Origin of the sequence: Pseudomonas sp. NFR02, from assembly GCF_900119375.1 — a bacterium.
GTDB lineage: Bacteria > Pseudomonadota > Gammaproteobacteria > Pseudomonadales > Pseudomonadaceae > Aquipseudomonas > Aquipseudomonas paracarnis.
On sequence record NZ_FPJJ01000001.1, the window covers coordinates 344845 to 402515 of the forward strand.

General features: G+C 60.6%; 53 protein-coding genes (2 of these 53 only partly in view). 28 read left to right on the top strand and 25 right to left on the bottom strand.

The genetic code is table 11. From position 1 onward, the window contains the following. From BT199_RS01570 to puuE, 6 genes are all read right to left on the bottom strand, one after another. On the bottom strand, positions 1-61 hold the beginning of the coding sequence (locus BT199_RS01570; protein WP_003192826.1) for a nucleobase:cation symporter-2 family protein. 1283 nt of this gene lie to the left of the window's left edge; only the first 61 of its 1344 coding nucleotides appear in the window; it begins with the start codon at positions 59-61; its stop codon lies beyond the left edge, outside the window. 195 nt (positions 62-256) lie between these two features. Next, complete coding sequence (locus BT199_RS01575; protein ID WP_003192825.1) at positions 257-1540, bottom strand: urate hydroxylase PuuD; 1284 nt, start codon at positions 1538-1540, stop codon at positions 257-259. Between the two features lie 51 nt (positions 1541-1591). Continuing rightward, complete coding sequence (locus tag BT199_RS01580) at positions 1592-2095, bottom strand: ureidoglycolate lyase (protein ID WP_003192823.1); 504 nt, start codon at positions 2093-2095, stop codon at positions 1592-1594. A gap of 135 nt (positions 2096-2230) precedes the next feature. Next, positions 2231-3226, bottom strand: a complete 996-nt coding sequence (gene alc / locus BT199_RS01585; protein WP_014719294.1) for an allantoicase — start codon at positions 3224-3226, stop codon at positions 2231-2233. A gap of 41 nt (positions 3227-3267) precedes the next feature. Further along, complete coding sequence (gene uraD, locus BT199_RS01590) at positions 3268-3783, bottom strand: 2-oxo-4-hydroxy-4-carboxy-5-ureidoimidazoline decarboxylase (RefSeq protein WP_014719293.1); 516 nt, start codon at positions 3781-3783, stop codon at positions 3268-3270. Beyond that, positions 3780-4706: an allantoinase PuuE gene (gene puuE, locus BT199_RS01595; protein WP_014719292.1), complete on the bottom strand. Its 927-nt coding sequence runs from the start codon at positions 4704-4706 to the stop codon at positions 3780-3782. Before puuE ends, uraD begins: the two co-directional genes overlap by 4 nt. Positions 4707-5147: 441 nt before the next feature. On the opposite strand from puuE, the gene uraH reads away from it, so the two are divergent. Both uraH and BT199_RS01620 read left to right on the top strand, forming a co-directional pair. Continuing rightward, the gene (uraH, locus tag BT199_RS01605; protein ID WP_014719291.1) at positions 5148-5501 is read left to right on the top strand and encodes a hydroxyisourate hydrolase; all 354 of its coding nucleotides are present in this window, start codon (positions 5148-5150) and stop codon (positions 5499-5501) included. Between the two features lie 148 nt (positions 5502-5649). After that, the gene (locus BT199_RS01620; RefSeq protein WP_256575920.1) at positions 5650-10935 is read left to right on the top strand and encodes a dermonecrotic toxin domain-containing protein; all 5286 of its coding nucleotides are present in this window, start codon (positions 5650-5652) and stop codon (positions 10933-10935) included. Here the strand turns inward: BT199_RS01620 and BT199_RS01625 are convergent. Together BT199_RS01625 and BT199_RS01630 are read right to left on the bottom strand one after the other, a co-directional pair. Continuing rightward, on the bottom strand, positions 10919-11557 hold the full coding sequence (locus tag BT199_RS01625) for a LysE family translocator (RefSeq protein ID WP_014719289.1): 639 nt from the start codon (positions 11555-11557) through the stop codon (positions 10919-10921). The genes BT199_RS01620 and BT199_RS01625 overlap by 17 nt on opposite strands. Positions 11558-11623: 66 nt before the next feature. Beyond that, entirely contained in the window at positions 11624-12970 is a 1347-nt protein-coding gene (locus BT199_RS01630; RefSeq protein WP_072433727.1) for an NCS2 family permease, read from the bottom strand. A 292-nt stretch (positions 12971-13262) separates the two neighbouring features. On the opposite strand from BT199_RS01630, the gene BT199_RS01635 reads away from it, so the two are divergent. Next, entirely contained in the window at positions 13263-13865 is a 603-nt protein-coding gene (locus BT199_RS01635) for a glutathione S-transferase family protein (protein ID WP_072433728.1), read from the top strand. Positions 13866-13967: 102 nt separating this feature from the next. Here the strand turns inward: BT199_RS01635 and BT199_RS01640 are convergent, their stop codons facing one another. Next, positions 13968-14864, bottom strand: a complete 897-nt coding sequence (locus BT199_RS01640; protein ID WP_072433729.1) for a LysR family transcriptional regulator — start codon at positions 14862-14864, stop codon at positions 13968-13970. A 111-nt stretch (positions 14865-14975) separates the two neighbouring features. Here BT199_RS01640 and BT199_RS01645 point away from each other — a divergent pair, with 111 nt between their 5' ends. From BT199_RS01645 to BT199_RS01655, 3 genes are read left to right on the top strand one after another with little or no spacing between them, the layout of a single operon-like run. Beyond that, positions 14976-16268 carry a CitMHS family transporter gene (locus tag BT199_RS01645; protein ID WP_072433730.1) on the top strand — a complete coding sequence of 431 codons (1293 nt, stop codon included), beginning with the start codon at positions 14976-14978 and terminating at the stop codon, positions 16266-16268. A 1-nt stretch (position 16269) separates the two neighbouring features. Then, positions 16270-17595: an acyclic terpene utilization AtuA family protein gene (locus BT199_RS01650; RefSeq protein WP_072433731.1), complete on the top strand. Its 1326-nt coding sequence runs from the start codon at positions 16270-16272 to the stop codon at positions 17593-17595. Further along, positions 17592-17912, top strand: a complete 321-nt coding sequence (locus BT199_RS01655; protein WP_020302240.1) for an AtuA-related protein — start codon at positions 17592-17594, stop codon at positions 17910-17912. The genes BT199_RS01650 and BT199_RS01655 overlap by 4 nt, the downstream gene beginning before the upstream one ends. A gap of 70 nt (positions 17913-17982) precedes the next feature. Here BT199_RS01655 and BT199_RS01660 read toward each other — a convergent pair whose 3' ends face one another. The 5 genes from BT199_RS01660 to BT199_RS01680 all read right to left on the bottom strand — a co-directional run bounded on the left by BT199_RS01660 (position 17983) and on the right by BT199_RS01680 (position 20760). Then, positions 17983-18354 carry a glutathione S-transferase N-terminal domain-containing protein gene (locus BT199_RS01660; RefSeq protein ID WP_020302241.1) on the bottom strand — a complete coding sequence of 124 codons (372 nt, stop codon included), beginning with the start codon at positions 18352-18354 and terminating at the stop codon, positions 17983-17985. Positions 18355-18455: 101 nt separating this feature from the next. After that, a complete protein-coding gene (gene folE / locus BT199_RS01665; RefSeq protein WP_014719282.1) occupies positions 18456-19001 on the bottom strand; it encodes a GTP cyclohydrolase I FolE in 546 nt (181 codons plus the stop codon). Between the two features lie 78 nt (positions 19002-19079). After that, complete coding sequence (locus tag BT199_RS01670) at positions 19080-19637, bottom strand: Smr/MutS family protein (protein WP_003192796.1); 558 nt, start codon at positions 19635-19637, stop codon at positions 19080-19082. Between the two features lie 75 nt (positions 19638-19712). Beyond that, positions 19713-20033: a hypothetical protein gene (locus tag BT199_RS01675; protein ID WP_014719281.1), complete on the bottom strand. Its 321-nt coding sequence runs from the start codon at positions 20031-20033 to the stop codon at positions 19713-19715. A gap of 136 nt (positions 20034-20169) precedes the next feature. Next, positions 20170-20760, bottom strand: coding sequence for a cysteine hydrolase family protein (locus BT199_RS01680; RefSeq protein WP_072433732.1), 591 nt, complete (start codon positions 20758-20760; stop codon positions 20170-20172). A gap of 240 nt (positions 20761-21000) precedes the next feature. On the opposite strand from BT199_RS01680, the gene prmB reads away from it, so the two are divergent. Then, positions 21001-21909, top strand: a complete 909-nt coding sequence (prmB, locus tag BT199_RS01685) for a 50S ribosomal protein L3 N(5)-glutamine methyltransferase (protein WP_072433733.1) — start codon at positions 21001-21003, stop codon at positions 21907-21909. Between the two features lie 128 nt (positions 21910-22037). Here prmB and BT199_RS01690 read toward each other — a convergent pair whose 3' ends face one another. Next, positions 22038-22841: a hypothetical protein gene (locus BT199_RS01690; RefSeq protein WP_020302243.1), complete on the bottom strand. Its 804-nt coding sequence runs from the start codon at positions 22839-22841 to the stop codon at positions 22038-22040. 99 nt (positions 22842-22940) lie between these two features. Continuing rightward, positions 22941-23903, bottom strand: a complete 963-nt coding sequence (locus tag BT199_RS01695; RefSeq protein WP_019818577.1) for an alpha/beta hydrolase — start codon at positions 23901-23903, stop codon at positions 22941-22943. A gap of 143 nt (positions 23904-24046) precedes the next feature. Between BT199_RS01695 and aroC the strand changes: the two genes are divergently transcribed. The 4 genes from aroC (at position 24047) to BT199_RS01715 (ending at position 27384) form a co-directional block, all read left to right on the top strand. Beyond that, entirely contained in the window at positions 24047-25138 is a 1092-nt protein-coding gene (aroC, locus tag BT199_RS01700) for a chorismate synthase (RefSeq protein ID WP_014719276.1), read from the top strand. Positions 25139-25214: 76 nt separating this feature from the next. Next, positions 25215-26378, top strand: a complete 1164-nt coding sequence (locus BT199_RS01705; RefSeq protein ID WP_072434104.1) for an MFS transporter — start codon at positions 25215-25217, stop codon at positions 26376-26378. Then, positions 26375-26905, top strand: coding sequence for a 1,2-dihydroxy-3-keto-5-methylthiopentene dioxygenase (locus tag BT199_RS01710; RefSeq protein WP_072433734.1), 531 nt, complete (start codon positions 26375-26377; stop codon positions 26903-26905). The genes BT199_RS01705 and BT199_RS01710 overlap by 4 nt, the downstream gene beginning before the upstream one ends. A 209-nt stretch (positions 26906-27114) precedes the next feature. After that, the gene (locus BT199_RS01715) at positions 27115-27384 is read left to right on the top strand and encodes a response regulator transcription factor (protein WP_014719273.1); all 270 of its coding nucleotides are present in this window, start codon (positions 27115-27117) and stop codon (positions 27382-27384) included. Positions 27385-27443: 59 nt separating this feature from the next. On the opposite strand, the gene BT199_RS01720 is transcribed toward BT199_RS01715, so the two are convergent. Beyond that, a complete protein-coding gene (locus BT199_RS01720; protein ID WP_003172952.1) occupies positions 27444-27722 on the bottom strand; it encodes a DUF3509 domain-containing protein in 279 nt (92 codons plus the stop codon). 468 nt (positions 27723-28190) lie between these two features. On the opposite strand from BT199_RS01720, the gene BT199_RS01725 reads away from it, so the two are divergent. The 5 genes from BT199_RS01725 to BT199_RS01745 all read left to right on the top strand — a co-directional run bounded on the left by BT199_RS01725 (position 28191) and on the right by BT199_RS01745 (position 33906). Further along, on the top strand, positions 28191-30017 hold the full coding sequence (locus BT199_RS01725; RefSeq protein ID WP_014719272.1) for a long-chain-acyl-CoA synthetase: 1827 nt from the start codon (positions 28191-28193) through the stop codon (positions 30015-30017). A 106-nt stretch (positions 30018-30123) separates the two neighbouring features. Next, entirely contained in the window at positions 30124-30639 is a 516-nt protein-coding gene (locus BT199_RS01730; RefSeq protein WP_060767627.1) for an ankyrin repeat domain-containing protein, read from the top strand. A gap of 41 nt (positions 30640-30680) precedes the next feature. Beyond that, positions 30681-31211 (top strand): hypothetical protein, encoded by a 531-nt coding sequence (locus BT199_RS01735; RefSeq protein WP_032903736.1) that lies wholly within the window; start codon positions 30681-30683, stop codon positions 31209-31211. Positions 31212-31278: 67 nt separating this feature from the next. Then, the gene (locus BT199_RS01740) at positions 31279-31470 is read left to right on the top strand and encodes a PLDc N-terminal domain-containing protein (protein ID WP_003192770.1); all 192 of its coding nucleotides are present in this window, start codon (positions 31279-31281) and stop codon (positions 31468-31470) included. Positions 31471-31818: 348 nt separating this feature from the next. Then, on the top strand, positions 31819-33906 hold the full coding sequence (locus BT199_RS01745) for an LTA synthase family protein (protein WP_020302246.1): 2088 nt from the start codon (positions 31819-31821) through the stop codon (positions 33904-33906). A 99-nt stretch (positions 33907-34005) separates the two neighbouring features. Here the strand turns inward: BT199_RS01745 and BT199_RS01750 are convergent, their stop codons facing one another. Continuing rightward, positions 34006-34158, bottom strand: a complete 153-nt coding sequence (locus BT199_RS01750) for a DUF3309 family protein (protein WP_003192767.1) — start codon at positions 34156-34158, stop codon at positions 34006-34008. Positions 34159-34487: 329 nt separating this feature from the next. Between BT199_RS01750 and BT199_RS01755 the strand changes: the two genes are divergently transcribed. Further along, a complete protein-coding gene (locus BT199_RS01755) occupies positions 34488-35303 on the top strand; it encodes an SDR family oxidoreductase (protein ID WP_014719268.1) in 816 nt (271 codons plus the stop codon). A gap of 127 nt (positions 35304-35430) precedes the next feature. Continuing rightward, a complete protein-coding gene (gene csrA / locus BT199_RS01760) occupies positions 35431-35634 on the top strand; it encodes a carbon storage regulator CsrA (protein ID WP_072433735.1) in 204 nt (67 codons plus the stop codon). 10 nt (positions 35635-35644) lie between these two features. Here csrA and BT199_RS01765 read toward each other — a convergent pair whose 3' ends face one another. The 5 genes from BT199_RS01765 to mnmC form a co-directional block, all read right to left on the bottom strand. Then, positions 35645-35872 (bottom strand): YheU family protein, encoded by a 228-nt coding sequence (locus BT199_RS01765; protein WP_003192759.1) that lies wholly within the window; start codon positions 35870-35872, stop codon positions 35645-35647. Positions 35873-35944: 72 nt separating this feature from the next. After that, positions 35945-37129: an osmoprotectant NAGGN system M42 family peptidase gene (locus BT199_RS01770; protein ID WP_020302247.1), complete on the bottom strand. Its 1185-nt coding sequence runs from the start codon at positions 37127-37129 to the stop codon at positions 35945-35947. A 161-nt stretch (positions 37130-37290) separates the two neighbouring features. Beyond that, positions 37291-39036: an N-acetylglutaminylglutamine synthetase gene (gene ngg / locus BT199_RS01775; RefSeq protein WP_072433736.1), complete on the bottom strand. Its 1746-nt coding sequence runs from the start codon at positions 39034-39036 to the stop codon at positions 37291-37293. 3 nt (positions 39037-39039) lie between these two features. Then, complete coding sequence (locus BT199_RS01780) at positions 39040-40812, bottom strand: N-acetylglutaminylglutamine amidotransferase (protein WP_014719264.1); 1773 nt, start codon at positions 40810-40812, stop codon at positions 39040-39042. Positions 40813-40948: 136 nt separating this feature from the next. Then, positions 40949-42949, bottom strand: coding sequence for a bifunctional tRNA (5-methylaminomethyl-2-thiouridine)(34)-methyltransferase MnmC2/FAD-dependent 5-carboxymethylaminomethyl-2-thiouridine(34) oxidoreductase MnmC1 (gene mnmC, locus BT199_RS01785; RefSeq protein ID WP_072433737.1), 2001 nt, complete (start codon positions 42947-42949; stop codon positions 40949-40951). A 154-nt stretch (positions 42950-43103) separates the two neighbouring features. Between mnmC and pap the strand changes: the two genes are divergently transcribed. From pap to BT199_RS01805, 3 genes are all read left to right on the top strand, one after another. Continuing rightward, a complete protein-coding gene (gene pap, locus BT199_RS01790) occupies positions 43104-44618 on the top strand; it encodes a polyphosphate:AMP phosphotransferase (RefSeq protein ID WP_072433738.1) in 1515 nt (504 codons plus the stop codon). A gap of 209 nt (positions 44619-44827) precedes the next feature. Next, positions 44828-46012, top strand: coding sequence for a thiolase family protein (locus tag BT199_RS01795; RefSeq protein WP_072433739.1), 1185 nt, complete (start codon positions 44828-44830; stop codon positions 46010-46012). A gap of 633 nt (positions 46013-46645) precedes the next feature. Continuing rightward, positions 46646-47602 carry a DMT family transporter gene (locus tag BT199_RS01805; RefSeq protein WP_072433741.1) on the top strand — a complete coding sequence of 319 codons (957 nt, stop codon included), beginning with the start codon at positions 46646-46648 and terminating at the stop codon, positions 47600-47602. On the opposite strand, the gene BT199_RS01810 is transcribed toward BT199_RS01805, so the two are convergent. Beyond that, the gene (locus BT199_RS01810; RefSeq protein ID WP_014719259.1) at positions 47599-48981 is read right to left on the bottom strand and encodes a class II fumarate hydratase; all 1383 of its coding nucleotides are present in this window, start codon (positions 48979-48981) and stop codon (positions 47599-47601) included. The genes BT199_RS01805 and BT199_RS01810 overlap by 4 nt on opposite strands. A gap of 196 nt (positions 48982-49177) precedes the next feature. Here BT199_RS01810 and BT199_RS01815 point away from each other — a divergent pair, with 196 nt between their 5' ends. The 7 genes from BT199_RS01815 (at position 49178) to BT199_RS01845 (ending at position 56859) form a co-directional block, all read left to right on the top strand. Next, positions 49178-49696 carry a DUF2059 domain-containing protein gene (locus BT199_RS01815; RefSeq protein WP_014719258.1) on the top strand — a complete coding sequence of 173 codons (519 nt, stop codon included), beginning with the start codon at positions 49178-49180 and terminating at the stop codon, positions 49694-49696. A 6-nt stretch (positions 49697-49702) separates the two neighbouring features. Next, positions 49703-49996: a BolA family protein gene (locus BT199_RS01820; protein ID WP_014719257.1), complete on the top strand. Its 294-nt coding sequence runs from the start codon at positions 49703-49705 to the stop codon at positions 49994-49996. Between the two features lie 101 nt (positions 49997-50097). Continuing rightward, a complete protein-coding gene (locus tag BT199_RS01825) occupies positions 50098-51039 on the top strand; it encodes an oxygen-dependent tRNA uridine(34) hydroxylase TrhO (RefSeq protein ID WP_019817587.1) in 942 nt (313 codons plus the stop codon). Positions 51040-51042: 3 nt separating this feature from the next. Further along, positions 51043-51678: a DsbA family protein gene (locus BT199_RS01830; protein WP_058410342.1), complete on the top strand. Its 636-nt coding sequence runs from the start codon at positions 51043-51045 to the stop codon at positions 51676-51678. Then, positions 51671-53473 carry an ABC transporter ATP-binding protein gene (locus BT199_RS01835; RefSeq protein ID WP_072433742.1) on the top strand — a complete coding sequence of 601 codons (1803 nt, stop codon included), beginning with the start codon at positions 51671-51673 and terminating at the stop codon, positions 53471-53473. The genes BT199_RS01830 and BT199_RS01835 overlap by 8 nt, the downstream gene beginning before the upstream one ends. A gap of 71 nt (positions 53474-53544) precedes the next feature. After that, complete coding sequence (locus tag BT199_RS01840; RefSeq protein ID WP_014719253.1) at positions 53545-56007, top strand: EAL domain-containing protein; 2463 nt, start codon at positions 53545-53547, stop codon at positions 56005-56007. 78 nt (positions 56008-56085) lie between these two features. Further along, entirely contained in the window at positions 56086-56859 is a 774-nt protein-coding gene (locus BT199_RS01845; protein ID WP_178122936.1) for an iron-containing redox enzyme family protein, read from the top strand. A gap of 44 nt (positions 56860-56903) precedes the next feature. Here the strand turns inward: BT199_RS01845 and BT199_RS01850 are convergent, their stop codons facing one another. Continuing rightward, positions 56904-57671, bottom strand: partial view of a GGDEF domain-containing protein gene (locus BT199_RS01850; protein ID WP_014719251.1) — the 3' portion only. The gene runs 159 nt beyond the window's last position; only the last 768 of its 927 coding nucleotides appear in the window; its start codon lies beyond the right edge, outside the window; it ends in the stop codon at positions 56904-56906.

Below are 57671 nucleotides of genomic sequence, written 5' to 3' on the forward strand. Positions count from 1 at the left end.
GCAAGAGGGGCAGCCGCACCATGGCGGGCGCGGCAGGAGTCTGCGTTTCTAACTGGGACATGCAACACCTCGAATCTTTTTATTTTTGTGTTGTTTGGCATTCAATTGCCGGATGAAACTTAATCTTCAAACCATCACTGATCTCCCTTGTGGGAGTTGGCTTGCCTGCGATGGCGGTGTGTCAGTCACCGAAAATGTTGGTGATCTGCCGCTATCGCAGGCAAGCCAGCTCCCACATTGGTCCTGTGTGAAACAGTCAGTTGGTGCGGGCCCCCTGATTGATCCAGGTGCCAATCAAATCCCTTTCCTGCTGGGTCATCTGGGTAATGTTGCCCAGCGGCATGATCTGGCTGGCCACGGCCTGCGCTTGAATCCGCGCCGCCTGCTGCTGGATCTGTGCCGGTGTGTCGAACATCACCCCAGCCGGAGCGGTGCTGAACAGCGGGCTGGTGGGCTTGGCCGAGTGGCACACGGTGCAGCGTTGCTCGATCACGTGGTGCACCTGGCCGAAGTCCGTGGTGGCCTGGGCCGGTGCCGGTTCAGCGGCGGGTGCGGCAGGCGCGGCGGGTTTCAAGCCACCGCCCAATGCAGTTTCCGGCAGGGGTTGGTACTCGATGGCAGCCGGTGCCTTGGCAATCGGTTCAGCCGGTTTGGGCCCGGTCACGTAGGCCAGGCTGATCATCGCCAAGGCGCCCACGGGCAAGGTCCACGCATACTTCTGGCTGTCATGCCGGGTGTTGAAGTAATGGCGCACCAACACCGCCGCCACCGCGATCCCGGCCAGGATCAGCCAGTTGTATTGGCTGCCATAGGTGCTCGGGAAGTGGTTGCTGATCATGATGAACAGCACCGGCAAGGTGAAGTAGTTGTTGTGGCGTGAGCGCAACAGGCCCTTGGCCGGCAGCGCCGGGTCGGGTGTGCGGTTCTCGGCGATGGCCGCCACCAGCGCGCGTTGGGCCGGCATGATGATGCGGAACACGTTCCCCACCATGATCGTGCCGATCACCGCACCCACGTGCAGGTAGGCACCCCGGCCGCTGAATACCTTGCTGAAGCCGTAAGCCGCCGCAATCAACAGCACGAACAGGATCAAGCCGAGCAGGGCAGGGCGTTTGCCCAGGGCCGAGTCGCACAGAAAGGAGTAGATGAACCAGCCGGCGAACAGTGAGCCGATGCCCAGCAACACGCCTTCGGTGCCGCTGAGGCTGCTGCCGGGGGCGAGCAGGTACAGCGTGGGGTTGAGGTAGAACACCACGCACAGCAGCGCGACGCCCGACATCCAGGTGAAATAGGCTTCCCATTTGAACCAGTGCAGGTTGTCCGGCATGGTCGGCGGGGCCAGTTTGTATTTTTCCAGGTGGTAGATACCGCCACCGTGGATCGCCCACAAGTCACCGGCCAGGCCGTTCTTGGGGTTGACGCGATTAAGGTTGTTTTCCAGCCAGACGAAGTAGAAAGAAGCGCCGATCCAGGCGACGCCAGTGATCATGTGAACCCAGCGCACGCTCAGGTTCAGCCATTCCAACAGATGTGCTTCCACAGTCTTTACCTCTCGCCTGTCACCCTTGTTGTCGGGTGATCAGACCTTCTCTTATTGGTGGGGGGCGAGGATCAAACGCTCATCCTCTTTGAAAAAATGCTCATCGCAGTTATTGCCTGTGCCACTGCGATCAACCACCAGGAAGTCATCCCGCTTTTCGATCGTCAGCACCGGGTGGTGCCAGACGCCGCGATGGTAATTAATGCCCTGCCTGCCGTTGGTGACGAAGGCGCGGACCAAGCCCGATACAGGTTCATCGCCAAGTGGCGCGACCACGATCAGAAAGGGGTTGCCGAGCAGCGGAATGAAAGCCTGGCTGCCCAGCGGGTGTCTCTCCAGCATGCACACAGTCAGCGGCATGTCCTGCGCGTCGGCGCGGAAGATGCTGATGATGGCGTGGTCTTCCGGCTTCGCGGTTTCGACCGTGGCCAGTTTGTGAAAGCGCATGGTCGACCCGTTGTTGATCATGAAGTGATCGCTGCCATCGGTTTCGATAACGTCTCCGAAAGGGGCGAAGGCTTCTTTGGTCAGGGGTTCGATCATCAGTGTGCGCATGGCTGTCTTCTTATCTTGTCTATAGATCGTTCCCACGCTCTGCGTGGCAACGCTGCCCTGGACGCTCTGCGTCCGCTGTGTGACGCGGAGCGTCACGGGATGCGTCCCCACGCAGAGCGTGGGGACGATCGGGTGTTATTTCGAGACTTTGCCCAGGACACGCAGGCGACTCACACCACCATCCGGGAACACGTTCAAGCGGATGTGGGTAATCGGCCCCAGCGCCTTGATCTGCTCGGCGAAGGTGTGTTCGGCGTGCATTTCCAGCTTCTGCGCCGGCAGCAGTTCGCGCCAGAACAGCGACTGGGTTTCGATCTGGCTGTCGGTGCCGCCTTTCACGAAAGCGCCCTGGATCGAGCAGGTATCCGGGTAGTTGCCCTTGAAGTGCAGGGTGTCGACCACGATTTTCTCGATCTCGCCCGGGTGGCCCAAGGCGACGATCACCCAGTCATTGCCCGGTGTACGACGACGCGCGGTTTCCCAGCCATCGCCCATGTTGATGCCGCGGCCCGGGTTGAGGATGTTGCTCATGCGGCCGAAGTGTTCGTCGGAACAGGCCAGGGCACGACCGCCATTGAGCGCGGCAGCCAGGTCGACCTGTTCGTTGTCGCCCACCGAAGACCAGTCGCGGAACGGCACGCCGTACACACGCAGACGGGCCACGCCGCCATCCGGGTAGATGTTGAAGCGCAGGTGGCTGAACGCCTGGTCGTTGTTGATCTCGTGGTAGTGGTGGCTGTTGCCTTGCAGCTCGACGGCTGACAGCACTTCCACCCACTGGGTGTTGGCATCCGGCTCGCCCGAGGCCAGGAAGCAGGCTTCCAGGGAAGCCGACGGCGGGAAGTTGCCGGTGAAGAATGAAGTGTCGATGTCCACGCCTTTGATCGAACCCGGCACGCCCAGGCGGATCACCGCACTGTCGTAGCCTTCGAAGCGCTTGCGGCGTGACTCCCAGCCGTCCATCCACTTGCCGTTGTCATCGAAAACGCCCTCCTTCCACACGGCCGGGGTCGGCTGGAACAGGCGGTTGGCGTCAGCGAACCAGTCATCGGTCACCGAGATGATCTTGGTGCCCAGGCGGGCGTCGGCCAGGTTGACGAACTTTTCGAAAGGTACGGCGTAAGCTTTCATTCTTCTTGTCTGCCTTAGATAGAGTGGCTGGGGATGGACTGCTAGAGGGTCAGTAAACGGAACAACGCGATCTTGTTGATCTCGTCCAGCGCGCACTTGAACTCGGTGTCTGCCGAATTGTGGATGCGCGTTTCGAACGCGGCGAGGATCTGATGCCGGTTGCTGCCTTTTACCGCCATGATGAAGGGAAACTTGAACTTGGCTTTGTAGGCCTCATTCAGCTCGGTGAAGCGAGAAAACTCTTCGGCCGTGCATTGGTGAATACCCGCGCCCGCTTGTTCATCGGTGCTGGCTTGGGTCAGTTGGCCCTGGACGGCAGCTTTTCCGGCCAGGTCCGGGTGAGCATTGATCAGCGCCAGTTGCGAGGCGTGATCAGCACTCAACAGGATATCGCTCATGCGCTGGTGCAGGGTTTCGATCTGGTCGATCGACGCGTCCTGGCCCAGGTCGAAGGCCTTTTCGGCCACCCATGGCGAGTGTTCGTAGATATCGGCAAAGGCCTGGACGAAGGCGTCGCGGCTCAAGGTCGAAGGTTTCAGGGTCTGGAACGCAGTCATTTCGCCGCTCCCGGGAAAGGGTGGGTTTGGTGCCAGTGACGGGCGATGTCCACGCGGCGGGTGAACCACACCTGGTCATGGCCTTTGACGTATTCAATGAAGCGCTTGAGCGAGGCCAGGCGTGCCGGGCGGCCGATCAGGCGGCAATGCAGGCCGATGGACAGCATCTTTGGCGCTTCGGCACCTTCGGCATACAGCACGTCGAAGGCGTCCTTGAGGTATTCGAAAAAGTCGTCGCCCTTGTTGAAGCCCTGCACCTGGGTGAAGCGCATGTCGTTGGTGTCCAGGGTATAGGGGATCACCAGGTGCGGCTTGCCGTTGGGGGTGTTGGGTTCCCAGTAGGGCAGGTCGTCGTCGTAGGTGTCGCAGTCGTACAGAAAGCCACCTTCCTCCATCACCAGGCGACGGGTGTTGGGGCCGGTGCGGCCGGTGTACCAGCCCAGTGGGCGTTCACCGGTGAGTTCGGTGAGGATGCGGATGGCTTCGAGCATGTGCTCGCGCTCCTGAGCCTCGTCCATGTACTGGTAGTCGATCCAGCGGTAGCCGTGGCTGCAAATCTCGTGGCCGGCGGCGACCATGGCGCGGATCACGTCCGGATGCCGCTGGGCGGCCATGGCCACGGCGAAGATGGTCAGCGGGATGTCGAACTCTTTGAACAACTTGAGGATGCGCCACACACCGGCACGGCTGCCGTACTCATACAGCGACTCCATGCTCATGTTGCGCTCGCCTTGCAGCGGTTGGGCCGAGACCATTTCCGAAAGGAAGGCTTCGGACTCTTTGTCGCCATGCAGGATATTGCGCTCGCCGCCTTCTTCGTAGTTGAGTACGAACGACAGCGCAATGCGTGCCTTGCCCGGCCAGTGGGGGTGAGGAGGGTTACTGCCGTAACCGATCAGGTCGCGTGGGTAGTCAGCGCTCACTGCAGTCTTCCTTCTTGTTCGTGGTAGCAGGTGTGTGTGGCGTCCGGGCAGTGGAATGACTGAGTGGCGTCACAGCGATGAGTGATTGTATACAACTTATCGCGAACTTTGTAAGCCTGCATTTCTGCATTTTTTCTGAACGGGCTCTCTACGGGTCTCTGCAAGAAACTTGCCTGAATGGTCAGATTAAAATGAAAAAGCCCACTGTAGGAGCGAGCTTGCTCGCGAAAAACCCGAGCGCGCCACTTTTCATCCTGAAAGCCCGCGTCATCGTTGACGTTTTTCGCGAGCAAGCTCGCTCCTACAGGGGATTGGAAGGCTGTGGAATTTATTGTGTACAATTTTCATAAAAAGTGTCTTAATCGGTCATCGCCGGCTTTTTCAACGCTCTGAAAAGGTGCGGGTTTCTCAATCACTGACTTCCGGAGGCGCATAGAAGCCATGGGACGTTTGACCACACACGTTTTGGACGCTGCACACGGCTGCCCTGGCAGCGCAATCAAGGTTGAGCTCTACCGTGTCGAAGGCACGCAGCTTGAGCTCGTCGCTACCGCCACTACCAACGGAGACGGTCGTTGCGACGCGCCGCTGCTGCAAGGCGACGACTACCGCAGCGGCGTGTACCAACTGCAGTTCAGCGCCGGTGATTACTACCGTGCCCGCGGTGTGCAATTGCCTGAACCTGCCTTCCTCGACGTGGTGGTGTTGCGCTTTGGTATCAGTGCCGAGCAAGACCACTACCACGTGCCTCTGCTGATTTCGCCTTACAGCTACTCCACTTATCGCGGTAGCTGAGTCGTCACCTCGCTTCACACCCCCAAATGCTCTTCGTTGGTTTCGCCCGCGCACACTGCGGGCTTTTTTTCGCTCAACTATCTAGCCCCTCTTGCTCATTGATGGGCCCTAGGCTGGTTTTTCCTCAGTGCATAGAGAAGAAAACACCATGACCTTGCCCCCTGATCAGCTCGGCGTTACAGCGCCCTCCAGTGACCCTGACGACACCCTTGAGGAGGACGCGCCGCCCTTTTTCGTCGATGCCGATTTACAGGCCCTACGCACTCCGTTGCGAGAACGGATCAACGCCTATCCCCATCCCAGCCGCCTGATCAATCAGATCGGGCTGGCCGACGCGAGATGCCGCGAGTCGACACGGGCGCTCACACGCCTGATAGGGCGCTCACCCAGGATCTTGAAGGTGATCCGCGCCCAGTTGCAGAAGGCGTTCGAGATTGACCCGGACAGTCTGCTCTTCACCGACCCCATGCCTCCGCGTTTACCGCAGAAAGTCGACACCTTGACTGATCGTGCGTTGTTGCTGCTGGTCCGCCCTTCGGTGCCTTTCAATATCAATCAATACACCCTCCTCAGCGTCAAGGGCGCGCCTGACCGTCGGTTGCCCTATACACCGCTGGAAGCGCTGCGGCGGGTTATCGCGTTGGGGCTGTTTGAGCGGTTGGGTCGCGCAGCCAATCAATATTGGGACGCGCTGGAGTACGGCTCCTGGCTCACACGCCGGGAGCGTTGGATCGAGCTGCACCAGGCGCTTTTTGCTGACCGGGCCTTTATTGCCAGGCAACTGAACGAGCTATCACGGGCTGGATTGGCCATGGTTCAGGCCGTGATCGATGCACCAACCGCTGAAGCACGCCTGCGTGCGGGCGGACAGTGGGCCGATGTGCGAGTAGGCCCGTTGATGTGGCCGGGTAACCCTGCGGTGGCTATTGCGGGCGCGTTGCATTTCTATCGTGAGGGCGATCCCGATGATGTGCCTCATGTTGTCTATTTACCGGGTGTGGCTCGCAATTTTTACGAGTACCCGTCTTTCGTCGCCCTGGCGTGCGGCGTGCAGGCGCTGGGCAGGTCTCGTCTACACGAGCTCTGGCAATGTTTGCCATTAAGTCGTCGCTCTGTGTTGCATCCACCTGCAACGTTCTCCTCGGTATCCACTGTCTCTCGAGGCGTGGAGCTTATGGAGGATGCGCTGGCGTCGAGCGCGCAGGCGTTGTTGGAAGGGCAATGGGCCAATGAATTGGCGTGTACGGTAAAAAGCAACCACGCCCATGTGTTTGCCGCCGGAACGTCACAGCCTCTGGAGTCAGCAGTTGTTCTCGCACGAGTGGAGCGTAACCGGCAGCAGTTGATCGGCGGGGCCCGACTTGGCCCGCTTCGAGAGCAGTTGCTCAAATGGGACCAGCAACGACGACACGCCGAAATAATCTTTGGCAGCACTGCGCCAGGCTTGGCCGAATACACCGTAGAACACCGGATCAAACGCTACGAAAAAGGGCTGGTTGCGTTGCTCGATCCCGATGATTTGAGTAACGATACGCCCGCATACCAGGCATTTGTATCGCTGGTATCCCAGCTCAACGCCCATGCCCAAACGATGGACAGGTGGGTGCAGGATGCCCAGCAACGGCTGTTCGAGGTGGCATTTTGGGCTGAGCGCCCTGGTGGAAAGGGTACGCTCAGGCGCGGCACGTTGTTTCTTGACGCCCAGACTGAGGCGCTACGCTGTGAGGTGCAATTGCAGCATCGACTCAAGTTGATAAGCACCGCGCATCGGGACCTGATCATCGAAGTGCTCGATCAGCCTTTGCCGTCAAAACGTCCAGACAGTCAAACCCGAGTGCTGTCAATTGCGATTGGCAATGACCCGGATGCCTTCTATCCGCTCCATAACATGTGGGTGGTGACTACGGCGGCGGCGGTACGGGTGCCGCGACGCCAGCATGCGGTAGTCCTGTGCGGTTTCGGAGCGGAAGGTGGGGTGCAGGGGTTTTCCGGACTGGACGCCCTGACCCGAAGTATCAAAGCGAGCCTTGAGAGTTGGGACCGCAGCGCGCTGTGGGACTATGTCGAGCACGACAAGCGTAACGACTTGCGCTCACACGCGGCGCGTGGAACGCTGGCTGTGCGCTACGTACCGATTAATGGCAAGCCCGCACTGGCTGCGATCAAGACATTGCTTGGGTGCTATCAGCGCCTGCACAACAGCACAGAAGACATCCCACGCATATTCAACGGCGTGAAAGATGCGCAGATAAGCCGCGCGCTGCTGCTGGCAGAACTGCAAGAGCAGCTCAAGGCACCTGTCAGTGACGCCCAGAGCCGCGCCCAGGCCAATGTCGAGTTGTTGCGCAAAACCGCACTGCAAGCGAAGAAACTGCCAGCTTGGCTGGAGCACGCATCCCGTTACCAGCGTAAGAAGTTCAGGCGATCGCAGCGCTTTTACCTGAGCAGTACTTTTGCATTCAAGACAAGGCTTGAAGACCAGTTGCCCGGTCTGGAAACCTTCGCTCGCCGTGCCCTGATCGATCGCTTGCGGTTGGACGGCATACCTGCGCAGTTTGATATCGACCAGCCCTTCATTGATATGCCCGATGATGTTCAAGGCAGTTATTGTGGATGGACAAGCGGTTGTGCCATTGGCGACCGCGCCATAAAACTTACCCCGACCCTGAAGCGCACCACCTACAGCCTGCTACAACTGGCGCAGCATAACCTGGACCCACTGGCGCCCTGGACGCAGTGGCGACTCAATCGCGCCCGCTATTTGCAACCTGAATGGAAAAATCAACTGAATGCCGCTTACTTGATCCGTACGATTTCCTCGCTGGATGTCGGCGGTCAGTACGACGCGTTGATCAACCAGGTTTTTTACCCGCCTGGCGATACCCTCCACACGCTCAGCAAAGGGCGCATTCCCGAGTTACTGAACCGGACGTTGCTTGCCGGCACTGAGCAACATCTGTTGTTGGCCACGCAACAAGGCTTGACGGCAACCGCGCAAAGTATCTTCACCACGGCGATGGCGGCACGAACGCCGCAAGACTTGTTGAAAAACCAACATGAGCTGCAACTGCATGTGCTTCATTTAGTGGGCCACACGATGCAGCATGACCGCTATATCGCGGGCCTGGTGATCGTGCGAGACCTGCGGTCGGGGCATTGCGTGATCTATTGGCCGAATGCTTCGCCCGCGTTGGTTCTCACCGAGTACTGCAGTTTGCAACAAGCCCAGGATGCATTGAACCGCCTTGGCGCACGGCCTGAAAACACCCAGATGCTGGCGAGGCAGATCGCACCCGGCTGGGCATTTCAGGCAATTACCCATCACCCGGTCAGGGTCGATAGGCTCGGTGCTGCCGTCAGTTACCTGGACGCTATACCTGCGTTTGCCATGGTCAAAGGGATATGGCAAGCGGTTGAGTTTGTTCGCTCCTTCGGTATCAAGCACTTGGAGCCGACGGTGCTGCCGGATGAGGTTGAGCAGGTAATCCTTGAGCAGATTGCCAGTGAACCTGAGGCTTGGCTGGCAATTGTCCCCACGTCCCACAGTGATGCCCAGGCATTGCTTTACGACGCCCCGGTGCTGGAGTTGAAACGTCAGACCCAGGCAGCCAGCCATTCCGGCAAAGCGCTGGATGAGTATCGCACTCGTCGCCTGGGCGAGCAGGGCGAGACACGCAGGCGCCGGTTGATCGCTTTTTTCTCTCCGTTATTCGGGATGTTCAATGATGCCTACGAGTTGCTGCTTGTGGCGCGGCGCTTTCATCGCTATGGGGACCCTCATGATGCCGTTGACGTGGGTTTTATGAGTGCGTTTATGGCGGCTGACCTGCTGACAAACTTTATACCGGGGCCCAAGGGGCGCGGCAGTGCTGTGGCCAAGGTGACGCGTCCTGCGCCGAGGGCTTTACTGGCACGCATACACCGCATGCGCATGGCCGTGCGCGGTAGCCTTGCGCGCGTGAAGGTGCCCGTTGTAACTCAGCTCAAGGTGTTCGACCGGTTCAAAATCAAGGCGATTGCTGACGACGCCGTGGCGCTGAAAGGCCCGGGCAAAAAGGGGATCCATGTCAAAAAGGGTGAGCTGTTTCTGGCAGACGATACGCACCATTACCCGATTTACCAGCGCGAAAACGAACAGGTATTTCGACTCAAAAATACCCGGCAGCCGGGCCAAGACGAGTTGATCTTGCACATCGATCAGCCCGGTGAACGCTTGTTGGGCTCGGGCGACCCTCAACCGGGGCCCAGCTCGGGGGTGCTCAACCCCTGGCGCGTAGAAGTAGAGGCGCTACGGGATTGGTTCCCACCGACTGTGCGTTCTGCTACACAAAGCACCATTGTCCAGTCCTCAACGGCCGCCACCCACTGGTTCGATTGGCGTATTCGAGCCCAGGCCATTGAGCTGTCGGACTCAACGATACCTGGCGTTTTACGTGTGCAATCGACTCCTCAAGGAGCCTTCTACAATGCCATCTATATCGGCGCGAGGTATGACACACCGAGCGCTGGATCGGGAATCGGATATTACAGGCTACTGGAAACGGGGGATCAGGCGCCATTGACCGACATTGCGTTTATTACCAGGGATACGCAGCAGGTTTCATTGGCTCGCACTGATATTGAGCGCTGGACAAGTACGGCAATCAACGATCAGCCCATTCCGGTATCACGCACTTCGGCGGGCGAGTGGCAGTTGCATGCGCCGCTGTTCGACAGGCCACTGGAGCGCTATGTGGGCAGTGCTTTTCCCGCCTTGACAAATACAAGCCAAGCGCTGGCAGTCGCCAGGCTGATTGAGTTGTCGGGGCCGCCACAACTGGCAACGGCCAGTCATTTACTGAATATTCGCGCAACGCTCGACAAGTGGTTGCTTGCGGTAAATGGGCGTGTTGGCCAGACGGATGATTTGCTGCAGATGTTGCGGCCCAATGAGCGGCGCAAAGAGATGGTGTACGTCGGTTACGATGGCAAGGCGCCAGGCTTCACGCGTGTTGACTTCACGCCGCCTCACCCGTTGGATCCGCGCCTTCAATTTGGCGTCACACCGGTCAGGACGCAGCGGCTCGAGGCAGAGCGCTCTGCCGTCAGAGCCGTGCTGGAGCAGCAGGGCTTCGCCGTCCAGGATTTGTCTTTGCGGCGGCAGGGGACACCCACTGGAGAATTCAGCCACGAATCAGTTGTGACGCATCGTCATTCGAACAAAATTTACTATGTCGCCTATCAATGGCTTGAGACGGGGCGAATGACATTGAGAACCAAGCTGACGGACAAGTGGATTCGGTTCGCAATTAAATTACACCCCGACTCTCTTCTATTGAAAGCGGTCGACAGCGCGCTGCAAGAACAGCGCTTGGTGCGGATCGTGGCGGGTATCCAATGGGCGACGAAGGGCAATCTGAACCCCAGCGTCTACTTCGTCAAATTGGTCCCCTAGCGTTGACGAGTGCCGCTGCTGCGGCGCCACCAAACAGTGCGGCACTGATCCGATTGAACCAGCTCTGGCCCGAGCCGCTGCGCAAATAGCGCGCAGCGCCATGGGCGCCCAAGCCGTAAGCCAACTTGCACAGCAGATCAAGCAGCGTCCAGGTGACGATCATGACCAGCAACTGCGGCAGGAACGGTTGCTGGCTGCTGAGAAATTGCGGCAGGAAGGCAGCGAAAAACAGGATGTCCTTGGGGTTGCTGGCGCCCAGTACAAAAGCCCGGCCAAACAATGCACGAAAGCGTGGTACTGGCGCAGCGTGCGGAACTTCAGCGCCTGCATTGGGCAGGCGCGATTGCTGCCAGCTCTGCCACGCCAGGTAGAACAGGTAGAGTGCGCCGACAATTTTGAGCGCGCTGAACAGTTGTTCGGACGCCAGTAACAGTGCGCCCAGGCCCAGGGCCGAGGCGCTCAACAGGCAGATCGAGGCAAACACACCACCGAGAAACGCCGGGTACGAGCGGCGCAGGCCATAGTTAAGGCTGTTGCTGATCATCAGCAATGAGAGCGGGCCGGGGATCAGGATCACCACCAGCGCAGCGCCGCTGAACAGCAGCCAGGTTTCCAAGGTCATTTACATTCCTCCCTTTCATGCAAAAGCCTCACCCGAAGGTGAGGCGGTTTTTCAGCCCTTCCCGAACTACAGAAAGATGAACTTGGCGATAAAGATCGCGCACAGCACCCAAAGGCTGATGGAAATCTCGCGGTACTTGCCGGTGCCGGCTTTCAACGCCACGTAAGTGATAAAACCCAGGGCGATTCCGTCGGCGACCGAAAACGTCAGCGGCATCATGATCGCGGTGACGATCGCCGGAATGCTGTCGGTGGCTTCATCCCAGTTGATATGGGCCATGCTCGCCATCATCAGCATCGCAACGTAAATCAACGCGCCCGCGGTGGCGTAGGCGGGAATCATGCCGGCCAGCGGCGCAAAAAACATCGCCGCCACGAACAATATGCCCACGGTCACCGCGGTCAAACCCGTACGGCCGCCAGCAGCCACACCGGCGGCACTTTCTACATAGCTGGTCACCGGCGGTACACCGACCATGGCGCCGAACACGCTGGACGCACTGTCAGCCTTCAAGGCGCGAGACAGGTTGTCGATCTTGCCGTCTGCCTTGACTAGCCCGGCGCGTTGGGCAACGCCCATCAGTGTACCGGCAGTGTCGAACATGTGTACAAAAAGAAAGGCAAATACCACGCTTATCATGCTCACATTGAACACACCCATCACGTCCATGGCCATCCAGGTCGGTGCCAGGCTCGGTGGGGTGGAGAGAATGCCGTTGTAATGCACCAGGCCCAGGCCCCAGCCCGCCAGGGTCACGGCGATGATGCTGATCAGGATCGCGCCGAATACGCGGTGGTAACTGAGGATGGCGATCAGCAGGAAGCACACCGCCGCCAGCAGTGGGGCGGGTTCATGCAGGGAGCCGAGCTTGATCAGGGTGGCCGGGCTGTCGACGATAATGCCGGCGGTTTTCAGGCCGATCACCCCCAGGAACAGACCCACGCCCGCGCCCATGGCATGACGCAGGCTGACCGGAATACTGTTGAGCAACCATTCGCGGATACGCGACAGCGTCAGGATCATGAACAGCACACCCGAGACAAATACCGCACCGAGGGCGGTTTCCCAGTTGTAACCCATGGTGCCGACCACGGTGTAGGTGAAAAACGCGTTCAAGCCCATGCCCGGCGCCAGGCCCACTGGCCAGTTGGCGTACAGGCCCATCAGCAGGCAACCCAGCGCCGCGGCGATGCAGGTGGCGACGAAAGCCGCGCCGTGGTCGATACCGGCATCGGCCATGATGTTGGGGTTGACGAAGATGATGTAGGCCATGGTGATAAAGGTGGTGAGGCCGGCGATCAGCTCGGTCTTCACTGTGGTGCCATGCAAGCGCAGTTTGAACAGGCGTTCCAGCCAACCGCCTCGGGGCGCGGCCAGGTCCAACGTAGGGGCTTCGGTTTTGCGGCTATCCACAGCGAGTACTCCTCAATCGTTTTATTGTTATTTCCAGCGCCGGTCACATGAGTGGGCAACAGCGCTTTGAGGTACTGGCGGGTTTTGTTGACCAAAAGGTCAGGAACTCGCACGAAGCGAATTATGCTTTTGTATACAAATAAAGCAAATAATGTTTTCGATTGTCTCGGCGAAAAGGGATGAAAGGCCCAGGCCAAGGGATTTATTCTGCACGACGCCTTGAAACAAGCCTTCGATACCCGCACCTTGTGGGCGCAAGCATTCGGTCAGCGCGGCGAAAAAGGGGAGCCCCATGTACAAGGTTTATGGCGATTACAAGTCGGGCAATTGCTACAAGGTCAAATTGATGCTCAATCTGTTGGGCATCCCGTATGAATGGATCGATATCGATATCCTCAAGGGCGATACCCAGACCCCTGAGTTCCTGGCCAAGAACCCCAATGGCAAGGTCCCGGTATTGGAGCTCGAAGATGGCACCTGCCTGTGGGAGTCCAACGCGATTCTCAACTTCCTCGCCGATGGCAGCGAATTCCTGCCGACCGAACCGCGCCTGCGCACGCAAGTCCTGCAGTGGCAATTCTTCGAGCAATACAGCCACGAGCCCTACATTGCGGTGGCGCGGTTCATTCAGTTCTACCTGAACATGCCCGAGGATCGGCTGGAAGAATACAAGACCACCCACCAAGGCGGTTACAAGGCCTTGAGAGTGATGGAGCGTCAGCTTCAAGCCACGCCTTATTTAGTGGGCGAGCAGTTTTCCATTGCCGATATTGCGTTGTATGCCTACACCCATGTGGCCCATGAAGGCGGCTTTGACCTGGCGCCGTATCCGGCGGTGCAGGCGTGGTTGCAGCGCGTGGCCAGTCATCCCAAGTACGTGGCGATGCTCGACTGACTCCCTCGGTCCAATGTGGGAGCTGGCTTGCCTGCGATAGCGTCACCCTGGCGCCCCGGCTAAACCGAGGTGTCTGCATCGCAGGCAAGCTTGCTCCCACATTCAGCGCGGCGGCGTGTCAGGCAGTGCTTTGTTGAGCAGTTCAAAGCAGCGCTGCGCCGCCGGGCTCAAGCCCATCCCGCTACGGCTGATCAACCCGATCTCTCGATTCACTCCGGGATGATCGATGCTGATCCGCTTCAAACCTTCCAGGCTATCGGCCGCTGACTCCGGCAACACACTGATGCCCAGGCCCTGGCGCACCAAGGCCAATACGGTCGACATGTAGTTGGCCTCCATGCCGGCGTTCAGCGTCAGCCGTGTCTCATCGAACAGCGTGTCCACTTGCTCGCGCACACTGCTATCGCGCCCGGTCAGGATGATCGGCTGGTCCGCCAATTGTTCCAGCGTCAGTTGGCGATGGCGGGCGAGCGCATGGCCTGACGGCACAAATGCGCACAAACGATCATTAAGCACGGGCACGAAGTCCAGCCCGTGGCTCAGGCGGGCGCGCACGCCGATGCCGAAATCGACTTCGCCGTTGCGAACCTTTGCATGAATGCGCTGGGCCACTAGGTCATGCAGGCGCACTTCGATGCCGGCGAAGCGTTGGCGAAACAGGCGCAAGGCCGGGGGCAGAGCGCCTGCGCAGACTGAGGGCAGGGCAGCAATGGTCACCACGCCGCGGCGCAAGGCGGCGAGGTCGCGGGAGCCGGTGACGATGTTGTCCAGGTCCAGCAGCAGTTTTTCCATGGGCCCGCGCGCATCCTGGCCCGCAGCGGTAATGCTCACGTGGCGCGGGCTGCGGTCGAGCAGGGCGACGCCGAGCCAGTCTTCCAGTTGTTGCACCTGCACGGTGAGGGCCGACGGCGAAAGGTGTAACTCGCTGGCCGCTTTGGTGAAACTGCCAGTGCGGGCCACCGCGAGGAAGGCCTGGATGTGCTGGATCGAGTTCTTCATTTTGTTTTTCCGAACGTTATAGGCCGAATATTCCAATTTACAAAGACTAACCCGCTTCCAATACTCCAGGGAAAACAATAACCGGCCAACAAGGCCGCTCTGGAGTAACCCATGCTCGCAACCCTGGGTGTCATCACCATCCTGTGCCTGCTCGCTGCCGTCATGAGCAAACGTCTCTCGCCGCTGGTGGCCTTGATCGCCTTGCCGATCATTGCCGCGCTGATCGGTGGATTCGGCCTGCAAACCAGCGCCTTCATCATTACCGGTATCAAGAACGTCGCCCCTGTGGTGGGCATGTTTGTGTTCGCGATCCTGTTTTTCGGGATCATGACTGACGCGGGCATGCTCGATCCCATCATTGATCGCATCCTGCGCACGGTCGGGACGCGTCCTACACGAATTGTGGTGGGTACTACGACCCTGGCGTTGCTGGTACACCTGGACGGCTCTGGCGCGGTGACCTTTCTAGTGACGGTGCCGGCGATGCTGCCGTTGTATACGCGGCTGGGCATTGATAAACGCATCCTCGCCTGCGTGTGTGCGATGGCCGCAGGCGTCAACTTCCTGCCCTGGACCGGCCCGGTGCTGCGTTCGTCGGCGGCGCTGCATGTGCCGGTGGCCGACCTGTTCCAGCCGCTGATCCCGGTGCAGATCGTCGGGCTGATCTTTGTCTTCGCCTGCGCCTGGTGGCTGGGCCATCGCGAAGAAAAACGCCTGGGCCTGGGCGCCGGTTCCAGCGTGGAGGCGGTGCCGCAACGAGTGCTCAGCGATGACGACATCACGCTGCGTCGTCCACGGTTGTTCTGGGTCAACCTGATGCTGACCGTGCTGGTGATGGTGGTGATGATCGCCGGCTGGGTGGACCCGGTGGTAATGTTCATGCTCGGCACCGTGGTTGCGTTGTGCATCAACTATCCCAACGTGGACGCCCAGCGTGCGCGCATCGACGCCCATGCGAAAACCGCCCTGACCATGGCCAGTATCCTGCTCGCCGCCGGGGTATTTACCGGCATCATGCAAGGCACCGGCATGCTCAAGGCCATCGCCGAAGTGGCGGTGGCGCAGATCCCGGCGGGCCACGGCAAGTTGATCCCGGCCGTCGTGGGCTTCTTGTCCATGCCCCTGAGCATGTTGTTTGACCCCGACTCTTACTACTTCGGCGTGATGCCGGTGATCGCCGAAGTCGGCAAAGCGCTTGGCGTCGACCCCCTGCAAGTGGCCCAGGCCTCGTTGCTGGGCGTGCACACCACCGGTTTTCCGGTCAGCCCGCTGACCCCTGCGACCTTCCTGCTGGTGGGCCTGTGCAAGATCGAACTGGCCGATCACCAGCGCTTCACCATTCCTTTCCTGTTTGCCGCCTCGGTGTTGATGACCCTGACGGCGTTGCTCCTGGGAGTGATTTGAGATGAACACCTTGCGCATCGGCTCCGGCGCCGGCTACTCCGGCGACCGTATAGAACCTGCGGTGGAACTGGCCGAACACGGCGACCTGGATTACCTGGTCTTCGAATGCCTGGCCGAACGCACCATCGCCCTGGCGCAACAGGCGCGCATCAGCGACCCGCAGGGCGGTTATGACCCGCTGCTCGCTGAGCGCATGCGCCGTGTCTTGCCCTTTGTAGGGCAGGGGGCGGGGCGTCGTCGCCTGCGCGTGATCACTAACATGGGGGCGGCAAACCCGTTGGCGGCGGCCGGGGAAGTGCGGCGCATTGCCGGCGAGCTGGGCCTGGGCCTCAAGGTTGTGGCGGTGGTCGGGGATGACGTGCTGCATACCTTGTCTGCCGAGCAGTTGCTGGATAATGGCCAGACCGTAGGTGCATTGGGCGAGCGGCTGATTTCCGCGAATGCCTACTTGGGTGTGGAGGGCATTCTTAACGCGTTGCACGCCGACGTCGATGTGGTGATCACCGGGCGCGTGGCCGACCCTTCGCTATTCCTGGCGCCGCAGATGTTCGAGTTCGGCTGGGCCTTCGATGATTGGCCGCGACTGGGCCGGGGCACGTTGGTGGGGCATTTGCTCGAGTGCGCGGGGCAGGTCAGTGGCGGTTATTTCGCCGATCCCGGCTTCAAGGATGTGGAGGATCTGGCACGCCTCGGCTTTCCCCTGGCCGAGGTCGACGCCGACGGCAATGCAGTGATCACCAAGGTGGCAGGCTCCGGTGGGCGGGTCAGCCGCGCGACCTGCGCCGAACAACTGATTTATGAAGTTCACGACCCGGCAGCCTACTTGACCCCGGATGTGACGGCCGACTTTTCCCAGGTCGGGTTTGTCGAGGAGGGCGTGGACCGGGTGCGTGCCCAGGGAGCCAGTGGGCGTGCCCGGCCTGAGCAGCTGAAGGTCAGCGTCGGTTATCTGGACGGTTGGATTGGTGAAGGGCAGATGTCTTACGGCGGTCCCGGTGCTGTCGCACGGGCTGAGTTGGCGCGGGAAGTGGTGCTCAAACGTCTGGCGTTGATCGGCGTCAACATGCAGGACCTGCGCGCCGAGTTGATCGGCATGGACTCATTGCACGGCCTGCGCAGCAGCGTCGAGCCTTGGGAAGTGCGCCTGCGGGTCGCTGCCCGGTGTGACGAGCGCAGCGACGCCGTGCGGATCGGCAATGAAGTGGAGACCCTCTACACCAACGGCCCGGCCGGCGGCGGTGGGGCGAGCAAGAGCGTGCGTCAGGTGGTGGCGGTGGCGTCGTTGCTGTTGCCCCGTGAAGCGGTCAAACCGAGGATTGAAGAATGAAACTGCACAGGCTGGCCCATTCCCGCACCGGGGATAAGGGCGATACGTCGAACATCTCGATCATTGCCTATCGCGCCGAGGATTATCCGTTGCTGTGTGAACAGCTGACGGCTGAGCGCGTGGCCGAGTTCTTTGCCGATTTACGCGATCCCGATGCGGCACCGGTTCAGCGTCATGAGTTGCCGAACGTGCAGGCGCTGAACTTCGTCCTGCCGGGAATCCTGCGCGGCGGCGTAACCCGGTCGCTGGCCCTGGACGCCCACGGCAAGTGCCTGGGTTCGGCATTGCTGGATCTCGACCTGACAATACCGACTTAATAGCACCGCAGCGCAAATGTGGGAGCTGGCTTGCCTGCGATGCGGGCACCGCGGTTGACCGCCGTGGGCTTCAGATCGCAGCGAAGCGCTTGTCCAGGTAGTCAATGATGACCTTGGAGTCATACATCCAGGTGGTCTGGCCGTTCTCTTCGATGCGCAGGCACGGCACTTTGATCTTGCCGCCTTGCTCCAGCAGGGTCTGGCGGTCCTGCTCGTTGTTCTTCGCGTCCTTGAGCGCCACCGGCACATTCAGGCGGTGCAGGGTGCGACGGGTCTTCACGCAGAACGGGCAGGCGTGGAACTGATACAGGGTCAGGTCCTTGGCTGCAGCATTGACCTTGGCCTGTTGCTCCGCCGGGCGTTGTTTTTTACGTGGGCGGGTAAGAAAGTCGCCCGCGATGATGACGTGGCCGAGGCCCACTCGAAGTGCTTTGACGAACATGGCTGAAACCTCTTGCCCATGACTGAGGGGGCGCAGCTTACCTGATTTCTGCAGGCGAAAAAAAACCGGCGATGAACGCCGGTTTTTTCCTGCCTGGCCGGTTACTTGATCAGGCTGAGAAATTCGCTGCGGGTGGCCGCGTTCTCGCGGAACTCACCCAGCATCACCGAGGTGATCATCGACGAATTCTGTTTCTCGACACCGCGCATCATCATGCACATGTGCTTGGCCTCGATCACCACGGCCACGCCCAGGGCGCCTGTGACTTCCAACACGGCGTCGGCGATCTGGCGGCTGAGGTTTTCCTGGATCTGCAGGCGGCGCGCATACATGTCGACAATACGCGCGACCTTCGACAGGCCCAGCACTTTGCCGCTCGGGATATAGGCCACGTGGGCCTTGCCGATAAACGGCAGCAGGTGATGCTCGCACAACGAGTACAGCTCGATGTCCTTGACCAGCACCATTTCGCTGTTGTCAGAGCTGAACAAGGCACCGTTGGTGACTTCTTCGAGTGTCTGTTCATAACCGCGGCAGAGGTACTGCATTGCCTTGGCGGCACGCTTTGGCGTGTCGAGCAGGCCCTCGCGGGACACGTCCTCGCCGAGTTGGCCGAGGATCGCGGTGTAATTCTGTTCCAGGGACATGAAACTACCTGTGGGATTTTCGCAAAGCGCAAGGTTACGGTGGCGGACACATCGCTGCAAGCCTGACGATGGCACTTGTTACTCGTCGCGCCCTTCCATCATGGTGCGCTTGAGCATCACATACACCGCGCCGGCACCGCCGTGACGAGCCTGGCAGGAGGTAAAGCCGAGCACCTGGGCATGCTGGCGCAGCCAGGTATTGACGTGGCTTTTGATCATCGGCCGCTTGCCGTCCAACCGCACCGCCTTGCCGTGGGTGACGCGCACGCAGCGGATTTCGAATTTGGTCGCTTCGGCCAGGAAGGCCCAGAGGGTTTCCCGGGCTTTTTCCACGGTCATGCCGTGCAGGTCGAGGCTGCCTTCGAACGGGATCTGGCCAGCCTTGAGCTTGCGCATCTGGCTTTCCTGCACGCCGTCGCGGGCCCACATCAGTTCATCTTCGGGGCCGACGTCGATCACGAACTGGTCAGACAGGCCATCCACGGTGGTGGCATCGGTGCGCACGGTCGCGGCCTGGCGCAGCTTGGCGATCTGCGCCCGGTCAGTCTTGGGTTTGCCGGTGTCGGCGCGGTCGTGCTTGATCGGCTTGACGCCGCGCAGCTCGTTTTTGAACAGGGAAAAATCGTCGTCTTGCATGTCAGCCTCCGCGAAGGGCGGGCAGTTTACCTAAATCGCGGCGGCCAGGGCGCAGGAAACGCTATCCAAGCGCCATCAGTCGTGCTTTTTCATCAGGTGAGAGGCGATATTCAACGACAGCGGCTGGCGCATTTTCCGACGGCTGCGACGCCATAGCCACACGCCCAACCACAGCACCAGCAAGCCGATCCCCAGCAGAAGTGCCGAGCCGCCCGGGCTGGCATTCAGTTCGCCCAGGGCGGGCGAATGCCCAAACAGGCCGGCGCCACCAGCGCCCGCCAACAACAAGCCTACTATCGCCAGCAACGCGGCCATGCACGCTACCAGGCGCAGACGCCAATTGCTCGGGCCCTTGGGGCGCAAGCGACGAGCATCAAAACCATCGGATATCTTCATTCCGACCTTTCCTCCAGGGTATCGGCCCTTCGACCGGAAGATACACAGGTTGTTCCGGGGGTAGAGGTAAATGCGCCAAATGAAAGGGCTTTGCGGATGAGCGGAGCAATAAACACGCCGCTCACCGCCAGCAGGATCAGATCAAGTCTTTGGCCAGCGCCAGGGTGGCGAAGTTGTCTGCCATGATGGCCATTTCGGTTTGCTGCACATGCTCGGCGCTCAGGATACCGCCCTTGTAGGGCAGGTCGCGGGTGGCGCAGGCGTCTTCCACCAGGGTGCAGCGAAAGCCCAGGTTCTTGGCCGCGCGCACGGTGGTGCTGACGCTGGAGTGGCTCATGAAACCGCAGACGATCAGGTCCAGGGAGCCGAGGTCTTGCAGGTGCTTTTCCAGGCCGGTGCCATGGAAGGCGCTGGGCAGCAGTTTGCCGATGATGGTTTCGTCACCCTCAGGCTCAAGGCCCGGAATGAATTCGCCGCGCTCGCCCTGGGGGTCAAACAGGCCGCCCACGGTGCCCAGGTGGCGCACATGCACAATCGGGCGCCCGGCGCCGCGCGCTGCGGTCACAAGCTGCTTGATGTTCTCTACCGCCGCGTCCATGCCGGAGAGGGCGAGCGGGCCGCTGAGGTATTCTTTCTGGGCGTCGATGATCACCAGGGTCGCATGATTGAGGTTGGCTGCTGCGTAACCGCGACCGCTGAGTTGAAACATCGTCTTTGGAACGGACATTCTGGGGCTCCTGTGAGTGGGGCTTTTGCGACATTGTCCACTGGCTGAGCGCTTCTGTGAATCGCTACTATCGTAAGGTACGCCGTTGCTGGCGTGCAGCCATGTCAAGAGGCAGGCCTGTTTAACACAATGCGGGCAGATTGGATGAAATCCGACGTACGGCGCCAGGTTTTTCGTACATCGTCGGTACAGGTGAAGGCTGTTAGAATCGCCAGTCGTTTTTTCCAGGAGCTTGCCCCCGTGATCACTTCCCGCCTGCGCACCTTGCGCGACCATATCCGTTGGGCTGTCAGCCGTTTCCATGGGGAAGACCTGTTTTTTGGCCATGGCACCGACAATGCCTGGGACGAAGCCCGGCAGTTGGTGCTGGGCGCCTTGCACCTGCCGTGGGAAATCGCCGACAGCTATTTGGATTGCAACCTGGAAGAAGAGGAAATCTCCCACGTGCAGCGCTTGCTGCATCGCCGTATCCATGAGCGAGTGCCGACGGCCTACCTGTTGAACGAAGCCTGGTTTTGCGGCATGTCGTTTATCGTCGATGAGCGCGTATTGATCCCGCGTTCACCCATAGGCGAGCTGATTGAAGACCGCTTCGAACCCTGGCTGGCCCAGCCGCCGGCACGCATCCTCGACCTGTGCACCGGCTCCGGTTGCATCGGCATCGCCTGTGCCTATGAATTCCCCGAGGCCGAAGTGGTGCTGGGAGACTTGTCCTTCGAAGCCCTGGAAGTGGCGAACCAGAATATCGAGCGCCATGGCGTCGACGAACGGGTCTACACCGTGCAGGGCGATGGGTTTGACGGGCTACCCGGCCAGCGTTTCGACCTCATCGTGTCGAACCCGCCCTACGTGGATGCCGAAGATTTCGCCGACATGCCCGATGAATACCAGCACGAACCGGAACTGGGCCTGGCCTGCGGTGAAGACGGCCTGAACCTGGTACGCCGGATGCTGGCTGAAGCGGCGGACCACCTCACCGAGAAGGGCCTGCTGATTGTCGAAGTGGGCAACAGCCAGGTGCATGTCGAGGCGCTGTACCCGGAAGTGGACTTCGCCTGGCTGGACTTCAAGCGCGGTGGGCATGGGGTGTTTATGTTGACGGCTGAGCAGTGCCGCCAACACCAGGCCGTTTTCGCTGCCCGGATATAACTGCAGAAACTCGGTCAATGTGGGAGCTGGCTTGCCTGCGATAGCGGTGGGTCAGCTTGCACTTGTGCTACTGATACATCGCTATCGCAGGCAAGCCAGCTCCCACATTTTGATTGCATTTCAATCTATCAGCGGTGCGTGGCAATCCAGATCAACAACCCCGCCTGGAACACCGTAAACGCCACCAGACAAGTGATGGTAAAGCGCAGCCCGCTGTCTTCACGCTTGAACTTGGTGACTTTCTCCTCTTCCTTGCGCAGCTTCACTTCCTGCTCCGCCAGGTTCTGCTCGGCCTGTTGCAGCATTTGCGCGGCTTCCAGGATCTCCACGAACTGCACTTTCTCGGTGTTCCAGCTGTCCAGCACGTCGCTGACCTTGCCGGGCTGCACATTGCCCTTGAGGTGCTGCACATCGGCGTAGGCCACATCGAAACCCTGGATACGCAGGAAGTGATCGCGGCGCAGGCGCGTGGCTTCGTTGAGGGCGTCCTTGTTGGCCAGGTCCACGCCGTCGACGCGGTAGTGGGACCACTTCTTCTTCGCCCAGGCGGCGCCTTGGGCCACCAGGAAGCGCCCGATACCGCGGTTGGCCGGCTCGATTTCCAGGCTGTTGCCGGGCCCGAAGTGCACGCGGTGTTTATCGTGATCGACCCAGATATCCAGGTGGTTCTGCTCGCGCCGTACTCGCTGGCCCGGTAACTGGATGACCATGCGCAACAGGCTGTGGTGTTTATCATGGCGCTCGGCATAGCCGAACTGCACAAAGCGCAACGGCCGTGCGCCGGTCGCGCGGTCGGTGGCCAGCGGGGCCAGGCGCAGCATCTTGAAATGTTCGGCGTGAACGTCGGCCCACGGCAGGGCCGCTGCGGCGCCAGCTTCGGTTGCGGCCGGGGTCTCGGCGGTCGATTCGGGTGTTGTTTCGGTGGTTGTCATGCGGCGCGATCCTGTCCAAGCCCTGCGAGCCGACAGTCTTTTTACTGTCGACTCTGGACTTATCGGCCGTTTTTCCCAGGACTGGAGGCCAATTGCCGCTTAACGGGGTTGAAGACCTTCGATAAAGCTGACGATACGTTGGCCCAGCTCCGCAGCCAGCGGCAGTTTCGGGTCGTTGTAGGAGGCCAGTTGCTGCTTCACGTTATTGGGCACGATGCGCATCACGTGGTTCATGCCTTCGATCACCGTCAACTGCGCGTCGGGCTTGGCCTGCTTCAGTTGCCGGGCATCACCTACGCCAACCTGGATATCGTTGGTGCCTTGGATAATCAGCGCCGGCATGTCCAAGCGCGCAAAGGCGGCCGACGGATCGGCGCGGAACAGGCTGATCAGATACGGCTGCACGCTGGGTCGGAAAATACCCTCCAATGGGCGCGGCACGTCGGCGTCCACCTGGCCGGCCTTGAGGTGATCGAGTATTTCATTACTGCGCAGCAACAGGGCAGGGGGCAAGTGATCGGCCAGTTGCTGACGGATCACCTGGTCCACCGGGCGGGCGCTGCCAGACAAGGAAATGACCCCGGCCGGTTCAAGTTGCGGCGCGGCGAGGGCGGCGACCAGCGCGCCCTCGCTGTGGCCCAGCACAATCAGCGGGCCCATGCGCTTGTCGGCCTTGAGTAACTTGCCCCAGGCCACGGCGTCGGCCACATACGCCTCTAGGGTCAGGTTGCGCTCATCCGGCGTGGCCGCCAGGCTTGCAGCCACGCCGCGCTTGTCGTAGCGCACGCTGGCGATGTTATGCCGGGCCAGTACCCAGGCCAGGCGCTTGAGGCTGTCGTTGCGCGCGCCGTCGGCGCTGTTGCCGTTGCGGTCGGTGGGGCCGGAGCCGGCGATGATCAGCACCACCGGCACCGGTTTATCCGATTGCGGCAAGAGCAGCGAGCCAAAGAGTTGGCCGCTGCCGGTGTCCAGGCTGATCGGGCGTTGCAAGACGACAGGGGAGGCGGCCTGGGCCACGGCGGTGAACAGGGTGAGGGTGAACAGCAGAACTCGCAGCATCATAGCGCCATCATTGGAGAGGTGCCGGTTGGACCAACGTCTACCGGTAAGGTTTCGAGGATGAACTAGTCGGTTAGCCTGCGTATACTGGCCGCCTTAAGTTATTACGGTTGACTTGATTCAACTGATTTCACGGAGCGCCCTGCATGTCTGGCAATACCTTCGGCAAGCTGTTCACTGTCACCACCGCGGGCGAAAGCCATGGCCCGGCGTTGGTCGCCATTGTCGACGGCTGCCCGCCAGGCCTGGAGCTGAGCCTGGACGACCTGCAGCGCGACCTCGACCGCCGCAAGCCCGGCACCAGCCGCCACACCACCCAGCGCCAGGAGCCGGACGAAGTCGAAATCCTTTCCGGGGTGTTCGAGGGCCGCACTACTGGCTGCGCCATTGGCCTGTTGATCCGCAACACCGACCAGAAGTCCAAGGACTACTCGGCGATCAAGGACCTGTTCCGCCCGGCCCATGCCGACTACACCTACCACCACAAATACGGCGAACGCGACTACCGTGGCGGTGGCCGCAGCTCGGCGCGTGAAACCGCCATGCGCGTGGCCGCCGGCGCCATCGCCAAGAAATACCTGGCCACCCAGGGCATCGTCATCCGTGGCTACATGAGCCAGTTGGGGCCGATTGAAATCCCGTTCAAGACCTGGGACAGCGTCGAAGACAACGCCTTCTTCTGCCCCGACCCGGACAAGGTGCCGGAACTGGAAGCCTACATGGACCAGTTGCGCCGCGACCAGGACTCGGTCGGCGCGAAGATCACCGTGGTGGCCGAAGGCGTGAAGCCGGGCCTGGGCGAGCCGATCTTTGATCGCCTCGACGCCGAACTGGCCCATGCGCTGATGAGCATCAACGCGGTGAAAGGTGTGGAAATCGGCGCCGGCTTCGCCTGCGTATCCCAGCGCGGTACCGAGCATCGCGATGAGATGACCCCTGAAGGTTTCCTCAGCAACAACGCGGGCGGCATCCTCGGCGGTATTTCTTCCGGCCAGCCGATCGTGGCGCACCTGGCGCTCAAGGCCACGTCGAGCATTACCACGCCTGGCCGTTCGATCGATGTGCACGGCAACCCGGTGGACGTGATCACCAAAGGCCGCCACGACCCGTGCGTCGGCATCCGCGCCACACCGATTGCCGAAGCCATGATGGCCATCGTGCTGATGGACCACCTGCTGCGCAACCGCGGGCAGAATGCCGATGTGCGCGTGAGTACCCCGGTACTGGGCCAACTGTGATCGCCTGGGGCAATGAGCGCGCTTATTGTGGTGAGCGAGCTTGCTCGCGCTGGGCTGCAAAGCAGCCCTGAATAAAATGAACCCAGCCCTCCCATACTGGCGCCTCTCCAGCTTCTACCTGTTCTATTTCGCCCTGCTGGGGGCGACAGCGCCGTTCCTGGCGCTGTACTTCGATCACCTCGGTTTCTCCAGCGCGCGCATCGGCGAACTGGTGGCGATTCCCATGCTGATGCGCTGCGTGGCCCCCAACCTGTGGGGCTGGATCGGCGACTACACCGGCCGGCGCCTGGCCATTGTGCGATTCGGCGCGGTGTGCACCCTGGCCAGCTTCTGCCTGATTTTTGTCAGCAAGACCTACGCCTGGCTGGCGATGGTCATGGCCCTGCACGCGTTCTTCTGGCACGCGGTGCTGCCGCAGTTTGAAGTCATCACCCTGGCCCACCTGCACAAGCAAACCTCGCGCTACAGCCAGATCCGTCTGTGGGGCTCCATTGGTTTTATCCTCACCGTGGTGATCATGGGTCGCCTGTTCGATTGGCTGAGCCTGGATATCTACCCGGTGGTGGTCGTGGTGATCATGGCCGGCATCATCGGCGCCAGCCTTTGGGTACCGAACGCGCAGCCGGCCAGCCACGGCCACCGCCTGGCCGGCGATGGCTTTCTCAAGCAATTGCGCAGCCCCGGCGTGCTGGCGTTTTATGCCTGCGTGGCGCTGATGCAAATGAGCCATGGCCCGTATTACACCTTCCTCACCCTGCACCTGGAGCATTTGGGCTACAGCCGCGGCGTAATCGGCCTGCTGTGGGCGCTGGGGGTGGTGGCGGAAGTGCTGATGTTCCTGGCCATGAGCTGTATTCTTGCGCGCTTTTCGGTGCGCCGGGTGCTGCTCGCCAGTTTCCTGCTGGCCGCGCTGCGCTGGTGGCTGCTGGGTTCATTTGCCGAAGTTTTCTGGCTGCTGCTGGTGGCGCAGTTGATGCACGCCGCCACGTTCGGCAGCTTTCACGCGGCGGCAATTGCCTTTGTGCAACGCAGCTTCGGTGACCGCCAGCAAGGCCAGGGTCAGGCCCTTTATGCCGCGCTGGCCGGCACCGGCGGCGCGCTCGGCGCCCTCTATTCCGGTTACAGCTGGAACCTGCTGGGGCCCACCTTCACGTTCAGTATCGCCAGCCTCGCGGCCCTGGCCGCCGCCATTATCATTGGCCTTCGATTGCAAGAGCCGAACCAAGGAACCGTGCAATGAGCTATGTAGCCGTCTACTCCATCGCCTCCCCGGACACCCCGAACAAAGTGTTGACCCATGCCGACGACATCCAGTCGACCCTGGCCGAGCACGGCGTGCGTTTTGAGCGCTGGCAGCCCAGCCCGATAGAAAAGGGCGCCACTGATGCTGAAATGATTGCCGCCTACCAGGCTCAGATCGAAGCCCTCGGCTACGCCGCTGTGGAAGTGGTCAGCGTGACCCAAGACCATCCGCAGAAGGACGTGTTACGTGCGCAGTTCCTGGACGAACGTACCTACAGTGAAGACGAGGTGCGTTTCTTCATCGCAGGCCAGGGGCTGTTTACGCTGCACATAGGCGACTATGTGTACAGCTTGCGCTGTGAGAAGAATGACTTGCTGATCATCCCGGCCGGTGTACCGCACTGGTTCGACATGGGCCAGAACCCGCACTGTGTGACACTGCGTTTGTTCAACACGGCCCAAGGCGTTGTGCCCTCGTTGACCTGTGATGCGATTGCCACTCGCTTTCCAGGACTGGATGACTAAGCGTAGATAACTGAATGTTCAACCCTGGCAAGTTGGAAGTCGCTGTGGGAAGAAACTTAATTATTTGTAGGGTAAAGCTGTTTGTTCTCTGCCGTGCGCTTTGATTCCACTCGTTATGTAACTCTCTGTTCAGCGTAAATGTTTATGCCATCTGTCAATAGGAGGAATCCGAAAGATGGCAGCGCATCAGCAGACATAAGGAGAGAACAATGAGTGGCCCCGAGGAGACGTATCGCCCGTCGGTTATTGTGCCCACGGCTATCAGAAAACGCCGGAGCTTGTCCGGCAAGCCCCTGACTCCCACGGAGCTGGAAATCCTGCGATGGGCCTCCGAGGGCAAGACTGTCTGGGAAATCAGCCAGATTCGCGCCACCTCTGAAGCCACGGTGAAATTTCATCTGCGCAACATCTACGGCAAGTTGGATGTCACTAACCGTGTGCAGGCAAAGAATGAGGCGGTTCGGCAGGGCTTATGTTAATGGCATGAAAAAGGGCCGCGACGCTGAGCAGCGTCGCGGCCCTTTTTCAGAGGTGTAGATTAGGCCGAGTGATAGGTCGGCAGCGCAAAGCGGTTCTGGCTTTGCAACATCGAAATCTGCGGCAGTTCGCTGGCTTGTTCGGCCAAGTCACGGCGAATAGCGCTAATCACCCAAGTCAGTTGGTCGGCAGTGTGCAGCTGCTGATAAGAGATCGAGCGCTTGACCTGCTTACCTTCGCTGTTGCGCAGGGTCAACAGGATACCGCCGTCCGGACGTGGCTGGGTGGTGACGTCGTAGTTGGAGAATACTGAAGCGAATTTATCTTGGATCAGGCTCATGTCTATCAGCTCCATTGGCTCAAGTTGGCAAGCATGGAGTGATAGGTGCAGTGATTGTGCCAGTATTGGGTATTCTAAAAAATCGTTATAAATCAGCAGGTTATAAATTTATAGGATTTTCATTTTCGTGCAATTTGCATGAAGGGCCATCGTGCATCCTGCATTTTGCGCTATCTGCCCGGTGATTTTTCCGGCTGGAAGGGGGAGGGCTGTAATGATACTGACCGTCTTTTGCTCGGAAAAATCCCGGTCGGCTGGGAGTTCGTCATCGCAGCGATGCGCCGACCCGACAAGCCAGCTCCTACATTTTGAGGGTGGGGTGTCAGGGAGATAAGCATCGGCCGGCCGCCACGAGATACAAAACTTTTCAAATCCCGCGTGTACAGCCAAAGAACCGCTGACGTATTTTCCGCTACACCAGTCGATGTACCTGGACCAGACCAAGAATAAGAAAAGGGACGTCCCGCCATGACTCATCAGCAAGTCGACATGATCACCTGGCGCATGATGCTGCGTAAGGTGCCTGCCATTGTTCGGGCGCTCCCACGGGTGGTGCGCGGCATGCGTGCGGCCAACGTCACCGACCCCAACCAACCCTGCGGCCTGGGCTGGCATTTCGAACAAGCCACCTTGCGTAACCCTGACGGTGCTGCCCTGCTGTATGGGGACAGCGTGATCAGCTACCGCGACGCCAATCAGTGCGCCAATCGCATTGCCCATCACTTGCAGGCCCAGGGCATCCGCAAGGGCGATGTGGTAGCGCTGTTTATCGAGAATCGCCCCGAGTTGCTGCTCAACGTGCTGGCCGTGGCCAAGCTGGGCGGCATCTGCGCCATGCTCAACACGGCGCAAACTCAAGGGGCGCTGGTACACAGCCTGACCCTGGTCAAGCCGGTTGCCATTGTAGTCGGTGCCGAATTGCTGAGCCCTTACGCAGCAGTGCGCGATCAAGTCCAGATCCCGGCCGAGCGCACTTGGTTCGTGGCCGATCAGCCGGGCAGTAGGGTGCCCGACGGCTACATCGACCTGATGGCCGCCAGTGCCGAAAGCCCGGTGGACAACCCGGCGAGTTCCGCGCAGGTGTTCTTCCACGATCCCTGCTTCTATATCTACACCTCCGGCACCACCGGCTTGCCCAAGGCCGGCATCATGAAGCACGGGCGCTGGACCAAAACCGCCGTGAGCTTCGGCAGTATCGCCCTGGACATGGGGCCACAGGACGTCCTCTATTGCACCTTGCCGCTGTACCACGCCACCGGCCTGTGCGTGTGCTGGGGGGCGGCGATTATCGGTGCGTCCGGCTTTGCCATTCGGCGCAAATTCAGCGCCAGCCAGTTCTGGGACGATGCACGCAAGTTCAAGGCGACCACCCTGGGCTATGTCGGTGAGTTGTGCCGCTATCTGCTCGACCAGCCCGCGAGTGCGCAGGACCGTGATAACCAGGTGACCAAGATGGTCGGCAACGGCCTGCGCCCCGGTGTGTGGGCGCAGTTCAAGCAGCGCTATGGTGTGGAGCATATCTGCGAACTGTATGCCGCCAGCGACGGCAATATCGGCTTTACCAACGTGCTGAACTTTGACAACACCATCGGCTTTTGCCTGCAGCATTGGGCGCTGGTGGACTACGCCCATGACACTGGTGAACCGCTGCGCGGCAGCAACGGGTTCATGGTCAAGGTGCCCACCGGCGGGCAGGGCCTGTTATTGGCGCGCATTGATGATAAGTCGCCCTTCGACGGTTACACCGACCCGGAAAAGAACCGCAAGGTGGTACTGACCGACGTATTCGAAAAAGGCGACCGCTATTTCAACACCGGCGACCTGGTGCGCAGCATCGGTTTCGGGCATGCGCAATTTGTCGATCGCCTGGGGGATACCTATCGCTGGAAGGGCGAAAACGTCTCGACCACCGAGGTGGAAAACGTCCTGCTGAAACACCCGCAGATCGCTGAAGTGGTGGCCTATGGCGTCGAGATCGACAACACCAACGGCCGCGCCGGCATGGTCGCCATCACCCCCAGCGAATCCCTGGCCAGCCTGGACATGCGCGAACTGCTGCAATTCGCCCACGGCCAGTTGCCCCCTTATGCGGTGCCGTTGTTTTTGCGGATCAAGGTGAAGATGGAAACCACCGGCACGTTCAAGTACCAGAAAGTGAAGCTCAAGGAGCAAGGGTTCGACCCGGACAAGGCTGGCAATGACCCGGTCTACGCCTGGTTGCCGGGTTCGGACAGCTATGTGCCGGTGACCGGGCAATTGCTGGCGCAGATCCAGGGCGGCCAATTCCGTTATTGATTCTGGCTATGGCGGCTTTTGACAAAAAAGCCATGACACCGGGGAACTCCATCGCGACACTGGGCGCCTTAAACAGTTATGTCCGTCGCCTCAGCAAGGAGCCCCCATGTCAGATCAGCCTAAACAAATGACCGAAGACGAAGCCGCCGAGTTTGCCGAGCAAGTCTTTGACGTCGCCCGACGCGGCGACGCCGCCATGCTTGCCGCATTGTTGGCGAAAGGCCTGCCGGCCAACTTTCGTAATCACAATGGCGACACCCTGTTGATGCTTGCGGCGTACCACGGCCATGCCGAGGCGGTCAAAGTGCTGCTGGAGTTCAAGGCCGACCCATTGATTGCCAACGACAAGAACCAGTTGCCGATTGCCGGGGCGGCGTTCAAAGGCAACCTGCCGGTGGTGCAGGCGTTGATCGAAGGCGGCACGCCGGTTGAGGCGGCCTCCTCGGACGGGCGTACGGCCTTGATGATGGCGGCGATGTTCAACCGCGTTGACATGGTTGATTACCTGCTCGGTAAAGGCGCAAACCCCAAGGCCACCGATGCACAAGGCGCGACGGCACTGGCCGCGGCGCAGACCATGGGCGCGGTGGATACGGCGGCGCAGTTGCAGAAACTGGTGTAGGCTACGCGCCCTTCAAAACTTGCCCGTTACAGGATCGCCCCATGAAAACCGCCCTCGTCGAACTCATCAGCAAAATCAGCGCCGGCGTCATGGGGGAGGATGAAGTAGCGCGTATTGCCGACGAAGCGGCCCAGGCCTACGCGGACCCGGCGGCGTTCCTGGCGGCCAATCCGGATATCAACTACGACGACAGTTTCCCGATTCCGCTGGGAGAGTGGGTGGTGGTCGGTAGCCTGCCAGACACGGTGTTGTTCCAGGCCGATACCTATGGCGACCTGTTTGCCCAGATCGTCGCGTCGTTCGGTCCGGGCGTGGCGTTCAACCTCAAGCCCAAGCAACTGGCCAAGACCGAAGACCTGACCGCGCTCAACCGCATCCAGATCCAGATGAGCGCCCTGAGCCCGGAAGACGGCGGTTATGTGCTGATGAACTTCAGCCAGTTGCTGGACGACGAGATCCAGGCAGTGCTGGTGTTCGGCAACGACCTGGCGCGGGTACTGGAACTGTGTGCCGAAGTCGGCATCAAGGCCGAACCATCATTGGAAGCCTTGAAGATTGCCGTACACGTCTGAAATAAAACGGAACCCGCGCCAAGGCTGACTATCCTACAAGTGCATGCCCTCACTTAGGAGCGACACCATGGGTTCCACGTTTAATAGTCTGATTGGCCTGATCATCCTCGCGCTGGATATCTGGGCAATCATCAACGTGTTCAAAAGCGGCGCCAGCACCGGCGCCAAAGTGCTGTGGATCCTGTTGATCCTGCTGTTGCCAGTGCTGGGCCTGATCATCTGGGCTATCGCCGGGCCGCGTGGTAACGTGCGGATCTGACGACCCACTCGATTTGGAGCGGGCACAGTCAATGTGGGAGCTGGCTTGCCTGCTCCCACAGTGGGGTTTACGGCGTTAATTAAATTTGTGTGTCGAAACTATTCGCCGCACGAAATTTTCACATCCCATCCAAGACAATTCGCCGGCTTTATCCGGCTGCCAGGGCTCTATCTCCAGTGCCCTTAAAGGCAGGGTCGTGCCTTACGTTCAGTAATTAATAGCCTTGCCGGCCTCGATCGGGCACCATTTGTGCCACCGCGTTAACCGCCTACCCCAGCCAGCCTGGGCGAGGGACGGACGCCACTGCATTATTTCGCAACTTAAACTTCCAATGGGTCCTAAAACGACATGGCAAACCCGGACGCCCTGAATCAGCAGCGAGCTTCAAATCGCCTGCTGCAACCGACCGTCAAATCCCATCTGGCGTACACGCTGCTCTGCGCATTGGTCATGATGGTGATGTTTTCCCTGCTGCGCCTGGCGTTGCTGGTCTACAACCGCGAGATGATCCTCGATACGCCGGCCTCGACGTTCCTTGAAGCGTTTGCCAACGGCCTGCGCCTGGACATTCGCCTGGTGATGTACCTGCTGATTCCGCTGCTGTTGGCGCTGTTCAGCGTGCGGGCCATGGCGGCGCGCGGGTTCTTCCGTTTGTGGCTGACCGTCGCGTCCAGCATCGCCTTGTTCCTGGGCTTGATGGAGATGGACTTCTACCGCGAATTCCACCAGCGCCTCAACGGCCTGGTCTTCCAGTATGTGAAGGAAGACCCGAAAACCGTGATGAGCATGCTCTGGTACGGTTTCCCGGTGGTGCGTTACCTGCTGGCCTGGGCCGTGGGCACGCTGATCCTGAGCATGGCCTTCAAGGGCGCTGACCGCGCAACGCGCCCACGGGGCCCGTTCAGCGGCGGCACTGTCAGCACGCGCCAGGTGGCGCCGTGGTACAGCCGCATCGCAGTGTTCATGGTTTGCCTGCTGGTTGCCGTGGTTGCCATCCGTGGCACCCTGCGCCAAGGGCCACCGCTGCGTTGGGGTGACGTCTACACCACTGACTCGAACTTCGCCAACCAGTTGGGCCTCAATGGCACCTTGTCGCTGATCGCGGCGGCCAAGGCGCGCTTCGGTGAAGACCGCGCCAACATCTGGAAGGCGACGCTGGAACAACCACTGGCCACCCAGACCGTGCGCGACATGCTGGTGCTGCCGCAAGAGAAGCTGGTAGACACCGACACCGCTGCCGTGCGCCGTGACTTCACGCCACCGGCCGAGAAAACCCTGCCGATCAAGAACGTCGTGGTGATCCTGATGGAAAGCTTCGCCGGTCACTCGGTGGGCGCATTGGGACGTCCGGGCAATATCACCCCGTACTTCGACAAGCTGACCCAAGAGGGCCTGCTGTTCGACCGCTTCTTCTCCAACGGCACCCACACCCACCAGGGTATGTTCGCCACCATGGCCTGCTTCCCGAACCTGCCGGGTTTCGAATACCTGATGCAGACCCCGGAAGGCAGCCACAAGCTGTCGGGCCTGCCGCAGTTGCTCAGTGCGCGTGATTTCGACGATGTGTATGTCTACAACGGCGATTTCGCCTGGGACAACCAGTCGGGCTTCTTCAGCAACCAGGGCATGACCAACTTCATCGGCCGCAATGACTTCGTCGACCCGGTGTTCTCCGACCCGACCTGGGGCGTGTCCGACCAGGACATGTTCAACCGTGGCCTGGAAGAACTGAAGGCGCGCGAAGGCGGCAAGCCGTTCTACGCACTGCTGCAAACCCTGTCCAACCACACGCCGTACGCATTGCCGACCCCATTGCCGGTTGAGAAGGTCACCGACCGTGGCAGCCTCAACGAGCATTTGACGGCCATGCGTTACTCCGACTGGGCCTTGGGCCAGTTCTTTGAAAAGGCCCGCAAAGAGCCGTACTTCAAGGAAACCCTGTTTGTGATCGTCGGTGACCACGGCTTTGGCAATGAGCAGCAGATCACCGAGATGGACCTGGGTCGCTTCAACGTGCCGATGCTGATGATTGCACCGGGCATGCGCGAGAAGTTCGGTGAGCGTGACCACACTGTGGGCACCCAGATCGACATCGTGCCGACCATCATGGGCCGCCTGGGCGGCGATACCTTGCACCAGTGCTGGGGCCGCGACCTGCTGAACCTGCCCGAAGGTGACAAGGGTTTCGGCGTGATCAAGCCATCGGGCAGCGACCAGACCGTGGCCTTGCTCACCGGCGACCGCGTACTGGTATTGCCCAAGGAAATGCCACCCAAGTTGTGGGAATACACACTGGGCGCCGAGCCGACTGGCAAGGTGATTCCGGAGTCGCCGGACGAAGCTGCACTCAAGCAGAAACTCGAGTCGTTCCTGCAGACCGCGACCAAGAGCTTGTTGGATAATACCGCAGGTGTCGTGGACGGTAAGCCGGACTAACTGACCGACAATAAAAAAGAGGCCTTCTAGAAGGCCTCTTTTTTTGCTTCTCAATTGTAGGAGCGCTTGCTCGCTCCGACAAACAGCGTAGCGCGGTGTTTATATCTTGCCGAGCAACAACAGCACCAGCAGAACAACCAGTACCACACCCAGGATACCCGACGGTCCATAACCCCAGTTACGCGAGTGCGGGAACACCGGCAGACCACCGACCAGCAGCAGGATCAGGATAATAATCAGAATGAGGCTCATGGTTTTATTCCTTATAGGTTCTTTGCAAAAACCGGCTGTTTAACCGTTGGTTCGTCCATGTACAGTGGGACGCCTTACCCATTCCGACTCTGCCACTTCGTAAAAAATTCATTGTTTTTATAAAACATTTTGATGGGTCGCTTATTTCTTTTAACGCGTGCGCAACTTGAACTAATCAGTTAAAAAAAATTGAACTTAATCTATAGGCACGCCTGCGACCGAGCCCACGGTTTGCCCGGGGCATTCATCACCCTGATGGTGCGTGGGTAGAGCAAAAACCTTCGCTACACTGCCGGTCACTTCTTTCGTGAACCACAAGGCTACCTCCTATGCAAAACCGCATGATGATCACTGGCGCCGGGTCTGGCCTGGGTCGCGAAATCGCTCTGCGCTGGGCCCGTGAAGGCTGGCAGTTGGCGTTGTCTGATGTCAGCGAGCCCGGTTTGCAGGAAACCCTCAAGCAGGTTCGCGAAGCCGGGGGGGATGGCTTTACCCAGCGCTGCGACGTGCGTGACTACAGCCAGCTAACGGCCTTTGCCCAGGCCTGTGAGGTGAAGCTCGGGGGCATCGATGTGATCGTCAATAACGCCGGCGTGGCCTCGGGCGGGTTCTTCGCTGAACTGTCCCTGGAGGATTGGGACTGGCAGATCGCAATCAACCTGATGGGCGTCGTCAAAGGCTGCAAGGCGTTCCTGCCGCTGTTGGAAAAGAGTAAGGGGCGCATCATCAACATCGCGTCAATGGCAGCGCTGATGCAGGGCCCGGCCATGAGCAACTACAACGTGGCCAAGGCGGGTGTGGTGGCGTTATCCGAGAGCCTGTTGGTGGAACTCAAGCAACAGGAAGTGGGCGTGCATGTGGTGTGCCCGTCGTTTTTCCAGACCAACCTGCTCGACTCATTCCGTGGGCCAACCCCAGCCATGAAGGCTCAAGTGGGCAAGTTGCTTGAGAGTTCGCCCATCTCGGCGGCGGATATTGCCGACTACATTTACCAGCGCGTGGCCGAAGGCGAATTCATGATCCTGCCCCACGAGCAAGGCCGCATGGCTTGGGCGTTGAAGCAAAAAAATCCGCAACTGCTGTATGACGAAATGACCCTGATGGCCGACAAGATGCGCGCCAAGGCGCAGGCTGTTAAGGCCTGATTTGGCTGGGGTCTGTCAGGCAAATTACCTACCTGTGTAGGAGATGCCTGATTTGCCCGCAAGCCATTGTCGGTCCAGCGCGAAGGGGGCATGGTCGAGGTCCTGTTACTGGAAAAGGACTACCGCCATGCTGGTCTTAAGCCGTGCTATAGGCGAAGCCATCGCCATTGGCGATGACATCACCGTGCATATCCTTGACGTGAACGGCACTCATGTGAAGTTTGGCATCGAGGCGCCGATGGGCGTCAACGTGTACCGCTCCGAGGTGTACCGCAAGATTCTCAAAGGCGAGGGCCAGGCTACTCATCCCGTGCCGGTGCCCAACCCTTAGGCGCAGCTTTTCAGTCGAACAGATGCTTGGGTACATCGTGCTTGAGCATCAACTGGCATTGCTCGCTCTCGGGGTCGAAGACGATCAGCGCCTGGCCTTTGGTCAGCGCCTGGCGCACGCGCAGCACGCGGGTTTCCAGGGGCGTGTCGTCGCCATTGTCGGTGCCGTCGCGGGTGACGAAGTCTTCGATGAGGCGGGTCAGGGTGTCGACTTCAAGTGCATCGTAGGGAATCAGCATACAAGCCTCAGGTGTCAGGTCCCGGCGATGCTACTGTGCCGGGACCTTTGTTGCCAGTATCAACTCACCGCGTCAGGACTTCTGGCCGACCAGGCTGTCTACCGACGGCACGCGGGTGTCGCTCTCCATTTGCGTTTCATGCTCGATCTGATGACTGAACCGATCCAGTGAGCCCTGGGCCGGTTGCGCATCGCTGGCAAACACCGGCGGGCTGAGGATATAGGCGCCCAATAAGCGGCTCAGGGCGGCGAGGCTGTCGATATGGGTACGCTCGTAACCATGGGTGGCGTCACAACCGAAGGCCAGTAATGCAGTGCGAATGTCATGGCCGGCGGTGACCGCCGAGTGCGCATCGCTGAAGTAATAGCGGAACAGATCGCGGCGTACCGGCAGGTCGTTGTCCGACGCCAGGCGCAGCAAGTGGCGGGACAGGTGATAGTCATAGGGCCCGCCGGAGTCCTGCATGGCCACGCTCACCGCATGTTCGCTGGAGTGCTGGCCGGGGGCGACCGGGGCGATATCGATGCCGACAAACTCACTCACATCCCAAGGCAGGGCGGCCGCTGCGCCACTGCCGGTTTCCTCGGTAATGGTGAACAGCGGGTGGCAGTCGATCAGCAAGGGTTCGCCACTGTCGATGATGGCCTTGAGCGCGGCGAGCAGGGCGGCGACGCCGGCCTTGTCGTCCAGGTGGCGAGCGCTGATATGCCCGCTCTCGGTGAACTCGGGCAGTGGGTCGAACGCCACGTAGTCACCCACACTGATTCCCAGGGAGTCGCAGTCGGCACGCGTGGCGCAGTAGGCGTCCAGGCGCAGCTCGACATGGTCCCAGCTCACCGGCATTTCATCCACGGCGGTGTTGAATGCGTGCCCGGAGGCCATCAGCGGTAATACGCTGCCGCGAATCACGCCGTTGTCGGTGAACAGGCTGACCCGGCTACCTTCGGCAAAGCGGCTCGACCAGCAGCCCACCGGCGCCAGGGTCAGGCGCCCGTTGTCCTTGATCGCACGCACGGCGGCGCCGATGGTGTCCAGGTGGGCGGAGACGGCGCGGTCAGGGCTGTTTTTCTGGCCCTTGAGGGTGGCGCGAATGGTGCCGCGCCGGGTCATTTCAAACGGGATGCCGAGTTCTTCCAGGCGCTCGGCGACGTAGCGCACGATGGTGTCGGTAAAGCCGGTGGGGCTGGGAATGGCGAGCATTTCCAGCAGCACTTTTTGCAGGTACGCGAGATCGGGTTCGGGAATGGTTCGGGTCATGGAAACTCCTGATGAGTTGAGGGCATCGATGGTTTCGATGAGGGGTAGAGCTTCGTTGCCTGTGCCGGCCTCTTCGCGAGCAAGCCCGCTCCCACATTGGAATGCGGTCAACTGTGGGAGCGGGCTTGCTCGCGAAGGCGCCGGTACAGGCGACACATCACTCAGGTAGCCGGCTGACTGTGTGGGAACAACAAATCCACAAACTTCTCAGCCGTGGGTTGCGGTTCATGGTTGGCCAGGCCGGCCCGTTCGTTGGCTTCGATAAACACATACTCTGGCTGGTCGGCCGCAGGTACCATCAGGTCCAGGCCGACCATAGGGATATCCAGGGCACGGGCCGCACGTACGGCTGCATCCACCAGTGTCGGGTGCAGGATCGCCGTGACATCTTCCAGGCAACCCCCGGTGTGCAGGTTGGCGGTGCGTCGCACGGCCAGTTGCACGCCACGGGGCAGGATGCTGTTGTAGTCGTAACCTGCGGCTTTGAGGGTGCGCTCGGTTTCTGCATCCAGCGGGATTTTGCTCTCGCCATCGGTGGCCGCCTGGCGACGACGGCTTTGCGCCTGGATCAACGCGCGAATTGAATGTTGGCCGTCGCCGATCACTTCGGCAGGGCGACGAATCGCAGCCGCGACCACTTCAAAACCGATCACCAGAATCCGCAGGTCCAGGCCTTCGTGGAAGCTTTCCAGCAACACGCGGCTGTCGAACTGGCGCGCCGCTTCGATCGCCTGCTGCACGTCTTCGATGCTGCGCAGATCCACTGCGACGCCATGGCCTTGCTCGCCATCCAGCGGCTTGACCACGATGCGCTGGTGTTCGTCGAGAAACTCCAGGTTGTCGTCAGCACTGCCCGCCAACTGTTGCACCGGCACCTGCAGGCCCGCCGCCTTGAGCACCTTGTGGGTCAGGCTCTTGTCCTGGCACAGGGTCATGCTGATGGCGCTGGTCAGGTCGCTCAGGGACTCACGACAACGCACGCGACGCCCGCCGTGGCTGAGGGTGAACAGGCCCGCATCGGCGTCGTCAACGTGCACATCAATACCGCGTCGGTGGGCTTCTTCGACAATGATGCGCGCGTAAGGGTTGAACTCCGCCTGAGGCCCCGGGCCCAGAAACAGCGGTTGATTGATGCCGTTCTTGCGCTTGATTGCAAAGGTGGTCAACGCCCGAAAGCCGAGCTTGGCGTAAAGGCTCTTGGCCTGGCGGTTATCGTGCAGCACCGACAAGTCCAGGTAGCTCAAGCCTCGGCTCATGAAGTGCTCCACCAAGTGGCGCACCAACACTTCACCGACGCCAGGGCGGGTGCATTGAGGGTCGACGGCCAAACACCAGAGGCTGCAACCGTTCTCCGGGTCGTGGAAGGCCTTGTGATGGTTGAGGCCCATCACGCTGCCAATCACCGCGCCGCTGTCTTCATCTTCGGCCAGCCAGTACACCGGGCCGCCTTGATGACGTGGGGTGAGGCGTTCCGGGTCGATGGGCAGCATCCCGCGGCCCTGGTACAAGTGGTTGACCGCTTGCCAGTCGGCCTCACTCTGTACCCGGCGAATACGAAAGCCGCGAAATACACGGGTGGCCGGGCGGTAGTCGGTGAACCACAGGCGCAGGGTGTCGGACGGGTCGAGGAACAGTTGCTGCGGGTCAATGCCCAGGATTTGCTGGGGCGCTGCCACGTACAGGGCGATATCGCGCTCCCCGGGCTGCTCGTTGAGCAGTTCCTGGGCCAGGCTTGCCGGGTCGGGAAAGGTGTGGCCGATCAACAAACGGCCCCAGCCGCAATGCACGGCAATCGGGTCGGCGGCCAGTGCGCTGCCATCTTCGGCCAGGCGCGCTTGCAGGCGCTCGTAGGTCGGCGCCTGGCCCTTGAGTAAGCGTTGGCTGTAAGCCGCGGCATTCGGTTTCATGGATCAGATTCCTTGTTCGCTCAGCCACAGGTTCAGCGCTGCCAGCTGCCACAGCTTGGAGCCGCGCAGCGGGGTCAATTGGCCTTGTGGGTCGGTGAGCAAGCGGTCGAGCATGGCCGGGTTGAACAGCCCGCGGTCCTGGCTCGGGTCCAGCAGCAACTCGCGCACCCAGTTCAAGGTGTCGCCCTGCAGATGCTTGAGGCCGGGCACGGGGAAGTAGCCTTTCTTGCGGTCGATGACTTCGCTGGGGATCACCCGGCGCGCCGCTTCCTTGAGCACCTGTTTGCCGCCGTCGGGCAGCTTGAACTGGGCCGGCACACGGGCCGACAGTTCTACCAGGCGGTAGTCGAGGAACGGTGTGCGCGCTTCCAGGCCCCAGGCCATGGTCATGTTGTCGACGCGTTTGACCGGGTCGTCCACCAGCATCACCGTGCTGTCCAGACGCAGGGCCTTGTCCACCGCCGCGTCGGCGCCCGGCATTGCAAAGTGCTCGCGCACGAAATCGCCGGCAGCGTCGTTGGCGGTCAGCCATTGGGGCGCGACGGTCGCCGCGTAGTCGTCGTAGCTGCGGTCGAAAAACGCCTCGCGGTAGGCCGCGTACGGGTCGCTGGCACCGTCCACTTGCGGGTACCAGTGGTAACCGGCGAACAGTTCATCGGCGCCCTGGCCGCTCTGCACCACTTTGCAATGCTTGGCCACTTCCCGCGACAGCAGGTAGAAGGCGATGCAGTCATGGCTGACCATCGGCTCGCTCATGGCGCGGAAGGCTGCTGGCAGTTGCTCGATGATCTCGCTTTCGGCGATGCGCAGTTGGTGGTGATGGGTGCCGTAGTGTTTGGCGATCAGGTCTGAGTACTGGAACTCATCGCCACGTTCGCCGCCGGCGTCTTCAAAGCCGATGGAGAAGGTCGACAAATCCTCCACGCCCACTTCACGCAGCAGGCCGACGAGCATGCTCGAATCGACGCCGCCTGACAGCAGCACACCCACATCCACCGCCGCACGTTGGCGGATGGCCACGGCTTCGCGGGTGCTGTCGAGCACGCGGTCGGTCCAGTCTTCCAGGGTCAGGTGTTTTTCGTCCTCATGGGGGCCGTAGGGCAGGGTCCACCAGGTTTTCTGTTCAGTCTTGCCGCTGGCGTCGATGCGCATCCAACTGGCGGGCGGCAGCTTTTCGATGCCGGCCAACAGCGTGCGCGGCGCGGGGACCACGGCGTGGAAATTCAGGTAGTGGTTGAGGGCGACCGGATCGAGGATCGGGTTGATATCCCCACCCTTGAGCAACGCTGGCAACGCCGAGGCGAAACGCAGGCGCTGGCCGGTGCGCGACAGGTACAAGGGCTTCACACCGAGACGGTCACGAGCGATGAACAGACGCTGGGCATCACGCTCCCAGATGGCGAAAGCGAACATGCCGTTGAGCTTGGGCAGCAGCGCTTCGCCCCAGGCGTGATAACCCTTGAGCAACACTTCGGTGTCGCCACCGGAATAGAAGGCGTAACCCAGGGCTTCCAGCTCTTGGCGCAGCTCCGGGAAATTATAGATAGCGCCATTGAACGCCAGGGACAGCCCCAGATGGGCGTCGACCATCGGTTGGGCAGAGCCGTCCGACAGGTCCATGATCTTCAGGCGGCGGTGGCCCAGTGCAATCGGCCCTTGGGCATGAAAGCCCCAGGCGTCGGGGCCTCGGGGGGCGAGGTGATGGGTGATGCGTTCTACGGCTGCCAGGTCGGCAGGTTGATGATCAAAGCGTAACTCGCCAGCTAGTCCACACATAAGTTCCTTACCGGTTTTTCCGTTGGGGAGGGGTCAACACTCAATACGCCCAAAAGGGCGCGTACCCAGAAACTGACCCAGTGCTATGCGTGGAGTTTTAGACCGATAAGTTATAAGCCAGATCGCCGCCTTGCCTTTAATCCGGCTTTTTTTGTGCAGCGCCCTGGCCTCGCACCAGCGCGCGCAGGGCAAATCGATTGGGGTGGCAAGCCTCGGCCACGCTGGTGGGCACGGGCAGGGGCTCATCACTCAGCCACGCAGCCAATAGTTCGCCGCACAACGGCGCGGTGATCAATCCACGCGAGCCATGGCCGCTGTTGAGAAACAGCCCCGGCAGCCACGGACATGGCGTTTGCGGCACTTGCCGCGCGTCTTTGCCCAGTACCGCATAAGCCTGCTCAAACGCCGCATGGTCAGCCAGTGGCCCAACGATGGGCAGGTAGTCGGGGCTGGTACAACGAAACGCGGCACGGCCCTCCAGCTGTTCGGGTGTCAAGCGATCAGCACCCAGGCGTTGCAGCAGGTCGGTAGAAATCTCACCCAGCATCTGCAGGTTGCCATGGTGTTCGGCGGGCGTGGGCGTGAGGTCTTGATTGTTGAAGTCGAAACTCGCGCCCAGGGTGTGTTCGCCAAGCCGGGCCGGCGCGACGTAGCCTTCGGCACAGACCACCGTGGCCAGCGCTTTACTCGCGCAGGTTTGCGCCAGCCGAGTGATCTGCCCACGGATGCGCTTGAGCGGTATGTCTGCACTGAAGGGGAAACGCTTGATCTCCGCAGCCCCGGCGAGCACCACGACACTGGCGCTGGCCAATACGCGGTCACCGGCGCGGGCTTGCCATTGGTCGTCGAGCCGGCGCAGTTCCAGGGCCTCGTGGTGGGTGAGCACTTCAATCAGTGGATGTTTCGCCTGCCACTGGCACAGCGCGGGCGGATGCACCCAACCGCCCTGTGGAAAAAACAACCCGCCGTGGGCCAGTTCGATTCCCGCCTTTTGCTGCGCTTGCTCGCGGTCCAGCAGATGCAGCAGGTCCGGAGCAAAGGCGTTTGCCAATTGAGCCTGACGCTGGGTTTCTTTAGCGTCAAACGCCAGTTGCAACACGCCACAGCCGTCCCAATCGACACCTCGGTGCAAGTGTTCCAGCAGGCGTCGGGTGTGGCCAAAACCGCTGACTATCAGTTGGGACAAGGCCGTGCCATGGGCCGAAAGCTTGAGGTACAACACACCCTGTGGGTTGCCCGAAGCTTCCTGTGCCAGGCCGGCATGGCGCTCCAGAAGGCTGACACGCCAACCCCGGGCGGCCAGGCTGGCGGCGGTCGCGCAACCGGCCAGGCCACCGCCGATGACCAGGGCATGACGTTCTCCCTCGATGGCGGGTGGCCGGGCGAACCAGGGTTTACGTGGGGCCGGCGCGGGTAAGCCGGCGGGCCAACCGACAAACTCCCCACGCAGGATCTCCCACTTATGGCCGATGCCTGGCGTGCGTTTCATCTTGAACCCGGCGGCATTGATCAACCGCCTTACCCAGCCGGTGCTGGTGAAGGTGCTGATGGTCGAGCCCGGTGCCGCCAGGCGCGCCAGTTGGGCGAACAGCTCAGCGGTCCACATGTCGGGGTTTTTCGCCGGGGCGAACCCGTCGAGAAACCACGCATCGACCTGGGCGTCCAGTTGCGGCAACTGTTCCAGCGCATCACCGATCAACAGGGTCAGGGTCACACGGCCATTGTCCAGTACCAGGCGCTGGAAACCCTGGTGGATGGCAATGTATTGCGTCAGCAGTTGCTCGGCCAAGGGTTGCAGTTCGGGCCAGAGGGCGAGGGCGCGTTGCAGGTCGGCATGGCTGAGGGGGTACTTTTCCACGCTGACAAAGTGCAGCCGCGCACCGGCGACTGCGTGCTGTTCGAACAACTGCCAGGCGCAGAGGAAGTTCAAACCGGTGCCGAAGCCGGTCTCGCCAATCACCAGGCGCCCACCTGTGGGCAAGGCGGCGAAGCGTTCCTGCAAGCGGTTCTGCTCCAGGAACACGTAGCGGGTTTCTTCCAGGCCCGACTGGTCGGAAAAATACACGTCGTCGAATACCCGCGAATGCGGGCGGCCTTGATCATCCCAGTCGAGCTGGGCGTGGGTGATGGGGTTCATGGCGGCTCATAAAATGAAAGCGGGCAAAGGCAAGGCGGCCATTCTAGCCGATCAACAGGCGTTGAATTGATCCATGGCAAGGCTGGGTTGTATTTCCTTGCGCGTGTCTTGGCCCAATCCGCTAGTCTTGAGCCATCTTGAAACGGAGCTGCCCATGTTCGAATCCGCCGAAATCGGTCACGCCATCGACAAAGACACCTACGACGCCGAAGTGCCGGCCCTGCGTGAAGCCTTGCTGGAAGTTCAGTACGAGCTGCAACAGCAGAAGCGCTTCCCGGTGATCATCCTCATCAACGGCATCGAGGGCGCGGGCAAGGGTGAAACCGTCAAGCTGCTCAATGAATGGATGGACCCGCGCCTGATCGAAGTGCGCACCTTCGACCAGCAGACCGACGAAGAACTGGCGCGCCCACCGGCCTGGCGCTACTGGCGGCAACTGCCGGCCAAGGGCCGCATGGGCATTTTCTTCGGCAACTGGTACAGCCAGATGCTCCAAGGCCGCGTGCATGGGCAGATTAAGGATGCGCGGCTGGACCAGGCCATCGCCGGCGCCGAACGTCTGGAAAAGATGCTCTGCGATGAAGGTGCGCTGATCTTCAAGTTCTGGTTCCACCTGTCAAAAAAACAGATGAAGGCGCGCCTCAAGGCTCTGGCCGACGACCCGCTGCACAGCTGGCGCATCAGCCCATTGGACTGGCAGCAGTCCAGGACCTACGACAAGTTCGTACATTTCGGTGAGCGGGTGCTGCGCCGCACTAGCCGCGATTACGCGCCGTGGCATGTGATCGAAGGCGTCGACCCCCATTACCGTGGGCTGACCGTGGGCAAGATCCTGCTCGATGGGCTGCAAAGTGCCTTGAAGCAGGCCAAGGTCAAGGCCAGCGGCATGAACCCGGCGCCGTTGCTTGCCTCGGTGGACCAAAAGAGCCTGCTCGACAGCCTCGACATGACCCTGCGCCTGGACAAGGATGATTACGAGGAACAACTGATTACCGAACAGGCGCGCTTCTCTGGGCTGATGCGCGACAAACGCATGCGCAAGCACGCGTTGGTGAGTGTATTCGAGGGCAACGACGCGGCAGGCAAGGGCGGGGCGATCCGCCGTGTGGCGGCAGCACTGGACCCACGCCAGTACCACATCGTGCCGATTGCCGCGCCCAGCGAAGACGAACGGGCCCAGCCTTATCTGTGGCGGTTCTGGCAGAAGATCCCGGCGCGCGGCATGTTCACCGTGTTTGACCGTTCTTGGTACGGTCGCGTGCTGGTGGAGCGCATCGAAGGCTTCTGTACCCCAGCAGACTGGATGCGCGCCTATGGCGAGATCAATGACTTCGAAGAGCAACTGCGCGATGCGGGCGTGATCGTGGTCAAGTTCTGGCTGGCCATCGACAAGGAGACGCAGCTGGAACGCTTCCAGGCCCGTGAAGAAATCCCCTTCAAGCGCTTCAAGATTACTGAAGACGACTGGCGCAATCGCGACAAGTGGGACGACTACCGCGCGGCGGTGGGCGACATGGTTGACCGCACCAGCACCGAGGTGGCGCCTTGGACCCTGGTAGAAGCTAACGACAAACGCTGGGCGCGGGTCAAGGTGCTGCGCACCATCAACCGTGCGCTGGAAGAGGCGTTTGATAAAACCGACAAGCACGACAAAAAGAAAAAGAAATAGCCTGTAGGAGCGAGCTTGCTCGCGAAAAACGTCAACGATAACGCGTGCTTCCTGAGTGAACGCGGCGCCTATTAGTTTTTCGCGAGCAAGCTCGCTCCTACAGAGAACCATAGAGGCCCCATGCTTTTGCATCCACGCAGTGAATGATCATCGCGGTCGGCCTGGCCCGGCTCTATCCTCGATCCACAACCACAAGATTGAGGTAGCCCATGCGTGAAGTAGTGATCGTCGACAGCGTGCGAACCGGCCTGGCCAAGTCCTTTCGCGGCAAGTTCAACCAGACCCGCCCCGATGACATGGCGGCCCATTGTGTCAATGCGCTGCTGGCCCGCAACGGTATCGACCCTGCGACGGTAGAAGACTGCATCGTCGGTGCCGGCTCCAACGAAGGCGCCCAGGGCTATAACATCGGGCGTAACGTGGCGGTGCTCTCGCAACTGGGCACCGGTACGGCGGGCATGACCCTCAACCGTTTCTGTTCGTCGGGCTTGCAGGCGATTGCCATTGCCGCCAACCAGATCGCTTCGGGCTGCAGCGACATCATTGTTGCCGGTGGCGTGGAGTCCATCAGCCTGACCATGAAGAGCGTCAACACCGATAACCTGATCAACCCGTTGCTTAAAGAACAGGTGCCGGGCATTTACTTCCCCATGGGCCAGACCGCCGAAATTGTTGCGCGCCGCTATCACGTCAGCCGCGAAGACCAGGATCTTTACGCGCTGCAAAGCCAGCAGCGCACCGCCCAGGCCCAGGCTGATGGCTTGTTCAACGATGAAATCGTGCCGATGGCGGTCAAGTACAAGGTCGAGGACAAGAACACTGGCACGGTGCAGATCCTGGATGGCGTGGTCGACCGTGACGACTGCAACCGCCCGGACACCACCCTGGCCAGCCTCAGCGGCCTGAAGCCGGTATTTGCCGAGGATGGCTCGGTAACGGCAGGTAACTCCTCGCAGCTTTCCGACGGTGCGTCGATGACCCTGGTGATGAGCATGGAAAAAGCCTTGGCATTGGGGCTCAAGCCCAAGGCGTTCTTCCGTGGCTTTACCGTGGCCGGTTGCGAGCCGGATGAAATGGGCATTGGCCCGGTGTTCTCGGTGCCCAAGTTGCTCAAGGCCAAGGGTTTGCAGGTGGCGGATATCGACGTGTGGGAACTCAATGAAGCCTTTGCTTCCCAGTGCCTTTACGCACGCAATCGCTTGGAGATCGATAATGCCAAATACAATGTCAACGGCGGCTCGATTTCCATCGGGCACCCGTTCGGCATGACCGGCTCGCGGCAGGTGGGGCACCTGGTGCGCGAGCTGCAACGGCGCAACCTGCGTTACGGGATTGTCACCATGTGCGTGGGGGGCGGGATGGGCGCCACCGGACTCTTCGAAGCCGTACGCTGATTGCGGTTGGAACAGCGCCAGTGTGGGAGGGCTAATGTGGGAGCTGGCTTGCCTGCGATGACGGCCTACTAGCCGATACTTCTCTCCCTGACACCCCACAACCCAACTGTGGGAGCGGGCCTGCTCGCGAAGGCGGCCTGGCAGGCGACACTGTAATAGCGAGTACATATCCATTTCTGCGGTAACGGCCACCTAGGGTTCCGCCTGACGGCGGGTCACTTTGGAAAAGCCCCAAAGTAACCAAAGGGCTCTTGCCCCACCACTCGGCACCTCGCCTAGGCTCGGTGTGCCCGAACGCAGGCTTGAATCCGTGGGCCGCCGCCACACGCCATCCATGGCGCGGGGCGGCTAACCCGGCGTCCTGCCGGGTTACCCACGAATTCAAACCTGCGTTCGGCCAGCGTGGTTTAACGGGGCGCTTAAGATCAAAATCAAAAGCAGATCAAGAGCCAGATCAAGAGCGGCTCGCTTCGCATCGTGGTTACCGTTGGCTGCAACAACCTATGAAATTTATATAGATGCCTATGGCCATCGCTTGCAAGCCAGCTCCCCCATTCAAGACTGTGACGTATCCGAACTCAGTGACTTGCCCCTAGAATGCCTGCTCCACTTCCTCTGGCATCTGGGGCACTCATGCACATCTCTTCCGGCCGCTGGGTCTACGGTTTTTTCCTGACCCTGCTGACCGCGTTTCTGTGGGGCATTCTCCCGATCAAGCTCAAGCAAGTGTTGCAGGTGATGGACCCGATCACTGTGACTTGGTTTCGCCTCATGGTAGCGGGCACGTGCCTGTTCGTTTACCTGGCCGCCACCAAACGCCTGCCCAGCCGCAAAGTGCTTGGCCCCAAGGGTGGGTGGCTGGTGGGCATGGCGGTGTGTGGCCTGGTGGGCAACTACGTGTTGTACCTGGTTGGGCTGAAAATGCTCAGCCCGGGCACGGCGCAGTTGGTGGTGCAGATGGGGCCGATCTTTCTGATGGTAGCCAGTGTGTTTGTGTTCAAGGAGCGCTTCAGCCTGGGGCAGGGGGTGGGGCTGATGGTGCTGATCGCAGGCTTTGGCTTGTTCTTCAATCAACGTCTGGTGGAATTGCTGACGTCCATGGGCACCTACACCGCCGGTGTGCTGACGATCCTGCTCGCCACCACCATCTGGGTGTTCTATGCACTGGGTCAGAAGCAGTTGCTGACGGTGTGGAATTCGCTGCAGGTGATGATGGTGATCTATCTGTCGTGCGCGCTGTTGCTCACCCCTTGGGCACATCCGCTGGAGGCGTTGCAGTTGAGCCCGCTGCAAGGCTGGCTGCTGCTGGCGTGCTGCATGAATACGCTGGTGGCCTACGGCGCATTTGCCGAAGCCCTGGCGCATTGGGAAGCTTCGCGGGTCAGTGCAACCCTGGCGTTGACGCCCCTGGTGACCTTCGTAGCCGTGGCGGTAGCGGCGTGGCTGTGGCCGGACTATGTGCAAGCCGAAGAGATCAATGCCTTGGGGTATGTGGGGGCTTTGGTGGTGGTGACTGGCTCGGCGATGGTGGCGCTGGCGCCTTCGCTGCTCGCCGGGCTCAGGGCCCGGCGGCTGCGGATGTCAGTTTAGGCGCCGAGCATGTTTTCCGGGCGCACCCACTGGTCAAACTCGGCATCGGTAAGATAGCCGAGTTCCAGTGCAGCCTCACGCAGTGTCAGCCCTTCGGCGTAAGCCTTCTTGGCGATCTCGGCCGACTTGTCGTAGCCGATATGCGGGTTGAGTGCAGTGACCAGCATCAGCCCGCGTTCCAGGTGCTGGGCCATTTGCTCGGCGTCGGGTTCGAGGCCGGCAATGCAATGCTCCTGGAAATTGTTGCAGCCATCGGCCAGCAGGCGGATCGACTCCAGCAGGTTGTGGATGATCACCGGCTTGTACACGTTCAACTGCAAGTGCCCTTGGCTGGCGGCCATGCCGATGGTCACGTCGTTGCCCAGTACCTGGCAGGCCAGCATCGACAGCGCTTCGCACTGGGTCGGATTGACCTTGCCGGGCATGATCGAACTGCCCGGTTCGTTGGCCGGCAACTTGACTTCGGCCAGCCCGGCGCGAGGGCCCGAACCCAGCAGGCGCAGGTCGTTGGCGATTTTCATCAGCGCCACGGCCAGAGTTTTCAGCGCGCCGTGCAGGGTCACCAGCGGCTCATGGCCGGAGAGGGCGGCGAATTTGTTCGGCGCGGTCACAAAGGGTAAACCCGACAACGCGGCCAGTTCGGAAGCAATCGCCTCGCCAAAGCCATGAGGGGCATTGAGGCCGGTGCCGACGGCAGTGCCGCCCTGGGCCAGCTCGCACACCGCGGGCAGGGCGCTGCGGATCGCACGCTCGGCGTAATCGAGCTGGGCGATAAACGCCGAAAGCTCCTGGCCGAAGGTGATCGGCGTGGCATCCATCATGTGGGTACGGCCGGTCTTGACCAGCTTCATATGCCGCGCGGCCAATTCCGCCAGGCCACCGGACAAGGTGGCGATCGCCGGCAGCAGTTGCTTGTTCACCGCTTGCACCGCAGCAATGCTCATGGCAGTAGGGAAGCAGTCGTTGGAACTCTGGGAACGGTTGACGTGATCGTTGGGGTGCACCGGGCTCTTGCCGCCGCGGTTGTTGCCGGCCAGTTCGTTGGCGCGGCCAGCGATCACTTCGTTGGCGTTCATGTTGCTCTGGGTGCCACTGCCGGTCTGCCAGACCACCAGCGGGAACTGGTCGTCGTGCTGGCCGTCCAGAACCTCGTCGGCAGCTTGCTCGATCAGGCGGGCAATATCGGCGGGCAGGTCGCCGTTACGGTCGTTGACCCGCGCCGCAGCCTTCTTGATCAAGGCCAAGGCATGCAATACCGCCAGCGGCATGCGCTGCTCGCCAATCGCGAAATTGACCAGCGAACGTTGGGTTTGCGCGCCCCAATAGGCGTCATCAGGGACCTGTACTTCCCCTAGGCTGTCGGTTTCGATACGGCTCATCGGTCACCCTCCTTATCCAGTCGTGATTGGTCAGTTTAGGCCCTGGCGGCCAGCGTGGGTTCCCTAAAAGCGCATTTGTGCCCTCGTGCCCCGTGAAACCAGGGCTTGCCGAGGGGTGGGGTTGAGCCGCGAGGTTTTTTAGGCGCAGAATGGTCGCCCTTGGGGTCTTACCTCGCCTGCTAGAAAAGGAAACTCGATGACTCGTCTTCGTGCCATCTGTACCGCGGTTGCTCTGGTTTGCGCCAGCGGCCAGGTTCTTGCCGATACCGCCAGCCACAACGCCAGTGCCGAAGCCTTCCTTACCCTGGCCCATGCTGACAAGCTGGGGACCCCGGTGTACATGCAAGTGCAGCAAATGTTCGCCCAGCGTTTCGAACAGACCAAGGCGCCTGCCGCCAAGCAGTCCGTACTGGACAGCTACCAGGCCAAGGCCAACGCCGCTCTGGACCAGGCCATCGGCTGGCCGAAGCTCAAGCCCGACATGGTCAAGCTCTACACCACCAACTTCAGCGAATCCGAGCTCAAGGACCTGGTAGCGTTCTACCAGTCGCCACTTGGCAAGAAAGTCCTGGAAAAAATGCCCCAGCTGACCCAGCAGTCGGCCCAGATGACCCAGGCCAAGCTGGAAAGCGCCGTACCGGTGGTGAACAAGCTGTTGGAAGACATGACCAACGAGCTGGCGCCAAAAGCCGCCGCACCGGCCAAGAAGAAGTAAGCAGGAATGACCATGCAACAGCGTATCGAAACGGCCCTTGCCGCCCTGGCCCCGGAGCATTTGAGCGTGCTGGATGAAAGCCACATGCACAGTCGTGGGTTGCAGACCCACTTCAAGGCCGTGCTGGTCAGCCAGCAGTTCGAGGGGCTTAACCGCGTCAAGCGCCACCAGAAGGTCTACGCCACCCTGGGTAGCCTGATGAGCGAATTTCATGCGCTGGCGCTGCATACCTATACGCCCGAAGAATGGGCGACAATCGGCGCAGCCCCGGCCTCGCCGACCTGCGCCGGCGGACATTGATGGGGTAACCCTGATAGAATCCGCAACGCGCCGCTTAGCCGGCGCGTTTTTTTTGCATCCGGTTCACCCCTTACGAGGGTAGCCACCTGGAGAGAACACCCATGACTCAACCGATTGTCGTGGCGGCACTGTACAAGTTCGTCACCCTCGAAGATTACGTCGCCCTGCGCGAGCCCCTGTTGCAGGCGATGGTCGATAACGGCATCAAAGGCACCTTGCTGATCGCCGAAGAAGGCATCAACGGCACCGTTTCCGGCAGCCGCGAAGGCATTGACGGCCTGATGGCCTGGCTCAAGAAAGACCCACGCATGGTCGACATCGACCACAAAGAGTCTTACTGCGACGACCAGCCGTTCTACCGCACCAAGGTCAAACTCAAGAAAGAGATCGTGACCCTGGGTGTCGAAGGCGTGGACCCGAACAAAAAGGTGGGTACCTACGTCGACCCGCAGGATTGGAACGCGCTGATCAGCGACCCGGAAGTATTGTTGATCGACACCCGTAACGACTACGAAGTGTCCATCGGCACCTTTGAAGGCGCAATCGACCCGAAAACCACCAGTTTTCGCGAATTTCCCGACTACATCAAAGCCCACTTCGACCCGGCCAAGCACAAGAAGGTCGCCATGTTCTGCACTGGCGGCATTCGCTGTGAGAAGGCGTCGAGCTACATGCTCAGCGAAGGCTTCGATGAGGTCTACCACCTCAAGGGCGGTATCCTGAAGTACCTCGAAGAGGTGCCCCAGGAAGAAACCAAATGGCAGGGCGACTGCTTTGTGTTCGACAATCGCGTGACCGTGCGCCACGACTTGAGCGAAGGCGACTACGATCAATGTCATGCCTGTCGCACACCGGTGAGCGTAGAAGACCGCGCCTCCGAGCATTATGTGGCCGGCATCAGTTGCCCCCATTGCTGGGATAAGCTGCCGGAGAAGACCCGTCGCAGTGCGATCGACCGCCAGAAGCAGATCGAACTGGCCAAGGCCCGCAACATGCCGCACCCGATTGGTTACAACTACAAGCAAACCCCTTCCGAGGCCTGAGCCATGTCTGCGCGCCTGCTCTATGTAATGGACCCGATGTGTTCCTGGTGCTGGGGCTTTGCCCCGGTGGCACAAGCGCTGGTGGAGCAGGCCCAGGCGGCCGGCGTGGACGTGCACCTGGTGGTGGGCGGCTTGCGCACCGGCAGCGGCGCGGCGCTGGAGCCGACTACCCGGCGCTACATCCTTGAACACTGGCAGGCCGTCACCGACGCCACCGGCCAGCCGTTCAAGCGAGAAGGCGCATTGCCCGACGGGTTTGTCTATGACACCGAGCCTGCGTGCCGCGCTATCGTCACCGCACGCAGCCTGGCGCCGGATTGCGCCTGGAAGCTGCTGGGGCTGATCCAGCGTGCGTTCTATGTCGAAGGCCGGGACGTGACGCTCGCCCCTGTGCTGGTGGAGCTGGCCGAACAGGCCGGTATTCCACGTATCGAGTTTGCCGGCGAGTTCGACCGTGCCGATCAGCACGCGGCCACGGCGGCCGATTTCACCTGGGTGCAGGACCTGGGCATTGCCGGGTTTCCGACCCTGCTGGCCGAGCGCAACGGCCAGTTGGCTTTGCTGACCAATGGTTACCAGCCGCTGTCCGAGCTGTCGCCGTTACTCGCTCGATGGTTGGAGCGAGCTGCCTGTGTATGAACAGCCTCCACGCACCGACCGCCTGACCTGGGCGGAAATTCGCCGCCTGGCCCTGCGTCACAAAAAATCCCTGTGGGTCGCCAACAGTGTCGCCGTGCTCGCCACCCTGTGCAGCGTGCCTATCCCGCTGTTGTTGCCGTTGCTGGTCGACGAAGTGCTACTGGGCCATGGCGATGCCGCCCTCAAGGTGATGAACCACGCGTTGCCCCTGGGCTGGCAAAAAGCGGCTGGCTATATCGGCCTGATGCTCTTGGTCACCCTGGCCCTGCGTTGCGGCGCGTTGGTGTTCAACGTGGTGCAGGCGCGGCTGTTTGCGCGCTTGGCCAAGGACATCGTGTACCGCATCCGCGTGCGCCTGATCGAGCGTCTCAAGCGCATCTCCCTGGGTGAGTACGAAAGCCTGGGCAGCGGTACGGTCACCACCCACTTGGTGACCGACCTGGACACCCTGGACAAATTCGTCGGCGAAACCCTCAGCCGCTTCCTGGTGGCGATGCTGACCCTGGTCGGCACCTCGGCGATCCTGGTGTGGATGCATTGGCAACTGGCGTTGTTGATCCTGTTGTTCAACCCGTTGGTGATCTACGCCACGGTGCAGTTGGGCAAGCGCGTCAAGCACCTCAAGAAGCTGGAAAACGACAGTACTTCACGCTTTACCCAGGCGCTGACCGAAACCCTCGATGCCATACAGGAAGTACGTGCTGGCAACCGCCAGGGCTTTTTCCTCGGGCGGCTGGGCCAGCGTGCCCAGGAAGTGCGTGACTACGCCATTCATTCCCAATGGAAAACCGACGCGTCGAGCCGCGCCAGTGGCTTGCTGTTCCAGTTCGGTATCGACATCTTCCGCGCCGCGGCCATGCTCACCGTGCTGTTTTCCGACCTGTCCATCGGCCAGATGCTCGCGGTGTTCAGTTACCTGTGGTTCATGATTGGCCCGGTGGAACAATTGCTGAACCTGCAATACGCCTATTACGCGGCAGGCGGCGCGCTGTCGCGCATCAACGAGCTGCTGGCGCGTGCCGATGAGCCGCAATACCCAGGCGGCGCAGACCCGTTCAGCGGGCGCGAGACGGTCGGCATCGAAGTGCGTGGCCTCGACTTCGGCTACGGCGAAGAGCTGGTACTCAACCAGTTGAACCTGGCCATCGCACCGGGTGAAAAGGTGGCAATTGTCGGCGCCAGCGGCGGCGGTAAAAGCACCCTGGTGCAACTGTTGCTGGGGCTCTACACGCCGCAGGCCGGCAGCATTCGTTTTGGCACTGCCACCCAGCAGGAGATCGGCCTGGAGACCATCCGCGAAAACGTCGCGGTGGTGCTGCAACATCCTGCGCTGTTCAACGATACCGTGCGCGCCAACCTGACCATGGGCCGCACCCGCACCGATCAAGCCTGCTGGCAGGCGCTGGAAATCGCCCAACTGGATGCTACTGTCAAGGCATTGCCCTTGGGCCTGGACAGCGTGGTCGGGCGTTCGGGCGTGCGCTTTTCCGGTGGCCAGCGGCAACGCCTGGCCATTGCCCGCATGGTGCTCGCCGAGCCTAAAGTGGTGATTCTGGACGAGGCCACCTCCGCATTGGACGCGGCGACCGAGTACAACCTGCACCAGGCACTGGCGCGGTTTCTCAGCGGGCGTACTACACTGATCATCGCCCACCGGCTGTCTGCGGTGAAGCAGGCTGACCGAGTGCTGGTGTTCGATGGCGGGCACATTGCCGAGGATGGTGACCATCAGCAGTTGATTGCCGATGGCGGGCTGTACGCCAAACTGTACGGACACTTGCAACAAGTGCGTTGATTTAGCTTAGGCTGTGCTATCGGGAGCGGATTTTCGCGTGCGTATCAAGCTGTGCATGTGTAAGGGACTTCATGAAGCAAAAGCGGACTCTCGGAACGCCACGCCTGCTGGGTATTGTCTGGCCCTTTATCGCCGTCGTGTTGTTCCAGGCATTGTTAGGCTGCGTCAGTCTCTACGTGCTTTCGGCAGTGCGGGGCTATGTGGCGGGCGAAAGCCTGTGGTCCAAGGGCCAGAAGGATGCCATCTACTACCTGACCCTCTACGCCGATAACCGCAACGACGCCACCTACCTCAAATACCAGCAGGCCATTGCCGTGCCCCAGGGTGGGCATGAATTGCGCATTGCTCTGGACCGTCCCACCCCCGATACGGACGCGGCCCGCTTGGGCATTCTCAAGGGCGGTAATCATCCGGACGACGTTTCCAGCCTGATCTGGCTATACCTCAACTTCCGTCATTTCAGCTACCTGGAAAAAGCCATTGAGCTGTGGACGGTGGGCGACGGCTACCTCGTGCAGCTCGATGAGCTGGCTCAGGAGATGCACGGCGCCATTACCTCCGGCTACGTCAGCAGTGACGATGTCCATCATTGGAAGGCGCGCATCACGGCCATCAATGAAGGGGTGACGCCCGCTGCCAAGGCGTTCAGCGATGCCCTGGGCGAAGGTTCGCGGATGATCCTGCGCCTGTTGTTGATCACCAACCTGGCGACTGCCTTGGGCCTGATCGTGTTGGCGCTGCTGCGCACCCACAAGTTGCTGGCCCAGCGTCATGCCTTTGCCGATGCGCTGCAAGCGGAGAAGGAGCGGGCGCAGATCACATTGGAGTCGATTGGCGACGGGGTGATTACCACCGACGTCGACGGGGCCATTGCCTATATGAACCCTGCAGCCGAAGCGTTGACCCACTGGCGCTCGGAGCAAGCCCAGGGCCTGCCGCTGGCGGCGCTGTTCAAGCTTTTGAATGAAAACGCCGAGCCCGACGGTTTCACACTGATTGAACACATCGTCAAAGGCCAGTTCAGCGGCGGCAGCGAGCATTCCAAGCTGATCCAGCGCCTGGACGGCAGCACCGTCTCGGTCACTCTGGTGGGCGCGCCGATCCGCAGTGCCGGCAAGGTCAGCGGTGCGGTCCTGGTGCTGCATGACATGACCCAGGAACGCCAGTACATCGCCAACCTTTCATGGCAGGCCACCCACGACGCGTTGACTGGCCTGGCTAACCGTCGCGAGTTCGAGTTCCGCCTTGAACAGGTGCTGCAACAGGTCGCGCGCCAGCAAAGTGGGCGACATGCCTTGATGTTCCTCGACCTCGACCAGTTCAAGCTGGTCAATGACACCTGTGGCCATGCCGCGGGCGATGAACTGCTGCGCCACATCTGCGCGTTGCTGCAGTCGGACCTGCGCGAGGGCGACACCCTGGCTCGGTTGGGCGGCGACGAGTTTGGTATCCTGCTGGAGAACTGCCCGGCGCCGGTGGCGGAAAAAATCGCCGAGAGCCTGCGCCACACTGTGCAGAGCTTGCACTTCGTGTGGAAGGGTCGGCCCTTCATGACCACCGTCAGCATCGGCCTGGTGCATATCTCGCAAACCCCGACCACCCTGGAAACCTCCCTGCGTGCCGCCGACATGGCGTGCTACATGGCCAAGGAAAAGGGGCGCAACCGGGTGCAGGTCTACCATGTCGACGACTCGGAGTTGTCTCTGCGGTTTGGCGAGATGGCCTGGGTACAGCGGCTGCATATTGCGCTTGAGGAAGACCGCTTTTGCCTTTACGCCCAGGAAATTGCGCCTTTGGGCCCTACCGACGCCGGCAGTGGGCACATCGAAATTCTCTTGCGCCTGCATGACGAAGCGGGGCGGATCATTTTGCCCAACAGTTTTATTCCGGCGGCCGAACGCTACGGGTTGATGACGTCCCTGGATCGTTGGGTAGTGGAAAACGTATTCAAGATTATCGCCCGTTGCATGCATGAGCGCCCGGGCCGCCCCATGGCCATGTGTGCGATTAATCTGTCAGGCATAACCATTGGCGATGATGACTTTTTAGGTTTTTTGCGTCAGAAATTCGATACTTACAACATTCCACCGGAAATGATTTGTTTTGAAATAACTGAAACCAGCGCTATAGCCAATTTGGGCAGCGCGATTCGGTTTATTAATGAACTCAAAGCGTTAGGGTGCCATTTCTCACTCGATGATTTTTGCGCCGGAATGTCCTCATTCGCATATTTGAAACATTTACCTGTAGACTTCCTGAAGATCGATGGAAGTTTCGTAAAGGATATGCTGGACGACCCGATTAACCGCGCCATGGTCGAAGTGATCAACCACATCGGCCACGTCATGGGTAAGCGCACGATTGCCGAGTTTGTTGAAACACCCCAGATCGAACAGGCTTTACTTGAGATAGGTGTGGATTACGCTCAGGGCTACCTGATTGAACGCCCGCAATTGTTTACCTTTGATAGCTTGCAGTGCCGACCTGAGCGGCCGCAGCCACTGTTATTCAAGGCGCCCGGCACTTTCCGCTGAAACATTTGCTGGTCTGTACAATCACACTTGAAAAGGAGCCCCACAGTGATCGACACATTCAACAGAACCGGCCCGCTTATGGAAGCCTCCAGTTACCCCGCCTGGGCGCAGCAATTGATCCAGGACTGTAGCGAGAGCAAGCGTCGGGTTGTCGAGCACGAACTGTATCAGCGCATGCGTGACAACGCCCTCAGCGCCAAGACCATGCGCCACTACCTGATTGGTGGTTGGCCGGTGGTGGAACAGTTTGCCTTGTACATGGCGCAGAACCTGACCAAGACCAAGTTTGCCCGTCATCCTGGGGAGGATATGGCGCGCCGTTGGCTCATGCGCAATATCCGCGTGGAGCTCAACCATGCCGACTATTGGGTCAATTGGGCGCGGGCTCACGGCGTCAGCCTTGAAGAACTGCAAGCGCAGGAGGTGCCGCCTGAGTTGCACGCCCTGAGTCATTGGTGCTGGCACACCAGCTCGGCGGATGCGTTGATCGTCGCGATTGCCGCCACCAACTACGCGATCGAGGGGGCGACGGGGGAGTGGTCCGCCGTGGTCTGCTCTACCGGTGTGTATGCTGCCGCCTTCCCTGAGGAAGATCGCAAGCGGGCGATGAAGTGGCTGAAGATGCACGCCCAGTACGATGACGCCCACCCTTGGGAAGCCCTGGAAATCATCTGCACGCTGGCCGGGACCAACCCGAGCAAGGCCCTGCAGGAAGAGTTGCGCCAGGCGGTATGCAAGAGCTACGACTACATGCACTTGTTCCTGGAAAGCTGCATGCGTCTAGAGCATACAGAGAAAGACAAGGCGCCAGCCGTTCGCGAGCGCCCTGTGCGCATCGCCAGCGAGGCGTAGCGGTAACTGTGGCGAGGGAGCAATCTCCCTCGCCACAATTGACTTTACCCCGCCATCGCCAAGCGGTTACGACCTTCGCGCTTGGCCACATACAACGCATTGTCGGCCCGACGCAGCAGGCTTTCAGCCGACTCGGCCGCCAGCAGCGTCGAGCAGCCGAGGCTCACGGTCAGTTCTATTCGCGTGCCCTCCACCCAGTAGTCCTGGGCTTGTGCCGCCTGGCGCAGGCGCTCTCCCACCATCCTCGCGGCATCGCGACCGGTGTTGGACAGCAGGATCAAAAACTCCTCCCCGCCAAACCGGAACACCATGTCCACGTTGCGCAGCTGGCGTTTGATCGCCCCGGCCACGGCGCGCAGCACGCTGTCGCCCGCGGCATGCCCATGGGTGTCGTTGATTTTCTTGAAGTGGTCGATGTCCAGCATCAACAACGACAGCGGGTGCAAATGCCGGCGTGCCATGTCAATTTCTCGCTGCAGCGTCTGGTCCATGGCCACACGGTTGCCGGTTTCGGTCAACGGGTCACGCAGGGCGCTGCGGGTGGCGGCGCGGTAGAGCAGGGCGTTGCGCATCGGATAAAGCAAGGTCACCAGCAGGAGTTCGAGCTGGCTCAGTTCTTCTTCAAGCAACCGCTGGTTGCGACGAAAGACCAGTTCCCCCAGATGCTCGCCTTCATGGCTCAGGGTGTAGCTGACGGAGTGATGACCCCGGTGGCCAAACTCCAGGCGCAGGTCGCTGGCGGCGTGACGGTATTGCAACGCGTCCAGCGGCACCAGGCGCTGAACCTCACGAAAGAACAGGCCCAGGATGCG

Coding starts and splice junctions, on each gene's coding strand:
- BT199_RS01580 (WP_003192823.1), bottom strand. CDS start 2,095: ATGCGCACACTGATGATCGAACCCCTGACCAAAGAAGCCTTCGCCCCT.
- alc (WP_014719294.1), bottom strand. CDS start 3,226: ATGAAAGCTTACGCCGTACCTTTCGAAAAGTTCGTCAACCTGGCCGAC.
- uraD (WP_014719293.1), bottom strand. CDS start 3,783: ATGACTGCGTTCCAGACCCTGAAACCTTCGACCTTGAGCCGCGACGCC.
- uraH (WP_014719291.1), top strand. CDS start 5,148: ATGGGACGTTTGACCACACACGTTTTGGACGCTGCACACGGCTGCCCT.
- BT199_RS01620 (WP_256575920.1), top strand. CDS start 5,650: ATGACCTTGCCCCCTGATCAGCTCGGCGTTACAGCGCCCTCCAGTGAC.
- BT199_RS01625 (WP_014719289.1), bottom strand. CDS start 11,557: ATGACCTTGGAAACCTGGCTGCTGTTCAGCGGCGCTGCGCTGGTGGTG.
- BT199_RS01635 (WP_072433728.1), top strand. CDS start 13,263: ATGTACAAGGTTTATGGCGATTACAAGTCGGGCAATTGCTACAAGGTC.
- BT199_RS01640 (WP_072433729.1), bottom strand. CDS start 14,864: ATGAAGAACTCGATCCAGCACATCCAGGCCTTCCTCGCGGTGGCCCGC.
- BT199_RS01645 (WP_072433730.1), top strand. CDS start 14,976: ATGCTCGCAACCCTGGGTGTCATCACCATCCTGTGCCTGCTCGCTGCC.
- BT199_RS01650 (WP_072433731.1), top strand. CDS start 16,270: ATGAACACCTTGCGCATCGGCTCCGGCGCCGGCTACTCCGGCGACCGT.
- BT199_RS01655 (WP_020302240.1), top strand. CDS start 17,592: ATGAAACTGCACAGGCTGGCCCATTCCCGCACCGGGGATAAGGGCGAT.
- BT199_RS01660 (WP_020302241.1), bottom strand. CDS start 18,354: ATGTTCGTCAAAGCACTTCGAGTGGGCCTCGGCCACGTCATCATCGCG.
- folE (WP_014719282.1), bottom strand. CDS start 19,001: ATGTCCCTGGAACAGAATTACACCGCGATCCTCGGCCAACTCGGCGAG.
- BT199_RS01670 (WP_003192796.1), bottom strand. CDS start 19,637: ATGCAAGACGACGATTTTTCCCTGTTCAAAAACGAGCTGCGCGGCGTC.
- BT199_RS01675 (WP_014719281.1), bottom strand. CDS start 20,033: ATGAAGATATCCGATGGTTTTGATGCTCGTCGCTTGCGCCCCAAGGGC.
- BT199_RS01680 (WP_072433732.1), bottom strand. CDS start 20,760: ATGTCCGTTCCAAAGACGATGTTTCAACTCAGCGGTCGCGGTTACGCA.
- BT199_RS01690 (WP_020302243.1), bottom strand. CDS start 22,841: ATGACAACCACCGAAACAACACCCGAATCGACCGCCGAGACCCCGGCC.
- BT199_RS01695 (WP_019818577.1), bottom strand. CDS start 23,903: ATGATGCTGCGAGTTCTGCTGTTCACCCTCACCCTGTTCACCGCCGTG.
- aroC (WP_014719276.1), top strand. CDS start 24,047: ATGTCTGGCAATACCTTCGGCAAGCTGTTCACTGTCACCACCGCGGGC.
- BT199_RS01705 (WP_072434104.1), top strand. CDS start 25,215: ATGAACCCAGCCCTCCCATACTGGCGCCTCTCCAGCTTCTACCTGTTC.
- BT199_RS01710 (WP_072433734.1), top strand. CDS start 26,375: ATGAGCTATGTAGCCGTCTACTCCATCGCCTCCCCGGACACCCCGAAC.
- BT199_RS01715 (WP_014719273.1), top strand. CDS start 27,115: ATGAGTGGCCCCGAGGAGACGTATCGCCCGTCGGTTATTGTGCCCACG.
- BT199_RS01720 (WP_003172952.1), bottom strand. CDS start 27,722: ATGAGCCTGATCCAAGATAAATTCGCTTCAGTATTCTCCAACTACGAC.
- BT199_RS01725 (WP_014719272.1), top strand. CDS start 28,191: ATGACTCATCAGCAAGTCGACATGATCACCTGGCGCATGATGCTGCGT.
- BT199_RS01730 (WP_060767627.1), top strand. CDS start 30,124: ATGTCAGATCAGCCTAAACAAATGACCGAAGACGAAGCCGCCGAGTTT.
- BT199_RS01735 (WP_032903736.1), top strand. CDS start 30,681: ATGAAAACCGCCCTCGTCGAACTCATCAGCAAAATCAGCGCCGGCGTC.
- BT199_RS01740 (WP_003192770.1), top strand. CDS start 31,279: ATGGGTTCCACGTTTAATAGTCTGATTGGCCTGATCATCCTCGCGCTG.
- BT199_RS01745 (WP_020302246.1), top strand. CDS start 31,819: ATGGCAAACCCGGACGCCCTGAATCAGCAGCGAGCTTCAAATCGCCTG.
- BT199_RS01750 (WP_003192767.1), bottom strand. CDS start 34,158: ATGAGCCTCATTCTGATTATTATCCTGATCCTGCTGCTGGTCGGTGGT.
- BT199_RS01755 (WP_014719268.1), top strand. CDS start 34,488: ATGCAAAACCGCATGATGATCACTGGCGCCGGGTCTGGCCTGGGTCGC.
- csrA (WP_072433735.1), top strand. CDS start 35,431: ATGCTGGTCTTAAGCCGTGCTATAGGCGAAGCCATCGCCATTGGCGAT.
- BT199_RS01765 (WP_003192759.1), bottom strand. CDS start 35,872: ATGCTGATTCCCTACGATGCACTTGAAGTCGACACCCTGACCCGCCTC.
- BT199_RS01770 (WP_020302247.1), bottom strand. CDS start 37,129: ATGACCCGAACCATTCCCGAACCCGATCTCGCGTACCTGCAAAAAGTG.
- ngg (WP_072433736.1), bottom strand. CDS start 39,036: ATGAAACCGAATGCCGCGGCTTACAGCCAACGCTTACTCAAGGGCCAG.
- BT199_RS01780 (WP_014719264.1), bottom strand. CDS start 40,812: ATGTGTGGACTAGCTGGCGAGTTACGCTTTGATCATCAACCTGCCGAC.
- mnmC (WP_072433737.1), bottom strand. CDS start 42,949: ATGAACCCCATCACCCACGCCCAGCTCGACTGGGATGATCAAGGCCGC.
- pap (WP_072433738.1), top strand. CDS start 43,104: ATGTTCGAATCCGCCGAAATCGGTCACGCCATCGACAAAGACACCTAC.
- BT199_RS01795 (WP_072433739.1), top strand. CDS start 44,828: ATGCGTGAAGTAGTGATCGTCGACAGCGTGCGAACCGGCCTGGCCAAG.
- BT199_RS01805 (WP_072433741.1), top strand. CDS start 46,646: ATGCACATCTCTTCCGGCCGCTGGGTCTACGGTTTTTTCCTGACCCTG.
- BT199_RS01810 (WP_014719259.1), bottom strand. CDS start 48,981: ATGAGCCGTATCGAAACCGACAGCCTAGGGGAAGTACAGGTCCCTGAT.
- BT199_RS01815 (WP_014719258.1), top strand. CDS start 49,178: ATGACTCGTCTTCGTGCCATCTGTACCGCGGTTGCTCTGGTTTGCGCC.
- BT199_RS01820 (WP_014719257.1), top strand. CDS start 49,703: ATGACCATGCAACAGCGTATCGAAACGGCCCTTGCCGCCCTGGCCCCG.
- BT199_RS01825 (WP_019817587.1), top strand. CDS start 50,098: ATGACTCAACCGATTGTCGTGGCGGCACTGTACAAGTTCGTCACCCTC.
- BT199_RS01830 (WP_058410342.1), top strand. CDS start 51,043: ATGTCTGCGCGCCTGCTCTATGTAATGGACCCGATGTGTTCCTGGTGC.
- BT199_RS01840 (WP_014719253.1), top strand. CDS start 53,545: ATGAAGCAAAAGCGGACTCTCGGAACGCCACGCCTGCTGGGTATTGTC.
- BT199_RS01845 (WP_178122936.1), top strand. CDS start 56,086: ATGGAAGCCTCCAGTTACCCCGCCTGGGCGCAGCAATTGATCCAGGAC.